Origin of the sequence: Flavobacterium sp. W20_MBD1_R3 (assembly GCF_052119725.1) — a bacterium.
Taxonomy (GTDB): domain Bacteria; phylum Bacteroidota; class Bacteroidia; order Flavobacteriales; family Flavobacteriaceae; genus Flavobacterium.
Genome location: NZ_JBGQOR010000014.1, coordinates 1 through 42,188, shown reverse-complemented (window position 1 = coordinate 42,188; position 42,188 = coordinate 1). Strand labels below are relative to the sequence as shown.

Here is a 42,188-nt window from a genome sequence, read left to right as displayed (position 1 = left end):
TTTTGGAACTGATTTCGAAACTATTGCAAAAGAGCAAATAGTTTTGATCAAAGAAATTTCAGGCCATATTGAAGGAATCAATACTAAGGTAGAGGAAATGACAAACGAGCGAAAAATTGCTAATAATTTGATTGATGCACAGGAAATGGCAGAAGCTTATTGTAACAAAGTAAAACCATACTTTGAGATCATCAGGAATCACTGTGATAAATTAGAGTTATTAGTAGACAATGAAATCTGGACTTTAACAAAATACAGAGAATTATTGTTCACAAAGTAAACTACTTACTAATATTTTTAAAAGAGGCTTTTCATTGAAAAGCCTCTTTTTTTGTTTATCACAAAAAAACCTTTAAAAATTATTAGTAATTGTCGTACGATTAAAAGCTTCGTTTTTGCCCTTTATCGACATACTTAAACACTTTATCGAAAAAAATCTTAAAGGTTTAAAAAACAGTTTGTTAGTTTTTTGATTCTTTAAATTCTTTTTTATCTTTGAAATGTAATACTGAAATAAGCATTTAATTAAAAACAAATTTCTTACTAAAAATTACCAAAAAGAGGTTCCCAAATCGCTTTTTTAACCTACATATTAATTTGTATTAACAACCAATTAAATATATTTATTATGAAAAAAGTAATTTTGAGCATCTCCGCGATGCTAGTAGGTTCATTGGCTTTTGCACAAGGGAACGTAAGTATGGTAAACCAGTTAGGAGCCGGTAATGTTGGCTTTGTAACACAAGTGGGAATGCAAAATGATTCTGACGTTCTTCAATTAGGGGTTGGTAATTGGGCCATCATTAATCAAGAAGGTAGACAAAATGAATCTGACACGAATCAAGGTGGCTACTTTAACCTGGCAGATGTTGAACAAGACGGTCGTCGCAATGATGCTTACATTGGACAACTTGGTATGGGCAATAGAGCTTACATTGATCAAGATGGCAGAAGAAATGATGCTGTAACTGGACAAGCAGGTTTCTTTAATGAATCTCAAACTACACAAATAGGAAGAGATAATTCCTCTACTACTTTGCAGTTTATTGCAGGTAATTATTCAAACGTGATGCAAGAAGGTCACGATAATAATTCAGAAGTTCTTCAAGTTGGTTTTGGAAATGCATCTTACGTTGATACTTATGGAGAGTACAATAATGCATTGACTGTGCAATTTGGAGCTGATAATACTTCTTACATTAATCAAAATGGAACTGCAAACAATGCTTGGACTTTTCAATCTGGTAACAGTCACATGAGTACTGTTAACCAAATAGGATTAGGCAATGCAAGTTTAGTATTGCAATCCAACTAATTTTTAGACTAATAAAAGGGATGGAGTTGTATGTATTCAGCTCTGTCCCTTTTTTTTTAATCTAATGTTCTTATGTAAAATTAATGGCGATGAATTTTAAACTTCAACCTACAAATTAATTCAAGTAATTTTATTTTTTACATTCATTTCTTTTGAGTTTAGTTTTGTGATTCATCTTGCTAATTAGTATCAGAATCTGTGTTTTTATGTGTTTGACAATTAAATAAACAAGTCATGAAATCAAAAATAAATAGCCTCCTATTTGTCATTGTACTTTTAAATGTATTTTTTGTGAAAGCTCAGGTTTTACAGACAAATGCCGCATCAGATTTATATAATTTGGTTGATAAAAGTATGATTTCTAACCTTAATTTTGGCTCAACTGTTCAATCCCAAGCAGTAGATAATTTTATTATAAGCAATAATTTAATCCAAGTGCAACAAGTGGGTTTCAATAATTATTCGACCGTTACGGTAAAGTCTGAAAATTATGAAATTGGGGTTAACCAAAATGGATTTAATAATTATTTGAATTTGTATAAAAATACAGGAGATTTGAATGAGACCATTTCACAATCGGGAGCAAATAATTTTGTAAGTGATTTTTCATTATACTCTAATAGTGCTATAAATATGTCAATTAATCAAGAAGGAAATAATTTGTCTCTTTTTAATAATGGCACAAATTCAATTTCTAAAGATTTAAAAATTACGCAAACCGGAAATTCGGGCAGTATTTATATTTTTAATCACTAGACTATGGAATCCCTTACTTTTAGAACTGTTTGTATCTTTTTTTTGTTTCATGTCCTATTTGGTTATTCTCAAAACATCAATAAAGACATTAAACCAAAAATAGAAATTGAAGAAAGCGAAAACACGCTCTCAGCCACAGGGACAGTAGAAAATTTAAAATCGGAATTCAGAAATATTTCTTTTAAACTTACGGTTTTCAAAAAAAACAAATTGAATTCTAATCGATCAGATAATGCTCAAGATGGGCGAGTAACACTAGAACCGATTCAAAAAGTTTTCCTCTCTAAAACGCAAGTCAATATTGGCAAAAATGATCAAATTATCATTCTGTTGTTGATTTATGATGAAGATAATGCTATCATAGGAAAAGATCGTGTAGTTTTTGGTGGTGAAGACGAAACTAAAGTAACGGTTTCTAAGCCAAAAGATGGTTTAGAAATGATAGGAATAGTTTCAAATGAAACAAAAACTAAGTTAGGAAGCGATTTTTACGATCTTTTTTATTCTGAGTTTTCCAAATTAAACATCAAATCGCAAAAAATAATTCTGGTTCAAGAGGAATTAACTCTTGGTAGAACGACAAAAATAACGGTTAAAGTGGATAGTGATGTTATTGAAGAGTTTATCGCCAGACCAGACGAAGATTTTTTGAAATATATGGCTGAAACATCTGGAGCAAAAATTTTTAAATATTTTAAAAATATTGAAAAACAAGCCAAATTCATTACACAATATTGATCTACGCTTGTGTCTTTTACTATTGATTGCGAAGTGATTACTATTTGACGGATTATTTTTTTTAGGTTTAAAACGTCTTTTTAAAACAGTTTTTTTTTCCATTTAAACAACTAATATTATGAAACTATTATTTTTAACAACCGTATTATGCCTGTTTTATAGTGATTTAAGTGCTCAAGATCTGGTTTACAAACCAAAAAATCCAGCTTTTGGTGGCGATACTTTCAATTATCAGTGGCTACTCAGTTCCGCTGAAGCCCAAAATGATTTTAAAGAAGATGCAGGAATCGGATTTGAACAACCAACAGAATTAGAACGATTCAAACAAAATCTGAACAATCAAATACTGAATCAAATATCTAGTTCATTATTTCAAAAACAGTTTGGAGAAGGAGGAATCAAGGAAGGAGCTTATGTTTTTGGGAGTTTATCAGTTGATATATACCCTTCAAACCTAGGATTAGTAGTTGATATATTGGATACAGATACCGGTGAACAAACCCAGATAATTATTCCAGGAAATTAGTTGCACGCTAAATTTCAACAAGAACACCATTATAATTTAGAAAACAATACAATTAGCGCAAAATTGATTTTTAAAATTTTGCCTAATTAGTATGCAATTTTGCCCAAAATATGCCCTAAATACTACCTAATGTTATGAAAAAAAACACTACTATCACACTTCTGTTTGTTTTTCTTTTGTCAAGTTGCGGCGCTTATTTCAATCAACCTATGGGTATTGAAAAAGCGGTCTATGGAGAAAATACACCTGCTACCTCTTTATTGACAAAACTGCCTAAACCCAAGGAACAAATTGTTGTAGGGGTTTATAAATTTAAAGATCAAACGGGACAATATAAGGCAATAGATCAAGGAAGTACTTTTAGCACTGCGGTAACCCAAGGAGCTACTTCGATATTAATTAAAGCTTTGGGAGATTCTAAGTGGTTTATTCCAATCGAAAGAGAAAATTTAGGAAATCTTTTGAATGAAAGAAATATTATACGTTCCACACGTCAAGAATACGCCACCGATTCAAAAACTCCCGAAACTCAATTGACTCCCTTGTTGTTTGCTGGAGTTTTATTAGAGGGCGGAATAATTTCGTATGATTCTAACATTATTACTGGTGGATTTGGTGCCAGATATTTTGGAACTGGCGGTTCTACACGCTACAGACAGGATCGAATTTCTATTTATCTTCGGTTAGTTTCAACCTCAAACGGTAAAATTTTGAATACGGTATATGTTTCTAAAACAATTTTATCCCAAAGCGTAGATGCTAATTTATTCAAATATGTAAATATCAAGAGGCTTCTTGAAGTAGAAACTGGTTTTACTAGAAATGAACCAATTCAGCTTGCTGTTACTGAGGCCATCGAAAAAGCAGTTGAAGGTTTGATTGTAGATGGAATAAAAAACAATCTTTGGGAAGTTAATGCCACTTCAAATGAAGTTACCACTTTTATAGATTCTTACACTAAGGAAAAAGAGGAAGCGGATTTGGCGATGCTTCACGGTAGAAACAGAAATGAAAAGAGAGGAAAAGTTGGTTTAGAAGCAACAGTTGGCGCAACCTACATGGCAGGAGATTACCCTAATCCAGTGGCGAAGCCAATGCTAAGGGGCGCTATTAAGTATTTTGTAAAGCCCAATTTAAATTTAAGCGCTTCCAGTAATGTGTTTAGATTAGGAAATAAAGATAAGCTAGATGTGGGATATGCCTCTTTAGAATTGAATTTAGAATACCTAGTTCTTCCTTATGACGTTGTCACTCCTTACTTTTTTGGTGGTTTTGGAACAAGTTTTAATTCTGCTTTCGAAAATTTTAATGCTAAAGTTTTGTACGGCGCTGGGATTGAATATCTGGTCACGAATAATTTTGGTTTAAAGTTGTACGGCGAGCACAATTTGAATTTTTCGGATAATATTGACTATGCCGTCAGTGGAGTTCGAGATGATTATTATTGGCGTTTCGGTTTTGGTATGACTTATTATTTTCCTCGCAAACTAAAAAATAAAGCGAAGTAAAATATGGTTTTAGATTCAAAAAAAAAGCAGAAAAGAGTTAAAACATTAAAGTACAAACGAATTCAGGTGTCTAAATAATTAATAAAACATAAAGATGAAAAAATTAGGTATAAAAATCATAATGTGTTTCATTCTCTTCGTATCGTGCAGTGAAGAACAGATTGACGACAGTGGAATGGGAACCGTAAAAGGAAGAGTCGTTAATTCTGAAACTTTCGAACCTATTACAAATGCAAGAATTTCTACTAGCCCTACAACAAGTACATACTTTTCAGATAAAGATGGTTACTTTGAATTTAGCGAAATCTTAGTTGGCAAATATTCTTTTCAAGCACAAAAAGATGGATACATCTCTAAATTTGAACCGGCAACCATAACTAAGAATACTACGGTCCAAATTATATTCGAATTAGATATATCAACATTAAATAATAAGCCACCGGATATCCCTATTTTGACGGCTCCAGTTGATAATGCTAAAAGTCAGGCTTTAAAATTAAATTTGACTTGGACCGCTACAGACAAAGAACTCGATCCACTTACCTATATTGTTACTGTTAAGAACGGAACAACTGATGCTGTAACAACTTACAAAGATATTAAGACTACATCACTTGAGATTTCAGGTTTAAGCTACAGTACAAAATATTATTGGCAGGTAATTTCATCTGATGGTATCAATACCCCTTCAAACAGTGTTACAAATACTTTTACAACACTAGCATTTCCTAATCCGAGATTTTTATATGTGAAAAAGGTGAATAGCAATAATGTTATTTTTACAGCTGACGAAGCTGGAAATGAATTGCAATTGTCCTCTTCTGAAGTGAATAGCTTTCGACCTAGAAAAAATTTACAAATAAAAAAAATCGCCTATGTAAGTTCAGATGGATCCCAAAATCAGATTTATACCATGAATCCAGACGGCTCAGGAATTTTTAAAGTAACAAATGCTATACCAATTGCCGGATTCAATATGGAGCATATCAATTATAGTTGGAGTACAAACGGAAGTCAGCTCATTTATCCAAACTTTGATAAATTATATCGAATTAATGCTAATGGTAGCGGATTAGTAGAATTATTCAAGACACCAAACGGAAAATTTATATCAGAGTGTGACTGGAGTCAAGATGGAACTCAAATTGTACTTAAAGTAAACGATATCTCCGGATATAATGTTGAGATTTATGTGATTAATGCCTCAGGAATTATTCAATATCAAGTGCTATCAGGATTGGCAGGTGCCACAAGCGGTTTGCATATTTCTGTAAATAACCAAAGTATTGTTTATACAAGAGATGTTTCAGGTTACCAAAGCTCAAATTACAGAAGACTAGATTCTCGAATTTTTATTTATAACCGATCTACTAATTCTTCAACAGAAATTGATACAAGTAAACCAGATGGATTTAATGATCTTGATGTGAAATTTTCTCCAAATGAGGCTGAAGTGATATTTACCAGCACTTCTAATGATGGAATTTCTGTCAATAACATTGTAAAAGCAAGTATCAATGATGTAGATACGCGTGCTATTTTATTTGCCGGGGGCTCTATGCCGGAATGGAAATAGATTTTACATCTCCTTTATTAAAAAAAATGTCTATCAGTTTCCGATAGACATTTTTTTTTGAGATATTCCTCTCAGAGGCATAACGTAAGATGTAAAAAAAAATATTTGTACGGTAATTCTAGTATGAAACAGTTCTTAAACTCGATTGGCAAAACCCAAAAAAATAATTATCTTTGCCACACAACTACCTGCCATAATGCAGGCTTCACAACTAGACTACATGAGTTCAGATACTTCAAAAAGATATGCACTTCGCGGTGTTTCGGCATCCAAAGAAGATGTTCATAATGCCATAAAAAATATTGATAAGGGATTATTTCCACAAGCTTTCTGCAAAATTGTTCCTGATTATTTAACCCAAGACGAGGAGTATTGCCTCATTATGCATGCTGACGGGGCAGGAACTAAATCCTCTTTGGCATATATGTATTGGAAAGAAACTGGAGATATTTCCGTTTGGAAAGGCATTGCTCAAGATGCTTTGATCATGAATATTGATGATTTATTGTGCGTGGGAGCAACGGACAATATTCTGCTGTCATCTACTATTGGAAGAAACAAAAATTTGATTACCGCCGAAGTAATTTCTGCAATTATCAACGGAACCGAAGAACTGATTAAAGAATTAGATTCTTTTGGGGTAACCATACATTCTACAGGTGGTGAAACGGCAGATGTAGGCGATATTGTTCGAACAATAATTGTAGATTCAACAGTTACGGCTCGAATGAAACGTTCAAAAGTTATTGATAATGCCAACATTAAAGCAGGAGATGTCATTGTAGGATTAGCTTCTTTTGGTCAGGCCACTTACGAGAAAAGCTATAATGGCGGAATGGGAAGTAACGGATTAACATCAGCGCGACATGATGTTTTCGGGAAGTATCTGGCAACAAAGTATCCTGAGAGTTTTGATGCTGCAGTTCCTGAAGAATTAATTTATTCCGGACAAGTAAAATTGACAGACTCCGTTGAAAATTCACCAATCGATGCAGGACAGTTAGTGCTTTCGCCAACCAGAACTTATGCGCCAATTATCAAGAAAATTTTAGACCAATATTCTTCTAATGAAATTCACGGAATGGTTCATTGCAGTGGTGGAGCTCAAACTAAAATATTACATTTCGTAGAAAATTTACACATTATAAAAGACAATTTATTTCCGGTTCCGCCATTGTTTCAGTTAATTCAAGAACAATCTAAAACGGATTGGAAAGAAATGTACCAAGTTTTCAATTGTGGTCACCGTATGGAAATTTATGTTCCTGAAGCTGTTGCACAAGATATTATTGCGATTTCAAAATCGTTCAATGTTGAAGCACAAATCGTAGGTAGAGTAGAAGCTGCTACGGCTAAAAAACTAACTATTACCAGCGAATACGGAACTTTCGAATATTAAAAAGCTTCAATTGAAATTGATTTTTCAATCTTTCAATTCTTTAATCTTTAAATTTTTTATCTATGTACGAATTGGTTTTTTGGAAATATCTTGAGGGAATTTATCTCAACCATCACGAAATTTATGAAGCAATTTCAGAAGAACAAGCTGAAATTGAAGGCCTTGAAGAACTTCCTGTTCAAGTAATCTTGAATAGAATCGCCTCAGTTTTTTCCAAATGGGAAAAAGTAGACGAGAAAAGTTGGAAAAACAACAGCGGAGTGGGTGCTTTTCACATCCGAACGACGCCTCAAAGTATAAAAATTGATTGTTATGGCACGGAAGGAAAAACAATGGATTCTTTAGTGAATATAATGGATGAATTCAAATGTCCGCTGTATGATCCGCAAGTTCCAGAGCGTCATGACGAAATGAATGAATAAAATTGTTAGGAGCTAATCCAGCGCTCCGTTACAATCCTCCTTTAAAAAAAATATTTTTCTAAGTCCTGAAAGGAGCTTCCGTTGGTCGCTCTTTCAGGACAAGAAAAATTATCTTTTTTGCAGTCGGGATTTTCACTACGATCTGGGCTAAAGCAATCAGTGATGTTTAACCCAAATTAGTTTAAAATCAACTTATTTTACCGCTGGTTTATTCAGAAGAATGGGTTCTCCAAAACCAATTTGCTCTAGCTTTTTCAGTTGTGTTTCAGCATCACCCACCACTAAATAAATCATTTTATCAGCATTCAAATACTTTTCTGAAAGCTTTTTTATATCGCCAATAGTGCTGTTTTTTGCAATGTTTTCGTGCTGTTTCGCATAATCATCGGCATAATTGTAGTTGCTGATGTCGTAGAGCATTTCCAGTTTAGAAGACAAGGTTTCAAATGCTCTGGCATTACTTTTTATTAAATAACCTTTCGTTACTTCAAGATCATTCTCCGTAAAGTTTTTTCCATATTGCGATACAATTTCTTTGATTAAACTTACGGATTCAAGCGTTACATTCGAACGTACACCACTTGAAACTATAAATGGACCTTTATTAGCAGAACCATTAAACGAAGAATTGATGCCATACGTATATCCTTTTCCTTCGCGTAATTGTTGCGTCAATTGTGAGGCAAAACTACCACCACCCAATCGGTAGTTCATAATTTGAACAGGATAAAAATCTGCATCAGTTGCGGCAAGGGCAGGATAACCAATTCGGATTACCGATTGTTTTGCACCCGGAACATCATAAAAATAAATTTTTGAGGAAGCTATCGTATTCGTGACAATGGGTTTAGGAACCCTAACTTTTTTAGCCGCCCAATTTTTATTTAAAGTCGCTAATGAATTGGTCACCTCCGTTTTTGCAATAGCACCAACAATTTGGAAATTAGTCGCCGAAGGAGCTATATTTTTTGCATAATAATTTTTCAAATCATTCATAGTAATGCTGTTTACAGAAATTTCAGTACCAATGCGATTATTCGCTAAAATAGATTCATTGCCATAAAGTAATTTCTTGAATTCATTTCTGGCAATACTATTCGGATCTGCTTTCTGTTGTGTGATTTGGCTTAAAGTACTTTGTTTAATCAAATCAAATTCTTTTGCGTCCCAGCGCGGCTGTAATATTATTTCCTGAACTAATGCCATAGTTGCATTGTAATTTTTAGCTAAGGTATTTCCTGATATAAATATAGATTCATCACTTGCATACGCTCTAATGGTTGCTCCCAGACTTTCAATTGCATTTTCTAGTTGCTGTGGAGTCTTGTTTTTGGTTCCTTTTGTCATCAGTTCTGCCAGCATGTTAGAAACTCCTATCTTATTTGCTTCTTCAAGCAACATTCCCCCTTTTATTTGCATTTGAAATTGAACAAGCGGCACTTCGTGGTTTTCAATACCTAGAACATTTAGACCAGATGACAATTTGCTTTTCCACACCGATGGTAATTTTACATCAGGACTTTCTCCATAAGTCGGTTCTATACTTCGATCAAATTTAGAAGGTGTTTTTTCATACGTTGCCGCGATGCTGGCATCAAACGAATCTTCTTTTCCTTCAACGATTTTTTCCTCAACAACTGCGGCTAATGTTGAACCCTCCAAGATTAAATTGGCTTCTCCTTTTGGAACAAAACTAGTGGCAACAAAATGTTTTCCTTTGATGTATTTTTGATACACACGCATTACATCTTCGGTAGTTACGGCTAGAATATTTTTCACATCTTGATTGATGTAATCTGGAGTTCCTGCAAAAATTTCATATTGTGCGAGCTGAAACCCTTTTCCTAATACACTAGATAAATTTGTGTAAAAAGCAGTTTCTTGTCCCGCTTTAATTCGGTTCAAATCTTGTTGTGAAATTCCTTCGGTTTCAAAGTTTTTAAAAGCTTCGTCAACACCGTTTATTACTTCATTCAAATTTGTTTTTTCAAAAGCTGTTACGCTCAACATGTACTGGCCTGCTATTTCTGAATTATATTGGAAAACTTCCGTGGCATCCGTTAATTTTTTATCCTCTACTAAGGTTTTATATAAAGGTGCTTTTTTACCTTTTGAAAGATAACTGGCCAAAACTTCCAAAGCATAACTGTCAGGATGGTATTCGTAAACCGAAGGCCATGTTAGCGTGAGTTGCGGCAATTTGGCAAAATTATCTTCATAATACAGTTTTTTGGTCTCGGTCAATATCACGGACTGTTTTTCCATTTTTGGAATTACCTCGCCACGTTTTATTTCACCAAAGTATTTTTCGACCCAAGCTTTAGTTTGTTTAACATCAAAATCTCCAGCAATTGTTAATGTCACATTATTGGGTACATACCAGCGATTGTAAAAACTTTTTACATCTTCTAATGTTGCATTTTGTAAATCCTCTAAAGAACCAATAACATCCCAACTGTACGGATGCGTTGCCGGATATAAATTTTTAGAGATTACTGAAAAATTATGCCCATAGGGTCTGTTATCATAACTTTGTCTTTTCTCATTTTTCACGACCTGCTTTTCTTTGGCTAAAACTGGTTCTGTAACTGTATTGATAAAATAACCCAATTTATCAGCCTCGGCCCAAATCATTTTTTCTAATGCATCTTTAGGAACGGTCTGATAATAATTAGTGCGATCTCTGCTGGTAGAGCCATTGGCTCCAGCCCCACCAATGCGAGCGCTCATTTTATCAAGACCTCCTTTTCCTAAGTTTTCCGATTCCAAAAAAAGTAAATGCTCAAACAAATGCGCAAATCCTGTACGGCCTGCTTTTTCTCTGGCAGAACCTACATGACTCGTCAAAGCAACGGCAACCACAGGATCTGAACGGTCGATATGCAAAATAACTTGTAAGCCGTTTTCTAAGGTAAATTTTTCAAATTCTACTTTGAATTCTTTTGATTTTTGATTTTGGGCTTGAGATGAATAAGTACAAATAAGCACCATAAAGCACATTAATAACTGTGTTGGTTTCATTTTTTAGATTTTGGTTCAACGTTATTTTTACAGCAAAGATCATTTTTGCTTTAGACACTAAATGTAAGAAAAAATATAGTGATAAAGTATTAACAGGTATTAAGTTGGATTATTGAGGTAATGGTCAGTAATCACAACACAAGCAATATGAGTGATTGTGAGTGTGACAAGAAGAATATTTACTGTTGTATTCCTTTATGGTTTATATTTGAACGTCTTTAGTTCTTAACTCTAAATTGAATGCCAATATGGATTTTGACTTTTCCCATTCCCTTGTCCTGGAGGACGAAACTGTAATGTTACGGTCTTTGCAGGAGTCTGATTCCGAAAATTTATTAGAGATTTCCATGAATGAACCGGAAACTTGGCAATATTCTTTGATTCGTGCCAATGGCAGGGAAAATTTGGAAAAATACATTCAAATTGCACTAAAAGCACGTGCAAATCAAACGGAATTTCCCTTTATTATTTTCGATAAAAAATCAGGAAAGTATGCAGGAAGTAGTCGTTTTTATGACATTAATTTAGAATTCAAATCGCTGCAATTGGGCTATACTTGGTATGGCAAAGCATTTCGCGGAACCGGATTAAATTCCCATTGTAAATTTTTATTATTGCAATTTGCCTTTGAAACTTTAGGAATGGAACGCGTTGAATTTCGGGCGGATTTTAATAACAAACGAAGTATTGCCGCGATGGTGAATATCGGTTGTACAATAGAAGGTGTTTTACGGGATCACATGCCTACGCTGGGAAGTGAAGCCAGACGCGATACTATTGTATTGAGTATTCTAAAAAAAGAATGGATAACCGAGGTTAAAGAAAATCTAAAAAATAAATTATAGGAATTCGTGGTTGTTTGTTTTAAATCATTGGATCACCACCACCTTTTCTATAACCAATAAGTTGTCGGTATTTGGATTCGGTTTCCTTCAATTCTTCTTCCATTTGTTTGTATTTGCTGATGTCTTTTATAGTGACAACCGCAGCTACTACATTGTTATTTTGATCGACTAATGGACGGCCGCTTATCAACACTCTTTTCTTTTCCTGAGCCACCGGGTTCCAGAGGATTATTTCAATATCTGTTGTAACTTCACCACTTAATGCGCGCTCCATAGGCAAGTTTTGCGAAGGGAAAATAGTTTTTTCATCTGGAAAATACAACTCGAAATGATTACTTAAATTGGTAGATATTTTATCGTCTTCTTCAATTCCAAAAATGGCATTAGCCATATTATTGGCCATAATTATTTTCTTGTCAGCATTTGCCACAATAATTCCTTCACTGATATTTTCGACTATTAATCGTAATTTTTCTTCATTTTCATAAAGGTCATCAATCGCATTTTGTTGTTTGTCTTCTAGTTCTACAAGTTCCGTTACATTGCGTCCCACAGAATAAAAAATACTGTGATCCGGATCAATAGTACTATTCCAGTCGAGCCATTTATAGGAACCGTCTTTACAAAGGAACCGCGTTCTGAAATTGATAATTGATTCCCCTTGCAAATGTCTTTGCATCACTTCGCTGGCTGTTTGTTTGTCATCAGGATGAATTAAATCTAAGAATTTCATTCGATTCATGTCGTCTTGATTGAAACCTAGTGTTTTGGTAAAGGCAGGATTTATTTTAATAAAATGCTCATCTTTTGCTACGGTTAAAATATCAAATGCCATATTGAAAAACATATTGGATATTTTTAAAGATTCTTCATTTTTAATTAAATCCGAAACATCTCGCGCAACCGCATATATAATCCCGGTTTGAATATCAATAGTAATGGTCCAGTCTAGCCATTTGTAGGAACCATCTTTTAGGCGTTCTCGAACTCTATGTGTGACCACAGAATCACTGATTCTTAATTTATTGATGCCTTCCATGAAAATTCCGGCATCGTCAGGATGTATAAAGCTTAAAAATGGTTTGTTGATTATTTCTTGCTGTTCATATCCTAAAATTCTGGTAAAAGCAGGATTGACTTTTACAAAACTCTGATCTTTAATTACCACAAACATATCAAATGACATATAGAAAAAGGTGTTTGCAATATTCAATGCATTTTCTATTTCTTTTTTGTCGGTGATATCGCTGGCAACAGCATACAATAACCCACTTTTCACTTCAGGGAATACAGACCAGCTAAGCCACTTGATAGATCCGTCTTTGCAAATGTATCGGTTTTCAAATTTAATGGATGAGGCGCCGGTTTGTAGTTTGAGTACTTCTTTTTTAGTAATTGCAATATCATCGGGATGTGTGAATTCTAAGAAGTTTTTGCTTAATAATTCTTCTTCGGTGAAACCTAAAATTTTACTAACAGCCGGATTTACTTTTATAAATTTTTCCATAGAAGAAATAATCATCATATCAACCGACATCCTAAAAAAGGTATCTGCGGCTTTAGAGGATTCTTCTAGTTTCTTTCTTTCGGAAATATCAGTTAAAATTCCACCAATAGCGTAAATGCGTTTAGCAGAATCATACAAAGGAAATTTAACCGCTATGTAGGTATGTTTTCCGTCCGATTGTTCAATAATTTCTTCTGTTTTCAATTCTCTTGATGCTTTCAAAACTTCAAAGTCGGTATTGCGATACGCATCTGCAGTCGCGGCAGGCAAAAAATCATGATCTGTTTTCCCTATAATTTCTTCATTTGAAATTTTAAATAAAGATTCAAATTGTTTATTAATCAGCAGATAGTCTCCATTTATTTTTTTAATAAATATGGGACTCGAAGTAGTATCAATAATTGATTGGAGCAATTGTTTGTTTTCGAGAAGTAAATTTTGAGAAATATTTTTAGCACGAAGTTGTGCCCGAATAATAAAATAAACAACGGTTAGCAAAATAACAGAAAGAATAATCAAAGCAATTTCGATCCAATTTAATGAAGTATCTAAAGCTGGATTTCTTTTTTTATCAATCCTTAAAATAAAAATCCAAGCTATAGCAAAAACAACAAATAGATTGATTACAAATCCAATGATTATTTTTTTTTCTAATGATAATTTCATACTCGAACAATATCTAAATTAATTCACTTTACTTTCCTTATTTAAATTTAATAAATTATATAAGTACATGAAAGTTAGTTATTTAAATTGAATTGACAACTATTTTTTTTGTTTTAGTTAGGTGGTTAAAAAAAGCGAAAAAGGCAAGGGAAGGCTTGCTTATTTTCGCTTTTTTGTATAAGTTGTTCTTCTTAGGAAATAATTTGAGACTCTACATTTTAGTGTAACGGATCGTACGTTTAGCTTAATTTTTTTAATCGATGCAGGAACTGAATTAGTTCAGAATCACATTTGTTTGACAAAATCTAAAAAGACTTTTTTATGAAGTTCTAAGTCTAGGTCAGGTGAAATGGATACACGTACGATATAATCTTTGTCACCCTCTTTAGTGGTTCCCTGCGTTGATGTCGCCGGCACTGTCCAATATGATCCTTTTAACTGTCCATAGCTCACACAAAATTTACTTTCATTGGGAATTTCTGTAATCATTAAATTGATTAACATAAGATTTAGCTTTCTTTTGTGCGCTTCTTTTTCTTCCGTTGTAGTGCCTTGACTAGGAAGGTCTAATGAAAAAACGGAAGGTGTAAATCCTTGTTCTGCTAATGCTGCTGAAACAAAATTGATTTTAGCTGCCGGTAAAGTTTCTTTTATAAAGTTTACAAATTCATTTGTATTATCATAAGCATCCTTAATTCTTTCATTCATTGAAGGCAATTGTTTTGCTAAAATTTCCATTTGAAGATTGGTAGCTCCATTATCACAAAGTTTTAGATGTAATTCAATTTTTTGCATCAATTCTTTCGTTTTTATATTTCCCACACAATAGCCTGCAGTACATTTTCCGCCACTTGGAAACTTGGATCCGCTTACGTATGAAATAGTTCTAATTGGGGATAATATATCTTTTTCACCTAAAAAATGTACGTTAGGACAAAAGGTTTGATCTAAAACAAAAATAGGATCGATGGCAATTGCACCAGCTGCAGTTTTACGTTGTTTACTTAATGCAGCGCTTAATTTTATAAGATCCGGAACTTCAACTCTGGGATTGGTTGGAATTTCAGCAATGATGATTGGAATTGCATCTTCATTGGCAATTTTATCTAAAAGAAGAGCAATACTGCTCACCATATCTTCACCACCATCAACGAGTAAATCTAGTATTTCAACAGAGTCAATACTAGCTGCTACTCTTCTGGCTTGGTCATTTGTCCCACCATAACAATTGGGCGGAACAATAATTTTGATTGCCTTTCCTTTGTGGTTTTCTTTTGCATCGTGAATTAGTCCCATGACAACTGCATATTGCATTGATAGTCCACTTGAAGCAACTAGTGCTTTTATGGTACTTCCGGTAATGGTTGCAATCGAATCTAAAACTAGCGCTTTATTTTTTTCGATGTTATTTTCTTCTGGTTCTAAAGAAGATTGCGCAGTTAGAATTTTTAACGCGGCCAGACAATTGGCTGGTGTCATTGCAATCGTCTCTCTTCGTCTAACGTGCTGTATTTTTGAGATGTAACTCTCGTTTTGTTTGCCATTAATAACTAAAAGACTTCCAAATCTAGGATGAATATTAATGAAAAAGTCACTATTTTGGGTTAAACTAAAAAAACTAATTTCATTTTGCTGTGCAATGAAAATGGTACTTCCGTCAAAATTGGGAATGGCTGATGCTGTCTCCGCTTTTTTTAATTCAAACTCATAGCCATAAATGCGCTTCAATACTTCAATATCAAAAAATTCTGGCAATTCACCTGTATAAACGATTTGAGTATTTTTACCAATTAATAAATTTTCCCTTAACACTGCCAAAATAGGAGTTGTTTTAGATGAAAAGCTAATTATATTTTCCGGTTTTATTAAATGTAAGTGAGCAATTGCCCACTCTAAAATACAAGATAATGGATGACCCAAACGAATGTAATCGTAAGCTGTAGGTAACGCTTCTAGTGCCTTTGGTTCAGAAATATTAGCATTAAACAAGATTTCAAACTGGTCTAAAAATTGGGTTTTCGCCAATTTTTCTTCATAAATATCCAGTCGGTGTGTTGTTAGATTCAACCAGCCACTTGGCATATTTTCTAGCACATCCTTAATGTAATTTAGTATTTTATTTTCTTTCATAATTTCCACTTTTAGATAAAGTGGTAATATACAGTAATTAGATTTATTTAAAAGGATAACAAGCGGTTTTATTATATAAAAGCGGTTGTCAGTTTGATTGAATATTGAAGAAAAAATCTCCAGAGGAACAATTGTGGTGTATAAGTTAAAAGATGTTTTTGATTTTAAAATAATGTAAAAATTACTAAGAAATAGAATTAATCTAACAGTGAGTCTCAATAGTAAATTTGCAATTAATTCCCACGGTGACTGCTACCTCTTAAGCAATAAGAATAAAACAATGACTTATTTTTTTTACCAAATAAGTCATGTAAGTTTAAGTTTCGATTGTGTTAGCCTTATGTAACTTAAATAATCAGAAGGTCATTTAAGGTTTAATTCTTATGGGACTTATATGTAAAATATTATTTCACTCATTTTTTAGTATGACATTAAATACGTCCAACTATTTAAATATTCTATAACCAAAGAGTCTGTCTATTTGTTTTAAATTGATAAAAACAGAAAATAATAACAGTACTTCTTTGTGTCCTAATGTTGCTGTACAAATTACAAATCTGCACTATCCTTTAAATATAACAGGCTCCTAAAGTCTAAAAATTGTTGTTTGGACAACTATTTTACTTTGTAACCAATTCATCCGGCATTATTGTAACAGGAGCTGCGAGACTAATAAAGTCAATTATTACGAGCTTAATATAATGTGTGGCGTAATTCTTTAAATTAACTTTATGCTCTATTTTTGAATAAAGTTTTATCCACTGACCAGAAGCCACCTCCTTTAATCAACAAAAAAACACTTCCTAAAAGCATTGCCCAGTCCGTTCTGCTTCCATGCATCATTTCCCAAAACCCTTTTTCTAGATACACTTCTGATTTAGTCGCGGCAAATGCTACAATCATTATGATAATAAATGGAATACTTGCTAATCGTGTAAGTAACCCCAAGATAATTAAAATGCCACAAAATATTTCTAATAGGCCTACAAAACTTCCCAGAAATTCGGGAGAGGGCAAACCAATTTTTTCAAATCGTCCCGCTCCACGTAAGGCAGGGAATAGAAACTTCTGTATGCCTTCTGATAAAAACACTACTCCAACAATCAAACGGATTATGATTGTGGTTTTTGAATTGTCTGTGTGAATGAGTTTTTTGAACATTTTATTTTTTTATTGGAGATTGTCGAACTGTTGGAATTTGAACATTAAAAAAAGGTACTTTCTCCATTGCATGGCAACTGTTGCAATTGATAGTCATAGTTTTAAAATTTTCATTAAAAATTGAAGTGTCTTTTTTCTCTAATGATTTTTTCATTTTTGGCAGAACATAAGTCAAAAAATGCTCAGCAGATTTTGCTCTTTTAGGTCTTCGTTCTAATCCATTTTCAATTGCGATATTTATTTTTTTTATTTGATATTCAGCATATTCCCAATTTTGATCTTGTCCTGCCCAATACAGTTCTTGGTATCGATAACCTGTTTCTACCATTGCATTGTCAAAGCCTCTAAATTGTTTTTCAATGGTTGTAATTTGTTCCTTTTCGGTTCCTTTTATCCATTCGCCATGTGTGGTTTTTTTTTGTGTCTTTTGATTACAAGAAAAAAGTCCGAGAATGGTTAAGAGAATAAATACTTGTTTCATTTTTGTCATTTTATTGTATGCACTGTTTAGCACAAGGTAACGCATCAGGTCAGTTTTTCCTAAACATAAGGATGAAAACTTGTAATCTACTGACGTTGCAAGAAATTTTTTCCAATAAGGGATCAATACAAACGGCAAAAATAGAGGGGCTAACAAATCTACCCCCTTTTTAGCATTTGTAAAATGATGGGATAAAAAAATAGTTTAAGGATGAAAATTAGTATTATTAAACTTCTTCTTTTTTGAAAAGTACAGCGAATTTTTTAACAACAGGAAGTTTACGTCAGGAATACAATATTTTTATTTTTAAAAATTATTTTGCAAATAAACATTCTCTTTTTAATTCCGCCAAGTCTGTTTCGTATTTCATTTCTAGTTTCGCTCTTTCATACGCATTCTGGGAATGTTGCATAGCGGCTTTCTTTAAATCAAAATTATCAATAGTTGCAAGGGTTTTAAAGGCTTTTTGAAGGCGAATCATAACTTCAATATTACCAGCTCCATCACGTGCAATAGGTCTAAAAGCATCTTCAAATAAATCGGCAATGATGATCTCTGGTACAGCAATCCTATCATAAACATCTTTTTGAGAGCTTGTATCTTGTATTGGGTTACTCCATAATGAAAACATTCGAACGTAACTACCTACAATTTGTATAGCGGTACCGGGATCGTTTACTGCGGGTGATAAAGCGCGGCTGGCAATCTCACTTAACGTAATCAATCCAAAACGCGGGTCTTCATCAAAATAGCGCATAGTACCAATAGTAAAGGCACTTTTCATCTCCTGATAATCAGGTTTTTTTGAAGCTTTTGTCTTAATTACTAGATAAAACAATGGTTTGTCTTTTGTTGCAAAACTACCTGGAAGAGTATTTACCGTTATGAAAGCATCCCATGTTTCGGCAATTTTTTGCAGTTTGAACATGTTTATTTGCTGTACATAGCCGGTGACATCACTGTAAATAGCGAAGCCTCTTTCTTGGTTAGGATTTATCGCAACACCGTTTAAGGTTGGTGCTTCTAATCGGGCTTTTATGGCATTCGCGGTTGCCTCTTCCACTAGTTTAATGGTATGTCCCATTCGACCAAGCTTTGAAATACGTTCTACCCAACGCAAAAAAGTAACAATTACCAACGTAAAAAAAAGTAAAGTGAAAAGAAACAAAATGAAGTGACCCGCTTTACCATAATAACCATTTTGTAATGCTACCATGGCTACTATACTATATATAAATGATCCTATGAAAACAGAAAGTGCATTTTGCGAAACATCATCAGCAGTAATTAATTTAAATGAACGTGGAGTGGCAGTGTTACTTGCTGCCGAATAAGCTGCTATCATTGAACCTACGGCAAAAATAGAAATCACCAGCATACTTCCTGAAATAGTGCTTAATAAATTTGCTAATGACTCGGTTTTAATTTCAGGAACTAAATCGTTAAGATCACTACTGTCCGCTATACTAGCCAGCAATGCCGCAAAAACAGATAATATGCAAAAAATTAATGGCCTAAACCAAAGTTTTTCTTTCAAGCGATTCAAAGCAAAAAGGATATTTTGTTTCATAGGAATTGTAGGGTACTTTACTTAGTGCATCTATTTGAATAAATGAAAATTGGGCAACGTAATGATGATACTTTATTTTAAAATAAAAATGCGATCTTTATTACTACAAATGTGTTTCCTTTTTGAATTTTAATAAATAGAGTTTAAGATATTTTATTTTACTATATGGAATTTAAGTATTTGTGTAAATTGATTAATTTTTGAGCATTTATTTTTTTTAAATGAAGCAAATATAATTATAAAGTTGCACACGAATAGAAAACAAATATTAAAATTCATCTTATATATAGTGTTTCAGCATTGCTTTCTATCTGTAAAAGATAAATTAAATTTAATCGAGCAAATTGACGCTAGAAAGCTAGATTATTATAAAAGTCAAGTTTTTAAAACGATTTAAAACAAACTAATTTATCAAAAGATATATATCTTTTTGTCAAAAGATGTACATCTATGTGATAAAAGATGTACATCTACTAAGGAGAAGATGTACATCTTTATAATTAATAGCATTGTTCTTTATAAAAAGAAGTCTTGACCAAACTAATATACCATTATGATCAGGTAGTTTTCTAAACATTGCCACAAAAAGATATTAACTCCAAAATTGTTACAGGATATAAGATACAAGAAACTTCACTGCAATAATGCGAGATAAGTCTAAAAGAGTTGCGTGACTAGACCTATTAAAAGCATTAAATATTTGTTTTTACTCCTTATTTTTTAACTTTAACGCTATTTGATTATAGTTTTATTGGATTCAAATAAAAGAATCCAATAAAACTAAAAAAAAACTCTTTTTAAAAAATACCTAAACGAACACTTGGTGTATTTACTCGTACTGGAGTGTTTATAGTAGGACGATTTGTACTTCTGTTATAATGCCTTCTGTTATCATATTCATAATAGTAAAACCGTGCGTTGCTGTAAAAATAATCACTGTGGTGATCGTGATTGCAATGATGCTGATGCTCGGCGTAAGCATCTTTTTTGCCTTGAATGTAGGCGTGATATGCTTTTCGGTTATTCTTTTTTAGTTGTTTTTCGTATTTTTTTTGTTCTTGCCAAAAGGCTTTATCTTCGCTTTGATTTTTTGCTTTGTATTCTTGCTCATATTTTGCATCTTCTGTAGCGCGTTGCTGGTAATAGGCTAATGCTGATTGGTCAGTACCTTTTTTTGCAGTAGTGGCTTCATCGTTTTCTTGTGCAGTGCTATTTATGCTAAAGCTAAATATAACCAAAATGAGTGCAATTTTAAGTGTGTTCATAATTTTAAATTTTAAGGATTATCGACTGCCGTTTTAGTGACAGCTTTCGCTAGTAAGACAACTCACAAACAAATTACCCTATCTTTGTATAGATTATAATTTTAAACTTATTATAATACGTATTTTTAAAGGATGTTTTCTTCGTCGGTTTAACAATTAAATCAAAAAAAATCTTAAAGTGAGTCGCTATTGCACAAGTACAAGGGCAACTTTTTAAATTTAAGAATACTGATTGTTGTTAGGTTTAGAAACAAAAATATAGAGAATAGCATTTTGTTGTGTGGTATAATTGTATTGTACATAATTGCGAGGGCGAATTTTATTGCGTTTAAATTTTAGTAAATAGAATTTTTCGTAGCAAAACATTTGAATTGTAATTCGTTTTTTATCAGCATATTGACATAAATAAATCTTTTGTGCTGGATTCCCAAAGCACTAAAAAAGTACCTGATGATGCCCGGTTGTTTGGGTTGAATTAGAAAAATTGTGTAGTGGGTATTTGAATTGTAAGGCGTAAATACATGCCAAGAGATTTTTTTATTCTAAAGACAACTAAAATTATCCTATGTTTGATCAATATTTAAATCTCTCAAATTATGATTCATAAACTGTTTTCTCCAGCTTCTTGGTCTGCTAATGCAACGGATTGGGCTTCCCTTATTTTACGACTAACATTTGGTTTATTGATGCTGAGTCATGGTATTCCAAAACTGATGAAGTTAATGAATGGCAGCATGGAATTTGGGGATCCAATAGGCATTGGAGTTCCAGCATCATTGACCCTGACTGTTTTTGCCGAAGTGTTGTGTTCCTTATTTATAATTCTAGGATTATGGACCAGATTAGCATTAATTCCGCTTATAATTACAATGGCAGTTGCGGTATTTATTGTTCATATTAATCACGATTTAGGAACAATGGAACCAGCGTTATTATATTTTTTGGCTTATTGTTCGATGTTTTTATTAGGAAGTGGTTCCTTTTCTATTGATGCCCTTTTGAAAAAAAGAGCATAAACCAATTTTCCTTTTCCTGTAATTTCAAGCTGTTAGTAGTATTCAATTTATTAAATGCATAAAAATATAGCTATGAATATTATGAAAGTTGTTGCACTTTTATATTTAAAACCAAAGCGATGTAAGCTTACAAATCAAGCTATTTGAGTTCTATTTTTTTATTTAAACATAAGTGAAATTTTAATAATTATGCGGAGCGGGTTAATTCTAATAGCAGCATTTTTAATTATTAGGTTTTTGCGGTATAGTTAAAGTTTTTGCTTGTTGTGCAATTTCATAAAAGCAATAATTTCATCAAATCGATTACTCCAAGGCGAGAAATACTGAAGTACCATTGGGACGTGTTTTTTATTTAAGCGAATTGGCGTCACATGAGATTGAAATGGTTGTAAAGCAGCTACAAAACGATTGTTTGCAATTTTTATAGAATTATACGTTTTGTCTCCTACATAAATTAACAAAGGTGGTGTGTTTTTATTTAAAAAATAGATGGGAGAAGCATCTTTCCATTGTTGCGGATTTGAGGTCCATGTAGTACTATAATCATCCTTGTCCGTTGGTGGATTTTCTTCTAAATAATGTAGCATGTCCAGTCCTGCCGCATCATTGAGGATAATGCCAGCAATTGTACCCGTTTCAATACCATATTTAGGATTCATGACACTCAAAGCTGCTAGATGTCCGCCTGCTGAATGTCCCGTGATATAAATCTTAGTAGAATTCCCATTATGTTGACTGATATGCTCTTTTGTCCACTGAATTACGGATGCAATTTGTATGGCCATATCATCGTAATTAGCATTGGGACTCAACGTATAATTGGGGATTACAGTAATAATGCCTTTTCTGGCAAAATTTCTTCCCAATAAATCATACGTTCCTTTTCTACCACTGTTCCAATTTCCACCATGAATAAAGATTAAAACAGGTCTTGCCGTCGAATTTGATTTACTGGGAACAAAAATATTTAGCAGTGGTTCATCTGATTTTTTATTGAACGCTGTTAAATATGAAACGTCAGTTCTTTTTTTTGCACCGCAGTTAACCAGCAAAAGACCATTTAATACCAATAGTAAAACGATTAAGAAACGCATGTTTTTTCTACGAATATAATATAAAAATTTAAGGGTACTACAATCGACTTTGAAATATCAAACAAAATATGGAGGGTAATGTATTCTTAAATTTTAATGCCAATCGAAATAATTTTAAACAAAAAAGGCTGTCTTTTCGGACAGCCTCTTTGTGTTTATTTGTATTTGTTTAGTTGAATTGTGACGCTATGTATTCAATTAAGCTTTCATCACTCATTTTATTAGAAGTACTTTCTTTAGTCTCAACATTTTTGTATTGTGGAGTTTCACTCAAATATTTAATGAATTGTTCTTGAGCTGTACCAGGACCGGTTACATGCAATTCATCAACATTTTGCATGTGAGCAGTGATGTTTTTGAATAATTTGTGAAGTGAATCTCTTTCCGCATTATTAGCTGCATTCTCGCTGGAATTACCACCTTGACCTTCTTCTTGTTCGTGACCTAAAACAACGAATTCACCTGAATCTATACTTTCTCTACCTACAATAGTTGCATGATGTGTGTCCATCCAAACTCCAAATTGTTTTTTACCTTTTTCTGACATGATTATTTGTTTATTTTATTAATACTTATTTTACTAAATGGTGCAAAAAGCATGCCGCAACGATGTCATTATTGCAAAAGAATAGATGTCAATTATCCAGTTACATTTTAGATATATCAAGCTGAACAGCCGTTTGTGGTAGATCAGTTATAATAAAGAAACTGGACAAAATTACTAAAATATAGTTGTACCTCGATGATAAAGCGACTGATAAAATGGTAGTATCATTGATTTTTTATACTACAAATGAATTTAAATTGGAATTTATAAATTACGATTTTTGGTAGCCGACTATTTTAACTACAAAAATACGGACAACTTTTATTCTTTTATAGCGGTTGTATTTCAATTTAAAGAGGTTAATTATTATTACGTTATTTAGCTACGGGCATGGTACATATCGCAGAAATTAATTTAGGTTTGAGCTTTTCATTCACTCTAAAAAGTAGTTGAAAACGAGTAGTGTTTCTATATTTTACTTTTAGTTTCTAAAAATAGGATAGATTTTCCTGTTGGAATTGTAATTTTGTAATGGTTGCATTTTTATGCAAAGCAGACGAATCTTTAAAAACAAATAAAATGGAAGTAGAAAAAATAATAAAAGAAAAAAGAGGGACTATTGTCGACGTACGTTCCTATGACGAATTTATAGGTGGTCATGTTGCGGGTTCGATCAATATCCCGTTGAATGAAATACCACATAGAATGCAAGAAATACAGGAGCTAAAAGCGCCTTTGGTATTGTGCTGTGCATCCGGAAACAGAAGTGGACAGGCTCAAGTATTTTTAACTGCTCACGGACTGGAATGCTACAACGGAGGTTCCTGGATGGATGTGAATTATTATCAATCTCAAATAGAATAAAATGATAGACAGAATTAAAAAATTATTCGGCTTTGGTGCCAAAGTAAACTATCTAGATTTGATAGCACAAGGGGCCGTTATAGTAGATGTGCGTAGTAAATCAGAATATTTAGCAGGACACATTAAAGGTTCTATGAACATTCCTGTTGATACATTGCGCAATAATTTATTTAAGTTAAAAGATAAAAACCAGCCTATTATTACTTGTTGTGCTTCGGGAATGCGAAGGGCTTCGGCAAAAAGTATTTTGAAATCAAATGGCTTTATGAAAGTGTATAATGGCGGTGGCTGGAGTAGTCTCAAAAATAAAATTACAGCGTAAATGAGTAAATTTCAAATCGATAAATAATATAATTCTTATTATCAATTAGTTAATTAACAGTTAGTTATGTTCTAATATGTTTAATTTTATTGTGCTTAAAAAAGTAAGTACAGCGTTATATAGCGAAATATTGTTTGCAGTAATCGTTATTAAAATTAATCTTTAAAACTATCGTTATGAGAACTACCATCAGTAAAAATGAAGAAATTAAAGGGACAGTGCGCGCTACAAAAAACGCAGCACATGGATTGAGAGATTTATTTGAAGTTGGATTGAAAGACATTTATTGGGCTGAAAAAGTATTGACTAAAACCTTACCCAAAATGGTCAAAAATGCTTCATCACCGGAATTAGTGAACTCCTTAAAAAACCAATTAAGTGATTCTCACGAACATGTTTCCCGGTTAGAAAAAATATTTGAAGTGACCGGTATTAAGCCTGTTGCTAAAAAATGTGATGCTATGCAAGGAATATTAAAAGAGACAAATGATCTCATTAGAGAAACAGATGTTGGTATGGTCCGTGATGCCGGAATCATTGCTGCGGATCAAAAAGTAAAGCATTATGAAATTGCAACGTATGGGACTTTGCATGCTTTTGCAAAAACATTAGGGGAAAACAAAGCAGCTAATTTATTGTCGCTCACTCTTGACGATGAAAAAAGAACTGATGCAGCTTTGACCGGAATTGCAGTATCTTCGATAAATACGCAAGCTTATAAAGCGAATGCAATCACAAATGTAAAAATGTAGTTTTTGTGACTAGATAATAATTTCTATTTTTAAAATAAAAAAGCCTAAAGTAAAATAGGAACATGCCCCAAAAAGTTAGACACTATTTGGGGCTTTTTGTTTTGTTATTTCTAGTACAAACGAACAAACTATTTGAGCAATAATAAGTAGATTTAATTATAAATTTTGGTATGTCTTATATAAAAGAGTTGTCTTGTAAGGGAAGTAGTATCTTGTCCTAATCGTGCACTAAAAAGAATTTCTTCTGATAATGCTGCATAATAATTTTTTGAAATAATTGGTTTTTTCGTTTTATGGACTAGATGTAGCATTATAGGACAAAATAATTAAAACATAAAGTGTAGAAAATAAATAGAACTCCAACTAGTACATAGAAATCGATTTTTTTTAAAATCGCTTTAAAATTAATATGGTTATTTTTTTGCTGAAATTCAGTATTAAATTTTTCATTTATTGTAGATTCGGTTGGAAATATAAATCTAGCGATACTAAATCGTCTGGCTACAAGTATTTTTACGTGGTTTTATTTAGAAAGTAGATTGATGCGTTGATTTAAAAGTTAAATAGTACTCATTTAAATGGCTTCCTTTCTATCTTTGAAATATAAAAGGCAATACAATGATTTCCAATCGATTTATATATATTCTGTTATTTCTACTATCCTTCTCTGCAAAAGCTTCTTTTATTTTGTTGCCAATGGATGAAACCACACAACAAAATCATTTGAAAGCGTATGGAATCACGTTTTGGTGTCTGGAGAAAAATTACAAAGCAAGTTGGTTGCTCAATTACCGAGGTGGTTCATTTTTATTACCAGATGCGGCAGAAATACGAAAAGAATGTCAGATTAGGGGAGTAAGTTTTGAAATCGTTTCAGAAGGGGAAGAATTGATAATCTTAAATGAAATCTCTAGTCCTTCCCAAAATATGGAATCTGTTATTTTAGAGAAAGCACCAAAAATTGCAGTGTATACACCAAAAGGGAAACAGCCGTGGGATGACGCAGTAACAATGGTTTTGACCTATGCCGAAATTCCTTTTACCGCCATATATGATGAGGAAGTACTTGCAGATCAATTACTACTTTATGACTGGTTGCATTTGCATCACGAAGATTTTACAGGTCAATATGGGAAATTTTTCGGGGCATACAAAAATGTACCTTGGTATATTGAACAAAAGAAGGAGGCCGAAGCATTGGCACTAAAATTAGGCTTTTTAAAAGTTTCTGAAGAAAAAAGAGCAGTTACTAAAAAGATTAGAGATTTTGTAATAGGAGGTGGGTTTATGTTTGCCATGTGCTCTGCAACGGATAGTTTTGATATTGCTCTTGCAGCGGATGAGGTAGATATTTGTGAGGCTATGTTTGATGGGGATGCGAGTGAAGCAAATTACCAATCGAAGATGAATTATAGCAATTCTTTTGCTTTTAAAGATTTTATTTTAGAGCGAAGACCAGAACAATATGAGTTCTCGGATATTGATATGACTTCAAAACGTAAAATTCCGATGGAAAAAGATTACTTCACTTTAATGGAATTTTCGGCTAAATGGGATCCTATTCCCACTATGTTATGTCAAAATCACACGCAACTTGTCAAAGGATTTATGGGACAAACCACTTCATTTGATGCTGAACTTGTAAAATCAAATGTTTTAGTTCTTGGAACATGTGAACTAAATGGGGAAGCCCGTTACATTCATGGACAGAAAGGGAAAGGAATGTTTACTTTTTATGGCGGTCATGATCCGGAAGATTTTCAGCATCAGGTAGGCGATCCACCTACGGTTTTAGACTTGCATGCAAATTCACCTGGATACCGCTTGATTTTAAACAATGTTTTGTTTCCTGCAGCCAAGAAGAAAAAATTAAAAACTTAATTTTAAAAAGCCAATCACTACCGATTGGCCTTTTTTTTTAGCCCTGATGGAAGTGGCATCCTTTCTTTGCCTTCTTTAGGCAAAGAAAGATAAAACGGACAGCAGGAATAGCTCCAAATAATTGAAATTCAAAAAAAAAGCTACATTTTACTGTAGCTTTTGTGATTAAGTCAATAAATAATTAAACGCTTCCGTGTTCATTTTCCTTATCCAGATATTCCTGAACAATATCAATTGCATTAGTAACAACGTCGCTTAATGCAGTGATGAAACTTCCTTCCTCAGCACAGTTGATGGCATGTTTGATGGCTTCTGTTTCTTTAGGTATAATTTCATAGGTTACGGATCTTCCTGAATTTTTAATTCCTTCAAGAATTAGAGAGATGATTTCATCCTCAGTTCTTCCTCTTAAATATTTTTCTTGTCGGATGATGATGTGGTCAAACATTCTGGAGGCTATGTTAGCACATTCTATGATGTCTTCGTCTCTGCGATCACCAACTCCGGCAATAATGCCAATTTTTTTAGTGGCTTCAACACTTTCTAAGTAGTCTTCTACTCCTTTATAACCGGATGCATTATGAGCAAAATCAATTAATACTTTGAATTTTTTGAATTCAAAAATGTTCATTCGTCCTGGTGTTTGTGCAGCACTTGGAATAAAAGTTTGTAGAGACAAGCTGATATCTTCAGTTTTGAAACCCCATAAGTAACTTGCTAAAGTGGCTGCAAGAACATTGGCAATCATAAATTTTGCTTTTCCGCCTAGTGTCAACGGTACGTGAGTGGCACGTTCAATTCGGATTTTCCATTCTCCTTTTTTGATGGTTATGAATCCATTTTCATAAACAGCAACCGTTTTTCCTTCGGCACATAATTTTTTGATGAAATCATTGTCTTCACTTAAACTAAAATAAGCAACATTGCAATTTAGATCTTGGCCTATTTTTACACAATGTTCATCATCACCATTCAAAACAGCCCAGCCATCTTTTTTGATGCTTTTTACCACCGTGGCTTTTACTCTGGCTAAATCGTCTAAGGTGTGAATGTCACTTAAACCTAAATGATCTTCTTGAATATTAGTAATGATTCCAATATCGCAGCGGTTAAAGCCTAAACCGGAACGAAGAATTCCGCCTCTTGCAGTTTCCAGCACGGCAAACTCTACGGTAGGATCTCTCAAAATATATTCGGCACTGATAGGTCCTGTGGTATCTCCTTTTTCCATCATGTGATTTTGAATATAAATCCCATCTGATGTAGTAAATCCTACTTTGAATCCGTTATTTTTTACAATATGAGCAATAAGTCGGGTAGTAGTTGTTTTTCCATTGGTACCCGTAACGGCTATTATTGGAATACGACAGGATTTTCCGGGAGGATAAAGCATATCAATAACCGGAGCAGCTACGTTTCTTGGTAATCCTTCAGAAGGGGCGAGGTGCATTCTAAAACCGGGTGCGGCATTTACTTCTAGAATTACGCCGCCATTTTCTTTTAAAGGTTGTGTTAAGTTTTCGGCCATAATATCTACACCGCAAATATCCAGTCCAATAACTCTTGAAATTCTTTCGGCAAGAAAAATATTTTCAGGATGCATCATATCAGTTACATCAACAGAAGTACCTCCAGTGCTTAAATTAGCAGTAGATTTTAGGAATACAATTTCACCAATTCTAGGCACGGTTGCTAGGGTATAGTTTAATTTTTCGAGTAAATCCTCAGTATCTCGATCTACATCTATTTGGGTTAATACGTTTTCATGTCCGTATCCTCTTCTTGGATCCATGTTCGTAATATCAATTAATTGCTGAACGGAATCTGTTCCATTTCCAATTACGTGTGCAGGAACTCGTTTTGCAGCAGCAACTAATTTATTATCGATTACTAAGAGTCTAAAATCGAAACCAGTTATGAATTTCTCAACAATGGTTCGTTTTCCATATTGCTGTGCAAAAGCTAAACCGGACACTGCATCTTCCCAGTTGGTAACATTTATCGAGGCTCCTTTTCCGTGATTTCCATCTAATGGTTTTAAAACAATGGGGTAGCCAATTTTTTTAATAGTTTCAGCTAAGTCTTCTTCGTCTGAACAGATACTTCCACTAGCAACGGGAATCGAAGCCATATCGAGCATCTTTTTTGTCAGTTCTTTATTGCAGGCCATATCTACGGCTATGCTGCTGGTTTTGCAGGTAATAGTAGCTTGAAAACGCATTTGATTAATTCCGTATCCTAACTGTACTAAGGAATTTGTACCCAATCGTATCCAAGGAATATTTCGGGAAACGGCCTCTTCAACAATACTTCCGGTGCTTGGGCCAAGACGAACACGTTCTCGTATTTCACGCATTTTCTGCAAATCGGCATTCAAGTCATATTCCGTCCCCGCAATCAACGCCTCCGCAATGGTAACAGCAGATTCCGCGGCAAACATTCCCACATTTTCTTCGGTATAACTAAAAACGACATTATAAGTCCCTGGAGTTTTTGTTTCCCGGGTTCTTCCAAATCCGGTTTCCATGCCTGCCAAAGATTGTATTTCAAGGGCAATATGTTCAATTACGTGTCCCATCCAGGTTCCTCGTTCTACTCGGGAAAAAAATCCGCCACGGCAACCTTCTGAACAGCGGTGTTCAATCATTGAAGGAAACATGGCCTCAATACGTTCTTTAAATCCGTCTATTTTATTGGTAGGAAATTGTTCCATTTCCTCTAAATCCAACCGCATTTGGATTAATTTTTTTCTTTGGATACTCCAAATATTTGGACCACGAAGGGCTTGTACTTTTATTATTTTCATAAGACGGGAATGTTATTTTTTTAAAACAAAAGGGTTGAATCTGTTGCTGTTATTTTTATTTTTAAGCACTAAAAAAAAATCAGGACTCGATGTAAATATCCAATAAAAATAGGACAGTACAGAACTAAAGTATAGTTTTTTAAGATATGAATCAAAATTTATTCTTTGAAAAGTAATAAATAGTAGTTATCAATCTGATTTTTGAAAATAAACAGAAGTTCAACAGCTCTTTTTTTATCTTTTTAGTTATTTTTGCTGGATGAATATACTAGGAAAACTAATAATAATAGGCGGTGCGGTAGATAAAGGAAGTTTTGCCGAAGCTGATTTTGATAAGAATGCTTCAAATAATTTAAACTTTTTTGAAACTGGAATTCTTAAAAGAATCATCAGCGAATCAAAACATAAGGAATTGTCTCGTATTGAAGTAGTGACAACCGCTTCAGTTATCCCAAGGGAAATAGGACCAGAATACATAAAAGCTTTTGAATATTTGGAAGCTAAAAACATCGGTGTTCTTTATATTGAAAAACGGGAGGAAGCGGCCGATGAAGCTGTTTTAGAACGATTAAGGGCAGCTGATATTGTTATGTTTACCGGTGGTGATCAATTGCGCTTGACCTCCATTCTGGGAGGAACACCCTTTCATGATATTTTATTGGATAAATACCATAACGAAGAGTTTGTTTATGCTGGAACTTCAGCAGGAGCAGCAGCTGCATCAAACAACATGATTTATCAAGGAAGCAGTGGTGAAGCCCTATTAAAAGGAGAAGTTAAAATCACCAGCGGATTGGGATTAATTGATGGAGTCATTATTGACACTCATTTTGTGCGAAGAGGAAGAATAGGTCGGTTATTTCAAGCCGTTGTGAGTAACCCAAGAGTTCTTGGCATTGGATTAGGGGAGGATACCGGTTTATTAATTACAAATAACAATAAAATGGAAGCGATAGGCTCCGGTCTGGTTATTTTAGTTGACGGTCGTGATATTAAAGATACTAATTTGACAGCGGTAGAACTGGGCCAACCTATTTCGATTAATAATTTAGTTGTTCATGTAATGAGTATGAACGACACCTATAATATTGAAACGCATACGATGCAAATTCAAACTTCACAATACCTTTAAATTTATGAACAATTATCTAGCCTGCATTTTCAGGAAGAAAGTTGCCAAATCAAAAGCCTACATCAAAAAATGAAATTAATTATACACGGGGGGTTTTTTTCTGAATCCTCCACTCAAGATGAGACAAAAATCGCCAAACAAAAAGCACTCGAGCGTATTGTAAAACAATCTTATGATTTTTTAAAAACGCATTCGGCCGCAGAAACAGTTGTTTATACTGTTTACCAATTAGAAGAGGATGAGCTGTTTAATGCGGGAACTGGTTCTCAAATACAAAGTGATGGGAAAATAAGAATGAGTGCTGCTGTAATGGATGGTACAACTCAGAAAATGAGTGGAGTTATCAATATTGAAGACGTTAGAAATCCCATACACGTTGCACAAAGATTGTTGCAACAAGAGGATCGTGTACTTGGCGGAAGCGGTGCTACTAATTTTGCCAGACAAAATGGCTTTGAATATTTTTCTACTGAAACACCACAACGACGTGCAGAATATGAAGCAAAACTAGCAGCAACGGGAACAGGAACAGTAGGTTGCGTTGCTATTGATGCCTCTGGTAAACTTGCTGCAGCAACATCTACTGGAGGAAAAGGTTTTGAAATTCCGGGACGTATTTCTGATTCAGCAACCGTAGCGGGGAATTATGCAAATGCATTTTGTGGAGTGAGTTTAACCGGAGTAGGTGAGGACATAATGAGTAACGCTACTGCTGCAAAAATTGTTACTCGCGTAACCGATGGTTTTTCTTTAAAAGAGGCTTTCGATAAAACATTTGCCGAATTAAAACCCTATGATGGCTTTGCAGGTGCTATTGCTATCGATTACAAAGGAAACATTCATCATCACGATTCACATCCTAGTATGGTTTTTGCCAGCTATGATGGGATTTCGTTTGAAGTCTTTGAATAATTTAGTAGTAAACTAACACGGATTGAGCCAATTTTCCTTCTTTATAAATTTTAAATACGAATAGGGTTTTATACTCCATTCGTGTGTGTTATTCTCTTTTATTTCCCAATGGAAAAATATTTATTGTTCGATGCAAACATCTCAATTTAAATCAAATTCAAACCAAATAGGGATGTGATCAGATATTATTCTGGCTTCTTTCAACGATTTAAAGTTTTTATAAAAAGCAATAATTCCTGAATTCAGAAGTTTTATTTTAGACGTTTTGTAATACATATTATCAAATTCAGATGCAAGACAAATCTCTTTTTTGCATTCTTGTTTCAAAGAAGTTTTTTGGTTTATCAAAACAGATTGAAACCCCATTTTTTTCAAGGGATTAAAAACAGTGTGTGATTGCGGACAATTGAAGTCTCCTGCAAAAATTAAATTCAAGGCAGGATATTCAATAGGTAAAAATTTAAAATATTTAATCTCGGTTTCAGGTTGCTTTTTTTTTGTTATCGCATGAAAATTAACCAGAGTAAATTGTTTGTTTTCATATTGAAAAGTACAAAAATAGGGTTCCCTGTCAATCTCCAGCTGGTATTTTTTTTCTAGCCATGCTTTTCCTATTTTCTTTATTTTACTCGTTTTCCAAATGAAGGCGTATCTTTCGGTTTTATAGGCGCTGCTGCTGGTGGGGTCACTGATTACGTAATCCCATTTGGCTCCTTTTCGGTTGAGTTCATCTGCCAATTTCGCTACGGCCTGAGCACCGCCATACCCGGCAACTACTTCCTGAAGGGCAATTATATCATAATTTTTCAGTGTGTTTGCAATGTAAAGAATAGTCTTTTCGGATTTCGATTTACCAAAATTAGCGATGTTCCAGGAAAGGAGTTTGGTTTGGGCAAAAGTAAAGGTGGTTAGTAAGAACACTAGCAGAGAAAGGAAGAATTTCATGTAATTGGGTAAATATTAAAAATACTTTTTATTGATAAAAAAGGGTGTCGTCCAAACGTAGCACAATTAAATGAAATTTGATGTAAATTTTAGATGTTATAGATTATTTTTTTGTTTTCTGTGTCTTCGTTCTAAATTCCTAATTCTTATTTAAATTTATTTTATAGTTGTAAATTCCTTTTTGAACTTCATTTATTATATCAATAGTTTCCAGTTTTAGTTTGGTCAATATTTTTTCTTCGATAACATTACCGTCTCTCAATCGTATTTTTATACTATAGCTTTTATGTTTATTCATTAGTAAAGTAATGACTACAATCAGAAAAAAAGAAATTAATAAGATTAATTCAGCTTGCAGATACAAATAGGAAAGGAACTCCACAATTAGTAGCATCAGAATTAGTATCAGTTTGTAAACTGGCTTTATTTTATTTATTTTAAGATGAGTCTTGTCTAATTCAGAAAATAATAATTCTTTCGATTTTTTTGTTTTGTAGGTTAAGATTATTCCGTTTTCAGCTACAGTTATCTTTTTAAAATTATTGTTAAAAGGCATGTTATTTTAAAATTAATATTTAATATTCTCATCAATTAAGGGTTTGTGATCTAACTTTTTCGTGGATGATTCTGGTCCAAAGGTTATTTTATAGGACTAGTTCAGTATTGTAACCATTTATATAACGCAAATCACTCTCCTTCGTATAACCCAATTGTTTCTAGTAGTTCGTTTTCAAACTGATATATATCATCAATCGACTGAATGATGTGTTTTATTTCGATTTTGTTTTCATTAAAAAGACCTATGTATTTTTTAGTTCCGTTGAGATGGAGTCTGCATAAAGGTTTACGGTTATTGTCGTCGAGTAATATTCCAAAATACGATTGTGTATCCCTGTGAATGATCCGATTTACAGGAACCTTTCGTCTTAAAATAGCGAGGACAACGCGATAGGCTTCCAGTTCTTCTTCACTAGTGATTACTTTGCTGGTTTCTTCAACGGGTTCAATTTTTTCTTCCTGTTGTTTGATTGTTTCTTTATTTAGTGCTGCATTCAAACGGTCATTAATTTTTTCGTTAATAAATTGATTGAAGGCTTTTTGAACTAGGATTTTAAATTCTTCCATCACTTTTTCAGTAAGTCTTCCAGCATATACTTTATTAGCAAAGAGTTTAACAAATTCATTTGAAGGATTTTCTAATTCATCATTAATTTCTTTTTTGATCTCTTTGGCATATTTCAATGCACTCGCGTTGTTTAGAATATGATCAACATTAAAACTTGATTTATGGAATTTAGCAATTTCAGTAATCGAATTTTCTTTGAGATTGATAATGTCGAATTCCAAAAAGGGCTTCTGATCCATTTTGTTTTTCTCATCTAAATCGGTATAAAACTGATATTGAATTCCATTTGTTAAGAGCGCAAAGCGAGTTTTAGTAACATGAAAGTAGCGAAAGAGCTGCGAGCTATGCACCGAAAGGTTTTCTTTCCAGGTTTTGCATTCAACAATTAGGATTGGTTCACCATTTTGAAAAATAGCATAGTCCACTTTTTCACCTTTTTTTAATCCAATATCAGCAGTAAACTCGGGTACTACTTCTAGTGGATTGAAGGCATCATAGCCTAGCATATTAATAAAGGGTAGCACAAATGCATGCTTTGTAGATTCTTCGGTTTCTATTCTATCCTTTAGCAAATTGATTTTATCTGCTAATGATTTAAGTTGAATGGTTAATTCCATAGGTTTTTGGTGTTAATGATCTTCAAACATACCACGATAAAAAATCACTTCTTTACGGTTTTCCTCATTTGGATTATTTTTTCCAAATTTTGTATACCAAATATATAATCCACAATCCGCCGATGGTCAGTATCGCTATTTGAATTGAAAATAATGAGATGCTATTTGATGTTAGTACTGTTTCCATTGGTTCTGCGTTTTGCTTTTTGAGGTATATATTATTTTGCCTTTGCGCTGTCCAGAGGAGTTTTTTGGTTGTTGTATTTTTGAAGAAAATTCAATCGGAATTTGCATTGGATAAGCGAAATACATATTTTCTTTTTTGAAAAGAGAATCTACATTAGTAGTTTTTTTGTATACTTTAGTTTTTAAAGTGTGGATTTTCACTTCTAATTCGTCATCATCATATTTTCGGTGTGTATGGTTTTGAAGTATTTGTCGCTGTTGAGATTGCTTTTTTGGTTCTGATTTGCATGAAAGTAGAAGTACAAGTGCCAGCAATATGCGGATGCAAGCGGTTATACTTTTTTTTATTCGCAGGTATTTCTTGTGTTTAAAAATTCTACTTTTTGAATTTGGGTTTATCGCCAAATCGTCTATCGTAATGTGGGGCATTTGATTTCATTTAGTGAACCAAAACTAATTACTTTCTAAATTGGTATTTTACGGGAAACCGTAAACACATAATATTTAATGAAAATAATTTGTTAGCTGCCGTCATATTTGTCAATATGGCTATACAAAGTAGGGGAATTTAGATTTCAAAGATTTGAGAATACAATAAAAAGGTGAAATTTATAGTAACTAATCCTTTTGGAGTTTTTATGGTTAGTCCTGACTTTTATTTGCTAAAAAATCTAGCTAAAGCTTTACCGCTATTTTATGTTGTAATTGTAACACATTGCTAACTGGAGAGATAGCTAATTTAAAGCCGAATAGAGGGAAATTAAACAAGTCCTAAATCTTTAGTGATAGCTATGAGATGCACATTATTATTGGCTTTAAAATATTCTTTAAGTCTATTGATGCGCTTTTCTAAACTGCTAGTGCCGTTTGGAACAATTCCAGAACCTTTAAACTCGGACGAAATTTCCTCAAGGGTGAGTCCTAGAGATAAAGACTTTAAAAGTGAAATGTCATAAGCTTCAATTTCAAAAATGGATTTACTTCTTAAAGCCCGGTTTACTTCAATAGATGGAGTAGACTTTTCATTAGTATAAAGGTTTTCTATCGTTTTTTTGAGCTCAGGAATGCTATCTCTTCCTTTAGAAACATAAGCATTGATGCCTAAATTGGTAAAAAGTGATTTGATTCTAAAGGATTTATCTTCTATAGAAAACACGATAATTTTAAGATCTGGTTGAATTTTTTTTACAGCTTCAATAAGTTCCTCTCCAGAGGATAGACGATTTTGCCTGTGATCAGGTTTAAAGGATAAATCACTAATCAACAAGTCATAAGGAACCTGAACATGCAGTGCCTTTTTTATTTTAATAAAAGCATCATCACAGTATTTAGCATGGTGAATTTCTAAAATAGAAAGCGCTTTAAGTGCTTGAATTATTGCGATGCTTATGGTGTCTAAATCTTCGGCGACTAATATTTTTTGAAACATACGGATTTTATTATATTGGAAAAATAAAACGAACTCTAAATCCTTTATTGGATTTGCTGTCAAAATTAATAGTTCCTTTTATAGCATGAATACGGTTTTCCACATTTTGAAGTCCATTTTGGGAAGTTATTTTTTCAAGTACGGTTCCAACCCCATTATCAGTATAATCTACTTGTAGTTTATTTTTAATTATTTTGAACGTTATTACAACCAAACTACATTGACTGTGTTTTTTCATGTTGATGAGCAATTCTTGTAACACCCGATAAAGAGTAATTTTTTTAGTGGTGTTTAAAGAATTCCAGTTGATTATATCCATTCCATTGGTTAATATATTAACGTCATGTGTATGAAAACCGGACATCATATCTTTTAAACCTGCTTCAAAATGAGCTCCTGCTTCAATAGTGCTATTTTCTCTGGAGATGTTTCGAGTCCGAGAATAGATGGTATCTAGGTTTGTCAGTAGTATTTCTTTATTCATATTTGTAGATAAATCTTGTGTTTCAGCAAAAGCCATGGTTTGATACACATCATTAGCTAGTTCATCATGAAGTTTTTTTGAAATTCGGATTTCAGTGCGATACGAAGTCTTTATTCTTTCTCTTCTATTTTTAGCAATGAGAAAGTTAGCTAGCGTAATACTTAATAACAGTGTGATTCCTATTACAAATGATAAGATTAGATTTCTGTTCTTTTGTTTTTCTAACAAAAGTGCATTTTCTATTTTTTGTGTTTTCAGTTCTAAATTTTCATCTTTGTCTTTCTTAGAATCATATTTTATTTTAGCAAATTGATTTTTAGCTTTTTGCCTGACTTTGTTTATACTATCGTTAATCCGTATGTAGTCTAATGATAATTTTTTAGTTTGATTTTTTGGGCTGTTTTCTATTAATAATGATAAGCTGATCAAGCGATCATTAATATCGTTTACTTTCGTAGCTTTTTCATAGGCTAATTTGGAATATTTTTGAGATAAAATTGGGTTCTCCTTCATGTAATATTCGGAAAGTCGGCAGTAGCTGGTAATTATTCCCCAAGAATAACCCCTTTGTTTATTAATTCTTAGTGATTCATTTATGTATGTAATCCCTTTTGGATTGCCCGTTTTAAAATAACAATAGCCCAAATTTTCTATTATTCTAGAATAGTCTTCCGGGGCTTTAAAAATCTTTTTATTCAAGGATAGTGGTAAAAATATTGTGATAGCTTTTTTGTATTCCTCCTTAACCATATATATAGAAGCAATGTTATTTCTACTCGCTGCCTTTCTATCCTCATCAGTATTTAAGTTTAAGGCTTTGTTGTTGTAATATAATGCATTATCGTAGTCAAATAATTGCATATAATTAATAGCCATTGTGGTATAAACACCCCAATGGTGTAAGGGATTTGAATTGTTTATTAAAAAAGGAAAAGCCTCAAGAATTGTAGCTTCACTCCCAGAATAATCTCCTTGATTTTGTTCTATAGTTGCCAGATTAACCAAGCTATAGATGATTTTGGTAGTGTCTTTTTTTACATCGCAAGCTAATTTTGCTTCGTTGAAGTAGTAGTAGGAACTGTCATATTCTAATTTCTCAAAATGTTTTTCACCTAGATTTATAAGACGATCTATCTCGGCAGCATTTTTTTTCTTATGAGATATATTGTCTGTTTTTTCTGTACAGGATTGCATGTTTAGTAGTAGCAGGAATAACAAGACGCAAATAGAAGAAGTTGGCTTTTGTAGTAACATTCGTCGAAATTACAGTATTTAAATAGGATACTGATACAAGTGCGAGACTATTTTTAAAGAATGATATCGGCTTGGGGCGAAATTAGTTCAAACAAAAAAACCCCAATCTTTCGATTGAGGTTTTTATATAAGTAAGTAATCTAAATTGAGTTATAAAACGTTTATTTTACTTTATTAAGTATTGCTTTGAAAGCTACTGGGTGATTCATCGCTAAATCTGCAAGAACTTTACGGTTCAATTCGATTCCGTTAGCTTTTACTTTCCCCATGAATTGTGAATAAGACATTCCTTCCAATCTAGCTCCAGCGTTGATACGTTGAATCCATAAAGCACGGAAATTTCTTTTATTCACTTTTCTGTCACGGTAAGCGTAGCACATTGCTTTCTCTACCGCATTCTTAGCAACTGTCCAAACGTTTTTACGTCTACCAAAGAAACCTTTGGCTTGCTTCATTATTTTTTTTCTTCTTGCTCTTTTTGCAACTGAATTTACCGATCTTGGCATAATTTTATTGTTTTTTTGTAGCAGGCGGCTTGAATTAAATCAAAAGCACTTAATGGCCATACTCCAAGGTTATTTTAAATTGTTTTAACCTAAAGAATTTAATTTTTTAAAAATTCGAGTCTTAATACTCAAATCTTAATACTAATTATATAATTCTTAATTGTTGTTTAATGCTTTTCATATCTGTTTTGTGAACTAGCGCTGAATGTGTCAAAGCTAATTTACGTTTTTTAGATTTTTTAGTCAAGATGTGACTTTTAAAAGCATGCTTTCTTTTAATCTTTCCAGAACCAGTAACTTTAAAACGTTTCTTGGCGCTAGATTTGGTTTTCATTTTAGGCATTTTTTCCTAGTGTTTTAATTTATTCTTACTTACTTATCGTTTTGTCTAAAAGTCAAAAGTCATAAAGTCTAACGTTAAGACTTTTGGACTTATGACTTATTTATTTCTTTTTCTTCGGAGCTATGAACATGATCATTCTCTTTCCTTCCAGAACCGGCATCGCTTCTACTTTTCCAAATTCTTCAAGATCTGTTGCTAATCTTAATAATAAGATTTGACCTTGATCTTTATAAATAATAGAACGGCCTTTAAAGAAAACAAACGCTTTCAATTTAGCTCCTTCTTTTAAGAATTTTTCTGCGTTTTTTCTCTTAAATTCATAATCATGCTCATCTGTTTGAGGTCCAAAACGAATTTCCTTAACGATTACTTGTGTAGATTTCGCCTTAAGGATTTTATCACGTTTCTTTTGCTCGTAAACAAATTTCTTGTAATCCATGATTTTGCAAACCGGAGGTTCAGCATTAGGGGAAATCTCAACTAAATCCAATTCAAATTGGTCAGCTAATCGCAAAGCTTCTGAAAGTTTAAAAACTCCAGGCTCTATATTCTCACCTACAAGTCTCACTTCTTGTACACCACGAATCAGACTGTTTATTCTATGGGCATCTTTTTTTTCTACGCGAGGTTGGTAACCTCTGTTGCTTCTTATTGCTATGACTTTATATTTTTAAGTTAAACTGTGAATACTTTTAATGTTTTGTTGATTTCATCGTTGACAATAGCGACAAATTCTTCTATTGTAACGCTGATATTTCCTTTTCCTTCTTGTCCGTGACGACGGATAGAAATGGTTCCATTTTTCTCTTCTTCCTCGCCTACGATCAACATAAACGGGGTTTTTTGCATTTCTGCATCTCTAATTTTCTTCCCGATTGTCTCGTTTCTATTATCAATGAGGGCGCGAATTTCGTGATTTTCTAGCAAATCTAAAACTTTTTTCGCATATATTTCATATTTCTCGCTCAAAGACAAGATTATAGCTTGTTCTGGCATTAACCAAAGCGGGAAATTCCCTGCAGTATGCTCCAGCAAAATAGCTATAAATCGTTCCATCGAACCAAAAGGTGCTCTGTGAATCATCACTGGTCTATGTAGTTCGTTATCAGATCCTTTGTAAGTTAGGTCAAAACGTTCTGGTAAATTATAATCTACCTGAATCGTTCCTAATTGCCACTGTCTTCCCAAAGCATCTTTTACCATGAAATCTAATTTGGGGCCATAGAAGGCAGCTTCGCCATATTCAACAACGGTGCTCAATCCTTTGTCTGCAGCTGCGTTGATAATAGCATTTTCTGCTTTTTCCCAGTTTTCATCACTTCCTATATATTTATCCCTATTCTCTTTATCTCTCAAAGAGATCTGAGCCGTAAAGTTTTCGAAACCTAAAGAACCAAAAACATACAGTACTAAGTCAATTACTTTCTTAAACTCTTCATCTAGTTGTTCCGGAGTACAAAAAATGTGTGCATCATCCTGAGTAAAACCTCTTACGCGAGTTAAACCATGTAATTCACCACTTTGCTCATATCTGTAAACTGTACCAAATTCAGCATAACGCTTTGGTAAATCCTTGTAAGACCATGGTCTTACATTATATATTTCACAGTGATGAGGGCAGTTCATTGGTTTCAATAAAAACTCTTCACCTTCAGCTGGAGTGCTTATGGGTTGAAAGCTGTCTGCACCATATTTTGCATAATGACCCGAAGTGACATACAATTCTTTTTGGCCTATATGTGGCGTAATTACTTGCTCATAACCCGCTTTCTTTTGAGCCTTTTTCAAAAACTGTTCTAAACGATCTCTCAATGCAGCACCTTTTGGCAACCATAAAGGTAAACCAGCTCCAACTTTTTGTGAAAAAGCAAATAGCTCCAATTCCTTTCCTAGTTTTCTATGGTCGCGACGTTTTGCCTCTTCTAGTAATATAAGGTATTCTGTTAGATCTTTTTGTTTGGGAAACGAAGTTCCATAAACACGGGTTAACTGTTTGTTTTTTTCATCACCACGCCAGTAAGCACCGGCAACGCTCATGATCTTCATCGCTTTGATTATTCCGGTATTTGGAATATGACCACCGCGGCATAAATCAGTAAACGTGTCATGATCGCAAAATGTAATTGTACCGTCTTCAAGATTGGTAATCATCTCTGTTTTGTAAACGTTGTCCTTATACAGTTCTAAAGCTGCTGCTTTAGATACGGGACGAAGTTTGAACTCGTGCTTTCCTCTTGCTATTTCAAGAACTCGATCTTCAATTTTTTTGAAGTCAGCGTCTGTGATCTTTTGATCTTCAAAATCTACATCATAGTAAAACCCATTAGATATTGCTGGTCCGAGAGTTAATTTTATACCTGGATACATTTCCTCTAGAACCTGTGCCATTACATGTGAAGTAGAGTGCCAAAAAGCCTTTTTTCCGCCTTCGTCATTCCATGTATACAAAATAAGACTACCGTCCGTTGTCAAAGGAGTCGTGGTTTCTACAGTTGTACCATCAAAAGATGCCGAAATTACATTTCTTGCAAATCCTTCACTTATGCTTTTGGCAACATCCATTGGAGTTGTTCCTGAAGCAAACTCTTTAACTGACCCATCGGGTAAAGTAATCTTAATCATTGTTTATTATTTTAAGAATGCAAATATAGAGCATTGTAGAAATACACACAATATATATACAAGGTTTGTTGCTTTAATAGGAATAAATGCAAAATAGGGACTCATTATATATATATAGTAAAGAACTGGGTTTTCTATCAGGAGCTATTTCCCGCTATCCATTGCAATCTTTTCTCTCGTAAAAGAAACGAGAGAAAAGGATTTTCACTGCTATCGGGGCTAAGGAAGTCGTTGTAGTAAGGTGTAATGTACTGAAAACGCAATTTATTGTCAAATTTCGAGATATTTATCAGAGGAAGAAAAAGCTCGAAGGGCTGGTATTGTAGTAGGAATAGTCATTTTAGCGAGGTAAGCGGTATGTTTTTGGGGAAGGAGGGATTATTTATAAAAAAACTTAGCGCTTCAAGAATCATGTTTCCAGCGACTTAAAGAGAAAGTCATGAAAAGGTTAAATAAAAGTAAAA

At 33.5% G+C, this 42,188-nt stretch carries 37 protein-coding genes and 1 pseudogene; 18 read left to right on the top strand and 20 right to left on the bottom strand.

Translation table 11 applies throughout. The features are described 5' to 3' along the window. The 9 genes and pseudogenes from ACEN2F_RS13570 to ACEN2F_RS13530 form a co-directional block, all read left to right on the top strand. Positions 1 to 280 (top strand): annotated as a pseudogene (locus ACEN2F_RS13570) (glutamine synthetase type III); the annotation flags it as partial. A gap of 348 nt (positions 281 to 628) precedes the next feature. Next, complete coding sequence (locus ACEN2F_RS13565) at positions 629 to 1,315, top strand: hypothetical protein (protein WP_441740087.1); 687 nt, start codon at positions 629 to 631, stop codon at positions 1,313 to 1,315. A 234-nt stretch (positions 1,316 to 1,549) separates the two neighbouring features. Beyond that, complete coding sequence (locus ACEN2F_RS13560) at positions 1,550 to 2,071, top strand: hypothetical protein (RefSeq protein ID WP_441740084.1); 522 nt, start codon at positions 1,550 to 1,552, stop codon at positions 2,069 to 2,071. Positions 2,072 to 2,074: 3 nt separating this feature from the next. Then, positions 2,075 to 2,809 (top strand): CsgE family curli-type amyloid fiber assembly protein, encoded by a 735-nt coding sequence (locus ACEN2F_RS13555; RefSeq protein ID WP_441740081.1) that lies wholly within the window; start codon positions 2,075 to 2,077, stop codon positions 2,807 to 2,809. A gap of 118 nt (positions 2,810 to 2,927) precedes the next feature. Further along, complete coding sequence (locus ACEN2F_RS13550) at positions 2,928 to 3,335, top strand: curli production assembly/transport component CsgF (protein ID WP_441740078.1); 408 nt, start codon at positions 2,928 to 2,930, stop codon at positions 3,333 to 3,335. 134 nt (positions 3,336 to 3,469) lie between these two features. Then, entirely contained in the window at positions 3,470 to 4,843 is a 1,374-nt protein-coding gene (locus ACEN2F_RS13545; protein WP_441740075.1) for a CsgG/HfaB family protein, read from the top strand. 94 nt (positions 4,844 to 4,937) lie between these two features. Next, complete coding sequence (locus ACEN2F_RS13540; protein ID WP_441740072.1) at positions 4,938 to 6,419, top strand: carboxypeptidase regulatory-like domain-containing protein; 1,482 nt, start codon at positions 4,938 to 4,940, stop codon at positions 6,417 to 6,419. 220 nt (positions 6,420 to 6,639) lie between these two features. Beyond that, complete coding sequence (locus tag ACEN2F_RS13535; RefSeq protein ID WP_441740094.1) at positions 6,640 to 7,818, top strand: AIR synthase related protein; 1,179 nt, start codon at positions 6,640 to 6,642, stop codon at positions 7,816 to 7,818. 62 nt (positions 7,819 to 7,880) lie between these two features. Continuing rightward, entirely contained in the window at positions 7,881 to 8,240 is a 360-nt protein-coding gene (locus tag ACEN2F_RS13530; RefSeq protein ID WP_441740069.1) for a hypothetical protein, read from the top strand. A gap of 192 nt (positions 8,241 to 8,432) precedes the next feature. On the opposite strand, the gene ACEN2F_RS13525 is transcribed toward ACEN2F_RS13530, so the two are convergent. Further along, a complete protein-coding gene (locus ACEN2F_RS13525) occupies positions 8,433 to 11,261 on the bottom strand; it encodes a M16 family metallopeptidase (RefSeq protein ID WP_441740066.1) in 2,829 nt (942 codons plus the stop codon). A 248-nt stretch (positions 11,262 to 11,509) separates the two neighbouring features. Here ACEN2F_RS13525 and ACEN2F_RS13520 point away from each other — a divergent pair, with 248 nt between their 5' ends. Beyond that, complete coding sequence (locus ACEN2F_RS13520) at positions 11,510 to 12,106, top strand: GNAT family N-acetyltransferase (RefSeq protein ID WP_441740063.1); 597 nt, start codon at positions 11,510 to 11,512, stop codon at positions 12,104 to 12,106. A gap of 19 nt (positions 12,107 to 12,125) precedes the next feature. On the opposite strand, the gene ACEN2F_RS13515 is transcribed toward ACEN2F_RS13520, so the two are convergent. The 6 genes from ACEN2F_RS13515 to ACEN2F_RS13490 form a co-directional block, all read right to left on the bottom strand. Further along, positions 12,126 to 14,279 carry a PAS domain-containing protein gene (locus ACEN2F_RS13515; protein ID WP_441740060.1) on the bottom strand — a complete coding sequence of 718 codons (2,154 nt, stop codon included), beginning with the start codon at positions 14,277 to 14,279 and terminating at the stop codon, positions 12,126 to 12,128. A gap of 285 nt (positions 14,280 to 14,564) precedes the next feature. Then, positions 14,565 to 16,409: a cystathionine beta-synthase gene (locus ACEN2F_RS13510; RefSeq protein ID WP_441740057.1), complete on the bottom strand. Its 1,845-nt coding sequence runs from the start codon at positions 16,407 to 16,409 to the stop codon at positions 14,565 to 14,567. A gap of 729 nt (positions 16,410 to 17,138) precedes the next feature. Beyond that, a complete protein-coding gene (locus ACEN2F_RS13505) occupies positions 17,139 to 17,570 on the bottom strand; it encodes a DoxX family protein (protein WP_441740054.1) in 432 nt (143 codons plus the stop codon). Between the two features lies 1 nt (position 17,571). After that, complete coding sequence (locus tag ACEN2F_RS13500) at positions 17,572 to 18,051, bottom strand: hypothetical protein (protein WP_441740051.1); 480 nt, start codon at positions 18,049 to 18,051, stop codon at positions 17,572 to 17,574. Positions 18,052 to 18,364: 313 nt separating this feature from the next. After that, positions 18,365 to 19,621, bottom strand: a complete 1,257-nt coding sequence (locus ACEN2F_RS13495) for a DUF2254 domain-containing protein (RefSeq protein WP_441740048.1) — start codon at positions 19,619 to 19,621, stop codon at positions 18,365 to 18,367. A 797-nt stretch (positions 19,622 to 20,418) separates the two neighbouring features. After that, on the bottom strand, positions 20,419 to 20,886 hold the full coding sequence (locus ACEN2F_RS13490; RefSeq protein ID WP_441740046.1) for a hypothetical protein: 468 nt from the start codon (positions 20,884 to 20,886) through the stop codon (positions 20,419 to 20,421). Positions 20,887 to 21,482: 596 nt separating this feature from the next. On the opposite strand from ACEN2F_RS13490, the gene ACEN2F_RS13485 reads away from it, so the two are divergent. Next, positions 21,483 to 21,902, top strand: coding sequence for a DoxX family protein (locus tag ACEN2F_RS13485; protein WP_441740043.1), 420 nt, complete (start codon positions 21,483 to 21,485; stop codon positions 21,900 to 21,902). 248 nt (positions 21,903 to 22,150) lie between these two features. On the opposite strand, the gene ACEN2F_RS13480 is transcribed toward ACEN2F_RS13485, so the two are convergent. Continuing rightward, a complete protein-coding gene (locus tag ACEN2F_RS13480) occupies positions 22,151 to 22,996 on the bottom strand; it encodes an alpha/beta hydrolase (RefSeq protein WP_441740042.1) in 846 nt (281 codons plus the stop codon). Positions 22,997 to 23,165: 169 nt separating this feature from the next. Beyond that, a complete protein-coding gene (locus tag ACEN2F_RS13475) occupies positions 23,166 to 23,543 on the bottom strand; it encodes a hypothetical protein (RefSeq protein ID WP_441740039.1) in 378 nt (125 codons plus the stop codon). A gap of 256 nt (positions 23,544 to 23,799) precedes the next feature. On the opposite strand from ACEN2F_RS13475, the gene ACEN2F_RS13470 reads away from it, so the two are divergent. The 5 genes from ACEN2F_RS13470 to ACEN2F_RS13450 all read left to right on the top strand — a co-directional run bounded on the left by ACEN2F_RS13470 (position 23,800) and on the right by ACEN2F_RS13450 (position 27,362). After that, complete coding sequence (locus tag ACEN2F_RS13470) at positions 23,800 to 23,925, top strand: hydroxyisourate hydrolase (RefSeq protein WP_441740092.1); 126 nt, start codon at positions 23,800 to 23,802, stop codon at positions 23,923 to 23,925. 197 nt (positions 23,926 to 24,122) lie between these two features. Next, complete coding sequence (locus tag ACEN2F_RS13465; RefSeq protein ID WP_441740037.1) at positions 24,123 to 24,407, top strand: rhodanese-like domain-containing protein; 285 nt, start codon at positions 24,123 to 24,125, stop codon at positions 24,405 to 24,407. A gap of 1 nt (position 24,408) precedes the next feature. After that, positions 24,409 to 24,729 carry a rhodanese-like domain-containing protein gene (locus ACEN2F_RS13460; RefSeq protein WP_441740034.1) on the top strand — a complete coding sequence of 107 codons (321 nt, stop codon included), beginning with the start codon at positions 24,409 to 24,411 and terminating at the stop codon, positions 24,727 to 24,729. Positions 24,730 to 24,905: 176 nt separating this feature from the next. Beyond that, on the top strand, positions 24,906 to 25,481 hold the full coding sequence (locus ACEN2F_RS13455) for a YciE/YciF ferroxidase family protein (RefSeq protein WP_441740032.1): 576 nt from the start codon (positions 24,906 to 24,908) through the stop codon (positions 25,479 to 25,481). A gap of 618 nt (positions 25,482 to 26,099) precedes the next feature. Continuing rightward, the gene (locus ACEN2F_RS13450; RefSeq protein ID WP_441740029.1) at positions 26,100 to 27,362 is read left to right on the top strand and encodes an asparagine synthetase B; all 1,263 of its coding nucleotides are present in this window, start codon (positions 26,100 to 26,102) and stop codon (positions 27,360 to 27,362) included. Positions 27,363 to 27,543: 181 nt separating this feature from the next. Here the strand turns inward: ACEN2F_RS13450 and cphA are convergent, their stop codons facing one another. Then, complete coding sequence (gene cphA, locus ACEN2F_RS13445) at positions 27,544 to 30,168, bottom strand: cyanophycin synthetase (RefSeq protein ID WP_441740027.1); 2,625 nt, start codon at positions 30,166 to 30,168, stop codon at positions 27,544 to 27,546. Between the two features lie 259 nt (positions 30,169 to 30,427). Between cphA and ACEN2F_RS13440 the strand changes: the two genes are divergently transcribed. Further along, positions 30,428 to 31,300, top strand: a complete 873-nt coding sequence (locus ACEN2F_RS13440; RefSeq protein WP_441740024.1) for a cyanophycinase — start codon at positions 30,428 to 30,430, stop codon at positions 31,298 to 31,300. Positions 31,301 to 31,369: 69 nt separating this feature from the next. After that, complete coding sequence (locus ACEN2F_RS13435) at positions 31,370 to 32,212, top strand: isoaspartyl peptidase/L-asparaginase (protein ID WP_441740022.1); 843 nt, start codon at positions 31,370 to 31,372, stop codon at positions 32,210 to 32,212. A gap of 141 nt (positions 32,213 to 32,353) precedes the next feature. Here ACEN2F_RS13435 and ACEN2F_RS13430 read toward each other — a convergent pair whose 3' ends face one another. The 10 genes from ACEN2F_RS13430 to thrS form a co-directional block, all read right to left on the bottom strand. Beyond that, positions 32,354 to 33,157 (bottom strand): endonuclease/exonuclease/phosphatase family protein, encoded by an 804-nt coding sequence (locus tag ACEN2F_RS13430; RefSeq protein WP_441740019.1) that lies wholly within the window; start codon positions 33,155 to 33,157, stop codon positions 32,354 to 32,356. Between the two features lie 139 nt (positions 33,158 to 33,296). Further along, positions 33,297 to 33,713 (bottom strand): hypothetical protein, encoded by a 417-nt coding sequence (locus tag ACEN2F_RS13425; RefSeq protein ID WP_441740017.1) that lies wholly within the window; start codon positions 33,711 to 33,713, stop codon positions 33,297 to 33,299. Between the two features lie 131 nt (positions 33,714 to 33,844). Next, positions 33,845 to 34,900, bottom strand: a complete 1,056-nt coding sequence (locus ACEN2F_RS13420) for a type I restriction endonuclease (RefSeq protein WP_441740014.1) — start codon at positions 34,898 to 34,900, stop codon at positions 33,845 to 33,847. A gap of 171 nt (positions 34,901 to 35,071) precedes the next feature. Beyond that, complete coding sequence (locus tag ACEN2F_RS13415) at positions 35,072 to 35,515, bottom strand: hypothetical protein (protein WP_441740011.1); 444 nt, start codon at positions 35,513 to 35,515, stop codon at positions 35,072 to 35,074. Between the two features lie 331 nt (positions 35,516 to 35,846). Next, positions 35,847 to 36,515, bottom strand: a complete 669-nt coding sequence (locus tag ACEN2F_RS13410; protein ID WP_441740008.1) for a DUF5932 domain-containing protein — start codon at positions 36,513 to 36,515, stop codon at positions 35,847 to 35,849. A 10-nt stretch (positions 36,516 to 36,525) separates the two neighbouring features. Further along, the gene (locus ACEN2F_RS13405) at positions 36,526 to 38,193 is read right to left on the bottom strand and encodes a tetratricopeptide repeat-containing sensor histidine kinase (protein ID WP_441740005.1); all 1,668 of its coding nucleotides are present in this window, start codon (positions 38,191 to 38,193) and stop codon (positions 36,526 to 36,528) included. Positions 38,194 to 38,414: 221 nt separating this feature from the next. Further along, positions 38,415 to 38,759 carry a 50S ribosomal protein L20 gene (rplT, locus tag ACEN2F_RS13400; RefSeq protein WP_291097929.1) on the bottom strand — a complete coding sequence of 115 codons (345 nt, stop codon included), beginning with the start codon at positions 38,757 to 38,759 and terminating at the stop codon, positions 38,415 to 38,417. A gap of 145 nt (positions 38,760 to 38,904) precedes the next feature. Beyond that, positions 38,905 to 39,102: a 50S ribosomal protein L35 gene (gene rpmI, locus ACEN2F_RS13395; RefSeq protein ID WP_022827375.1), complete on the bottom strand. Its 198-nt coding sequence runs from the start codon at positions 39,100 to 39,102 to the stop codon at positions 38,905 to 38,907. 100 nt (positions 39,103 to 39,202) lie between these two features. After that, entirely contained in the window at positions 39,203 to 39,760 is a 558-nt protein-coding gene (infC, locus tag ACEN2F_RS13390; protein ID WP_441740089.1) for a translation initiation factor IF-3, read from the bottom strand. A 17-nt stretch (positions 39,761 to 39,777) separates the two neighbouring features. Next, the gene (gene thrS / locus ACEN2F_RS13385; protein WP_441740001.1) at positions 39,778 to 41,724 is read right to left on the bottom strand and encodes a threonine--tRNA ligase; all 1,947 of its coding nucleotides are present in this window, start codon (positions 41,722 to 41,724) and stop codon (positions 39,778 to 39,780) included. Between the last annotated feature and the right edge of the window lie 464 nt (positions 41,725 to 42,188).

What these genes read in the sequence shown, in the direction of transcription:
- ACEN2F_RS13550 (WP_441740078.1), top strand. Translation starts at nt 2,928, where the DNA reads ATGAAACTATTATTTTTAACAACCGTATTATGCCTGTTTTATAGTGAT.
- ACEN2F_RS13425 (WP_441740017.1), bottom strand. Translation starts at nt 33,713, where the DNA reads ATGCCTTTTAACAATAATTTTAAAAAGATAACTGTAGCTGAAAACGGA.
- cphA (WP_441740027.1), bottom strand. Translation starts at nt 30,168, where the DNA reads ATGAAAATAATAAAAGTACAAGCCCTTCGTGGTCCAAATATTTGGAGT.
- ACEN2F_RS13540 (WP_441740072.1), top strand. Translation starts at nt 4,938, where the DNA reads ATGAAAAAATTAGGTATAAAAATCATAATGTGTTTCATTCTCTTCGTA.
- ACEN2F_RS13475 (WP_441740039.1), bottom strand. Translation starts at nt 23,543, where the DNA reads ATGTCAGAAAAAGGTAAAAAACAATTTGGAGTTTGGATGGACACACAT.
- ACEN2F_RS13455 (WP_441740032.1), top strand. Translation starts at nt 24,906, where the DNA reads ATGAGAACTACCATCAGTAAAAATGAAGAAATTAAAGGGACAGTGCGC.
- ACEN2F_RS13495 (WP_441740048.1), bottom strand. Translation starts at nt 19,621, where the DNA reads ATGAAACAAAATATCCTTTTTGCTTTGAATCGCTTGAAAGAAAAACTT.
- rplT (WP_291097929.1), bottom strand. Translation starts at nt 38,759, where the DNA reads ATGCCAAGATCGGTAAATTCAGTTGCAAAAAGAGCAAGAAGAAAAAAA.
- ACEN2F_RS13530 (WP_441740069.1), top strand. Translation starts at nt 7,881, where the DNA reads ATGTACGAATTGGTTTTTTGGAAATATCTTGAGGGAATTTATCTCAAC.
- ACEN2F_RS13560 (WP_441740084.1), top strand. Translation starts at nt 1,550, where the DNA reads ATGAAATCAAAAATAAATAGCCTCCTATTTGTCATTGTACTTTTAAAT.
- rpmI (WP_022827375.1), bottom strand. Translation starts at nt 39,102, where the DNA reads ATGCCTAAAATGAAAACCAAATCTAGCGCCAAGAAACGTTTTAAAGTT.
- ACEN2F_RS13535 (WP_441740094.1), top strand. Translation starts at nt 6,640, where the DNA reads ATGAGTTCAGATACTTCAAAAAGATATGCACTTCGCGGTGTTTCGGCA.
- ACEN2F_RS13555 (WP_441740081.1), top strand. Translation starts at nt 2,075, where the DNA reads ATGGAATCCCTTACTTTTAGAACTGTTTGTATCTTTTTTTTGTTTCAT.
- ACEN2F_RS13430 (WP_441740019.1), bottom strand. Translation starts at nt 33,157, where the DNA reads ATGAAATTCTTCCTTTCTCTGCTAGTGTTCTTACTAACCACCTTTACT.
- ACEN2F_RS13565 (WP_441740087.1), top strand. Translation starts at nt 629, where the DNA reads ATGAAAAAAGTAATTTTGAGCATCTCCGCGATGCTAGTAGGTTCATTG.
- ACEN2F_RS13545 (WP_441740075.1), top strand. Translation starts at nt 3,470, where the DNA reads ATGAAAAAAAACACTACTATCACACTTCTGTTTGTTTTTCTTTTGTCA.
- ACEN2F_RS13500 (WP_441740051.1), bottom strand. Translation starts at nt 18,051, where the DNA reads ATGAAACAAGTATTTATTCTCTTAACCATTCTCGGACTTTTTTCTTGT.
- ACEN2F_RS13435 (WP_441740022.1), top strand. Translation starts at nt 31,370, where the DNA reads ATGAAATTAATTATACACGGGGGGTTTTTTTCTGAATCCTCCACTCAA.
- ACEN2F_RS13480 (WP_441740042.1), bottom strand. Translation starts at nt 22,996, where the DNA reads ATGCGTTTCTTAATCGTTTTACTATTGGTATTAAATGGTCTTTTGCTG.
- ACEN2F_RS13415 (WP_441740011.1), bottom strand. Translation starts at nt 35,515, where the DNA reads ATGCCCCACATTACGATAGACGATTTGGCGATAAACCCAAATTCAAAA.
- ACEN2F_RS13440 (WP_441740024.1), top strand. Translation starts at nt 30,428, where the DNA reads ATGAATATACTAGGAAAACTAATAATAATAGGCGGTGCGGTAGATAAA.
- ACEN2F_RS13505 (WP_441740054.1), bottom strand. Translation starts at nt 17,570, where the DNA reads ATGTTCAAAAAACTCATTCACACAGACAATTCAAAAACCACAATCATA.
- ACEN2F_RS13405 (WP_441740005.1), bottom strand. Translation starts at nt 38,193, where the DNA reads ATGCAATCCTGTACAGAAAAAACAGACAATATATCTCATAAGAAAAAA.
- ACEN2F_RS13520 (WP_441740063.1), top strand. Translation starts at nt 11,510, where the DNA reads ATGGATTTTGACTTTTCCCATTCCCTTGTCCTGGAGGACGAAACTGTA.
- ACEN2F_RS13485 (WP_441740043.1), top strand. Translation starts at nt 21,483, where the DNA reads ATGATTCATAAACTGTTTTCTCCAGCTTCTTGGTCTGCTAATGCAACG.
- ACEN2F_RS13525 (WP_441740066.1), bottom strand. Translation starts at nt 11,261, where the DNA reads ATGAAACCAACACAGTTATTAATGTGCTTTATGGTGCTTATTTGTACT.
- ACEN2F_RS13410 (WP_441740008.1), bottom strand. Translation starts at nt 36,515, where the DNA reads ATGTTTCAAAAAATATTAGTCGCCGAAGATTTAGACACCATAAGCATC.
- thrS (WP_441740001.1), bottom strand. Translation starts at nt 41,724, where the DNA reads ATGATTAAGATTACTTTACCCGATGGGTCAGTTAAAGAGTTTGCTTCA.
- ACEN2F_RS13450 (WP_441740029.1), top strand. Translation starts at nt 26,100, where the DNA reads ATGATTTCCAATCGATTTATATATATTCTGTTATTTCTACTATCCTTC.
- ACEN2F_RS13460 (WP_441740034.1), top strand. Translation starts at nt 24,409, where the DNA reads ATGATAGACAGAATTAAAAAATTATTCGGCTTTGGTGCCAAAGTAAAC.
- ACEN2F_RS13510 (WP_441740057.1), bottom strand. Translation starts at nt 16,409, where the DNA reads ATGAAAGAAAATAAAATACTAAATTACATTAAGGATGTGCTAGAAAAT.
- ACEN2F_RS13465 (WP_441740037.1), top strand. Translation starts at nt 24,123, where the DNA reads ATGGAAGTAGAAAAAATAATAAAAGAAAAAAGAGGGACTATTGTCGAC.
- ACEN2F_RS13515 (WP_441740060.1), bottom strand. Translation starts at nt 14,279, where the DNA reads ATGAAATTATCATTAGAAAAAAAAATAATCATTGGATTTGTAATCAAT.
- ACEN2F_RS13420 (WP_441740014.1), bottom strand. Translation starts at nt 34,900, where the DNA reads ATGGAATTAACCATTCAACTTAAATCATTAGCAGATAAAATCAATTTG.
- ACEN2F_RS13490 (WP_441740046.1), bottom strand. Translation starts at nt 20,886, where the DNA reads ATGAACACACTTAAAATTGCACTCATTTTGGTTATATTTAGCTTTAGC.